Source organism: Burkholderia latens (assembly GCF_902499045.1).
Taxonomy (GTDB): domain Bacteria; phylum Pseudomonadota; class Gammaproteobacteria; order Burkholderiales; family Burkholderiaceae; genus Burkholderia; species Burkholderia latens.
Genome location: NZ_CABVPL010000043.1, coordinates 1 through 57,671, shown reverse-complemented (window position 1 = coordinate 57,671; position 57,671 = coordinate 1). Strand labels below are relative to the sequence as shown.

The window sequence follows — 57,671 nt, the reverse complement described above, 5'->3', positions numbered from 1 at the left end:
CGACACCGGCAGGCATGCGGCGCCCAGGCCGAGCCTGACCGTCTCGCGCACGATGAGCAGCGACGACAGCCGTGCGACCGGCTCGAACGGTATGCGCGACGGCCCGTGCGGGCCCGTGACGTCCCACGCGTCGCGCCAGTCGTCCACGCCGCTGACGACCGCCGGTACGCGCGCGTCGCCGGACGGCCGCACCAGCGCCGGCGCCGCCACGACGACCAGCCGGTCGCGCACCAGCACGCGGCCGATCAGGCTTTCGTCCGGGTCGGGGTTCACGCGGATCACCAGGTCATAACCTTCGTCGATCATGTCGACGCGGCGGTCTTCCGTCGTCACGTCCACGCGCACGTCCGGATATTGCGCGACGAACGTCGCCACGAGCCTCCCCATCGCGAGCTGGGAAAACAGTATCGGCGCGCTGATGCGCAGGCGCCCGCGCGGGCGTTCGCCGCCCGACGCGATCGCGGACGCGCTGTCGGCCAGCTCGGCGAGCAGCGCACCCGTGCGCTCGTACAGCGCGCGCCCTTCCTGCGTGAGCGTCACGCCGCGCGACCCGCGTTCGAACAGACGCAACGCGAGGCTGTTCTCCAGTTCGGTCACGCGACGCGACAGCGTCGCCTTCGGGCGCCCGGCCGCGCGCGCGGCCTCGCCGAAGCTGCCGTGACGGGCGACGAGATTGAAATCGGCGAGAGCGAGCAGATCCATACGTTCCACCAGTGAGACACCCAGTCTATTTATCACACCTTCCGGATCATGTGTGGATCACTTAACTTACGTGGGCAGTCAATTCAACCGCTACCCCAGGAGTGAACATCATGACCATTCTCGTAACCGGTGCGACCGGCCGTGTCGGCCGCCACGTCGTCCATCAACTCGTCGAGCGCGGCGCCGACGTGCGGGTGCTCGTACGCGATCCGTCGAAGGCCGATTTTCCGGCCGCAGTGGCGGTCGTCCAGGGCGACATGCTCGACCTCGACGCGCTGCGCACCGCATTCACCGGCGTGCGCACGCTGTTCCTGCTGAACGGCGTCGCGGGCGACGAGTTCACGCAGGCGCTGATCGCGCTGAACGTGGCTCGCGACGCGGGTATCGAGCGCGTCGTCTATCTGTCGGTCATGCACGCCGACCGCTTCGCGAACGTGCCGCACTTCGCGGTGAAGTCCGGTGCGGAGCGGATGATCGAGCAGGCCGGTTTCAGCGCGACGATCCTGCGGCCCGCGTATTTCATGGAGAACGAACGGATGGTCAAGGACGTGATCGCCGGTCACGGCGTGTATCCGATGCCGATCGGCAGCAAGGGGGTCGCGATGGTCGACGTGCGCGACGTCGCGGAAGTCGCCGCGATCGAGCTGATCCGCCGCAACGACGCGCCGGGCAAGCTGCCGGTCGAGATGATCAACCTGGTCGGCCCCGACACGCTGACGGGTCCGCAACTCGCGTCGATCTGGTCCGAGGTGCTGGGCCGGCCGGTCGCGTATGGCGGCGACGATCCGGCCGCGTTCGAGAACAACCTGGCGAGCTTCATGCCGAAATGGATGGCATACGAGATGCGGCTGATGGCCGAACGCTACGTCACCGACGGAATGGTGCCGCTGGCCGGCGACGTTGCGCGGCTGACCGCGATTCTCGGCCGCCCGCTGCGCACGTACCGCGACTTCGCGGCGGCGCTGGCCCGCTGAGCATGGAGCGGCAGGCGCTGCATGGCGCCGTCGTGCAGCGTCACGGCGGCGTCCCTATAATCGGCGTTCCGCGCCTGTCGATGCCGGCATCGCGCCGGTTTCGATCCCGCATGCACGTCACTGTATCTGGAGACGAGATGACCCTCCCCGCCGTTCCGTTTGCCGAATCGTTCGACCTCGAAGCCGCATTCGCGGATGTCGCCGACTACTGGTCGCCGAAGGTCGTCGCGCAGGTCAACGATCAGTACGTGAAGGTCGCGAAGGTACGCGACCATGCGCACGAAGACGAGCTGTTCTTCGTCGTGCGCGGGCATCTGAAGATCGAGTACGAAGGCGGCCGCGTCGTCGACTTGCCGGCCGGCTCGATGCACGTGGTGCCGCGCGGCACGCAGCACAATCCGGTGGCCGACGAAGAATGCTGGATCGTGCTGATCGAGCCCGTGCAGACGAAGCACACCGGCGACGTGCAATCGCCGCTCACGCGGTCGATCGACGAGCAGCTGGGTCAGGCTCGCTGAACGGCTCTGCGGCCGGCGAGCGGAGGGCGGGTTCCGCCAGCCGATGGTGTCGTCCGCAAGCCCGCTGGCCCGGGCCCCGCGCCGGTCGGCCCGGACACGCGTGCAGATGGCCGGCCGACAGCGGAGCGGCACCGCCACCGATGTCATGCTCGCGAATACGCGCCGCGCGCCGCGCGCCCGGACGGGCTCGCATGCGGTCCGGCATCGCGCGTCTCGGCGGCAACGGCGCGGGCCTCGTCGCGCCGGCAAAAGCGGCCCTCGCGGCCGTCAACCGGCGGCCGCCGCGACCCCGTCCAGTTCCCGCACGGCGTCTTCCGGCAACACGAGCGCGCCGGCGGCCAGATTCTCGCGCAGATGCGCGACCGACGACGTGCCGGGAATCAGCAGGATGTTCGGCGCGCGGCGCAGCAGCCACGCGAGCGCGGTCTGCATCGGCGTCGCGCCGATCCGCGCGGCGACCGCGTCGAGCGTGGACGACTGCAATGGACTGAAGCCGCCGAGCGGAAAATACGGCACGTACGCGATGCCGTCGCGTCCGAGCGCGTCGATCAGATCGTCGTCGTCGCGGTGCGCGAGGTTGTAATGGTTCTGCACGCACACGATGTCGCAGATCCGCCGGCCTTCGGCAATCTGCGCGGCCGTCACGTTGCTCAGCCCGATGTGCCGCACGAGGCCCTGCCGCTGCAGCTCGGCCAGCGCCGTGAGCGGCGCTTCGATCGAGCCTTCGGCCGGGCCGTGCACGTCGAACATGATCCGCAGGTTGACGACGTCGAGCACGTCGACGCCGAGATTGCGCAGATTGTCGTGCACGGCGGCGGTCAGCGCGTCGGCGGAGAACGCGGGCAGCCACGAACCGTCGTCGCCGCGCGTCGCGCCGACCTTGGTCACGATCAGCAGGCCGTCGCGATACGGATGCAGCGCTTCGCGAATCAGCCGGTTCGTCACGTGCGGACCGTAGAAATCGCTGGTGTCGATGTGGTCGACACCCGATTCGACGGCTTCGCGCAACACGGCGAGCGCAGCGTCGCGGTCTTTCGGCGGGCCGAACACGCCGGGGCCGGCAAGCTGCATCGCGCCATAGCCGAGGCGGTGCACGCGGCGGCCCGCGATGGAAAACGTGCCGGATTGAACGATGGCTGACATGACGTGGCTCCTGGATCGATTGAACGAATCGCAGGTTACGCCGCGTCGCGCTGCGCGATAACCAGTCATAATGCGCACGACCTGTACGAAAAGGCGAACAATGCAAGTCGATCTCGGCGATCTGAATGCGTTCGTCGCGGTCGCCCGGGCGAAGGGCTTCCGCGAGGGCGCACGCGTGGCCGGTGCGAGTGCGTCGGGGCTCAGCGAAGCGGTGCGCAGGCTGGAGGCGCAACTCGGCGTGCGGCTGCTGCACCGCACGACGCGCAGCGTGTCGCCGACCGAAGCCGGCGAGCGCCTGCTCGCCCGGCTCACGCCGGCGCTGAGCGAGGTGGAGGCGGCACTCGACGTGGTCAACACGTTCCGCGAGAAACCGGTCGGCACGCTGAAGCTCAACGTTCCGATGAGCGCCGCGCGGCTCGTGCTGCCGTCGATCGTTCCGCGCTTTCTCGACGCGTATCCTGAGATCCGGCTCGAGGTCGTCGCGGACGAGAGCTTCGTCGATATCCTCGCGGCCGGCTGCGACGCCGGGATTCGCTACGACGAGCGCCTCGAGCAGGACATGATCGCCGTGCCGATCGGCCCGCGCTCGCAACGCTTCGCGACCGCGGCTGCGCCCGCCTATCTCGACCGGCGCGGCCGCCCGGCCCATCCGCGCGACCTGCTCGATCACGCGTGCCTGCGCGGCCGTTTCGCGAGCGGCGCGATGCCGGCGTGGGAATACGAGCGCGACGGCGAAGTCGTGCGCGTGGAGCCGTCGGGGCCGCTCGTCGTGCAGATCGGCGGCGCCGTCGATCTCGTCGTGGATGCCGCCTGTGCGGGGCTCGGCATCGTGCACCTGTACGAAGACTGGCTGCGCCCGCATCTTGCGAGCGGCGCGCTCGAGCCCGTGCTCGACGGCTGGTGGCGGCCGTTCTCGGGCCCGTATCTGTATTATCCGGGGCGGCGTTTCGTGCCGGCTCCGCTGCGCGCGTTCGTCGATTTCATCAAGGCGGATGCCGGGTAGCCGGCGGCCGGCGGTCCATATCCGCGCCGGCGGCATCGCAGTCATCGCGGTTCCGCGCCCGCGGCGCGCATCGGCACGTTGCGTCACGCCCGGCGTTCAGCCGCTCGCTACGCCAGCCGCACCGCGAGCGCGGCCGCGAGCGCCGGCAGCATCACGCATGCACCGATCGCGAGAAACTTCCCTGCGCTCACCTGCTGCCCTTCGCGCCGAATGGCCGCGAGCCACAGGATCGTCGCGAGAGACCCGGTGACGGACAGGTTCGGCCCGAGATCGACGCCGATCAGCAGCGCGTCGATCACCGGTTGCGGGCTGTGCGCGACACCGGCGGTCGCGCTGGCGACGAGCCCTGCAGGCAGGTTGTTGACCAGATTCGACGCGAGCGCGACGGCGGCGCCCGACGCGGCCGCCGCGCGTGCCGCGCCGCCCGCCGTCAGCGCGCGCAACGCGTCGGCGAGCGCGTGCACCGCGCCGGTACGGTCGAGCGCCTCGACCAGCACGAACAGGCCGGCCACGAGCGGCAGCACGCTCCACGAGATCGCGCGCAGCATCGGTCCGCACGCGCCGCGATCGCGCCACAGCACGCACGCCGCGGTGACGGCGCCGGCCACCGCGGTCGGCAACCCGAGCGGCCGGTCGAGCACGGACACGCCCATCAGCGCGGCGGCCGTCGCCGCGATGCCGGCCAGCGCGATGCGCCCGCCCGGCGCGAGCGGCGGCACCAGCAAATCGCTCGCGCAGCGGCCGCGCAGCGCGTGCCGCTGCGTCGCGCGCAGGATCGCGTACGTGCACGCGATCGACGCAACCGACGGCAGCGCGAAGCGCGCGAGCCACGTGCCGAGCGCGGGCATGTGCACGCCGTACAGCACGAGATTCGCGGGATTCGAGATCGGCAGCACGAAGCTCGCCGCATTGGCGACGAACGCGCAGACGTACAGCAGCGGCAGCGGGTCCGTCTTCGCGCGGCGCGCGGCCGCGAACACGGCCGGGGTCAGCACGACGGCGGTCGCATCGTTCGACAGGAACACGGTCGTGACGATCCCGACCAGATAGACGAGCGCGAACATCCGCCGCGGCGAGCCGTGCGCGAGATTCACGACGTACGCGGCGATCCAGTCGAACAGCCCTTCGCGGCGCGCGACCTCGGACAGCAGCATCATCCCGGTAAGGAACAGGTACACGTCGCCGCCCTTCGCGACGGCGGCGAGCGCGGCGTCCACCGGCAACAGGCCGAGACCGACCAGCAGCACCGCGCCGGTCACGGCCCAGATCGCCTCGGGCCAGCCGAACGGGCGCACGATCACGCCCGCAGTGGCGAGCGCGGAAATCAGCCATGCAAACGGGGCGCTATTCATCGCTTCGACGATCCGGATAGCGGCAATGAATCGATGCGCGCTTCATCGCGATGCGGCCGGCAGATCGGACGGCGCGCGGCGGCCCGGCGGCTTGCCGCACGCGCCGCGCAACGAACGCGAGTAACCGAGCCACAATGCGACCGAGCCCGTCGACACGGCGCCCAGCACCACGAAGGCAGCCGGATAGCCGTAATGCTGCGCGAGCACGCCGCCGAGCACCGGGCTCAACGCCGCGCCGATGCCTTGCGCGGTCGCGACCGCGCCCTGCCCCGCGTTCACGCGCCCCGAGCCGTCGAGCAGCCGCACGACGAGCGCCGGTACGACGACGCTTTGCAGGCCGGCGCCGATGCCGTCGAGTATCTGCACCGGCCACACGCCCGCCTCGCTCATCAGCGTGGCCGCGAGCACGCCGCGTACCGGCAGCGCCAGATACGACAGCAGCAGCACGCGCCAGTATCCGTGATCGCGAATCAGCCGCGGCGCGCACCATGCGGCCGCGATCATCACGCATTGCGCGATCACGATCGTCTGCGCGGTAAACATGCTCGGATCGCTGCGGTGCGCGGCGACGACGCCCATCCCGTACAGCGGCAGCATCGCCGCATTGCCGAGGTGAAACAGCGCGAGCGACACGCCGAGCAGCAGCAGCGGCCGGTTCGCCGCGAGCGTGCGCCACGCGCCGGCGCGATGTCCGGCATCGTCGTGCGATCGATCGTCGTGCGAATCGTTGCCGACGCGCGCGGTGCGGGCGGCGTCGGGCTGCTCGCCGAGACCGCATGCGCTCGCATGGTCGATCGCGCGCGCCGGAATCGCCAACGCGCTGCCGATCGCGAGCACCGCGAATACGGCGACGAGCGCGAACAACGCATCGAATCCCGCATGCCAGCCGAGCCAGCCCGCGAGCGCCGCGCCGGCGACGTTGCCCGCATGGTTCGCCATCTGGTTGCGGCCGAACTGACGGTCGAAGCCGCGCGTGCGCGCGATGCCGAGCGTCACGCCCGCGACGGCCGGTGCGAGCGCGGCGCCGCAGACGGCGGCCACGATCTGCGACGCCGCCACCGCCGGATAGCTGTCGGCGAAACGCAGCATCACCGTTGCGAACGCGGTCGCGGCCGTCGCGCCGACGATCAGCGCACGCTTCGCGCGCAGCGCATCGACGAGCGCGCCGGCCAACGGCGTCGCGGCCATCGCCGCCAGGCCGGCGAGCGTCATCACGGACCCGATCGCGTCCGCGCTCCACCCGCGCGACAGCAGGATCACGCCGGCGAACGGGCCGATCCCGGCCTGCACGTCGGCGACGAAGAAGTTGAGCGCTTCGAGCGCGCGGGCCGGTCTCGTCGCCGCCGCGCGTTCAGCCGGCCGGCGCATCGACGAGCTCGGCGATGTCGGTGACGTCGATCGTCGTGCCGTGCGGCGTGACGATCGCGTCGCCCCACACCTGCACGTGCATGCCGGGACGCAAATAGTCGCCGAGCTCGGCTGCCGCGTGCGGCGGCATGCGCACCGCGACGCCATTCGTCAGCAGCGCGCCGTTGCACTCGCCTTTCGGGCCGTGCAACGCAAACGCGACCTCGCCGCGCACGTCCATCGGCTCGCGGCCGGCGCGCGGCAGCGGACGCGGCTCGTGCGCCGGCCCGCCATCGACGATCGCCGCGCCGCCGCGGCCGGTCAGCTGAACGGCCGCGATCATGTCCGCGCCGCGCGGCTTGATGCCGCGTACGCGGATGCGATCGCCGCACGCGACGTGCTGCACGAGTTCGCGGCCGAGATGCGGCGGCACGTGAACCTGCAGGTCGCCGTTCAGGATCAGCCCGTCGACTTCGCCGTGCGGGTTGAGCAGGAATTGGGTCACGCGGCCGCGCGTTTCGGGCAGACATGCCGGATCGATCCAGTGCATGGGGTGATTTCTCCATCGGGATGTCGTCGCGTGCGTCGCGCGTCGACGGACGGCGAATGCGCGCTGCGGCCGGCGTGCGGCGCGCAGCATGACCGCGACGACGGGTTGCGGTACACCCCTATTTGCAAGCCCCGTGCCAACCTGATTCGCGCCCGTGCCGCGGTGCACCGCGGTAGTCCGCCGCCGCGCGGGTGTCGGGAATGCCGACAGATGCGCGCGACGGTGTCGGACAATCCGACGCCCTGCATCCCGCTCAGCCGTCGCGATCGATCCCGAGATTCGCCATGCGCGCATACAGCGACTGACGACCGATGCCGAGTTGCCGTGCCGCTTCGGCGCGATTGCCGTTCGCCCGCTCGAGCGCGCGCAGGATCGCCGCGCGCTCGACCGCGGCCAGCGCGTCGGGCAGCGGCAGATCGAACAGGAACGCAGGCAGCGCGGCGTCCGCATCCGCATGCACGCCCGCGGCCGGCGCCGCGCCGAGCGCGAGGTCGGCCGCGGTGATCGCGGGCCCGGGCGCGAGCGCTGCCGCGCGCTCCATCACGTTGCGCAGTTCGCGCACGTTGCCGGGCCAGCGGTGAGCGAGCAGCGCGCGCTGCGCGTCGTTCGTCAGGTGCAGCGGCCGCGCGCCGGCCGCACGTTCGAGAAAATGCGCGGCGAGCGGCAGGATGTCGGCCACGCGCTCGGCGAGCGGCGGCAGGTGCAGCGGAATCACGTTCAGCCGGTAGAACAGGTCTTCGCGGAACGTGCCGCTCGCGACGCCCGCGGCGAGATCGCGGTGCGTCGCGGCCACCACGCGAATGTCGATCGGCGTCGGGCGGTCCGCGCCGAGCGGCGTCACCTGGCGCTCCTGCAGCGCGCGCAGCAGCTTCGCCTGCATCGCGGCAGGCATGTCGCCGATCTCGTCGAGAAACAGCGTGCCGCCGCCGGCCTCGACGAGCCGCCCCGCGCGATCCGCATGCGCGCCCGTGAACGCGCCGCGGCGATGGCCGAACAATTCGCTTTCGAGCAGATCGGCCGGAATGGCCGCGCAATTCACGGCCACGAACGGCCCGGCATGCCGCGCGGACGCCGCATGCAGCACCCGCGCGGCCACTTCCTTGCCGGTGCCGGTTTCGCCGGTGACGAGCACCGTCGCATCGCTCGTCGCGGCGCGCCCGAGCTGCTTCTGCACGTCGCGGATCGCGGCGCTGACGCCGAGCAGGCGCGGGCGGTCCGACGCGTGCTCGCCGGCAAACGCGCCGGTGTCCGCGTCGCCGTGCGCGCGCGGCGCATGCGCGGACACGATCCGCTCGAGCAATTGCGCGATGTCGCGACGCCCGACCGGCTTCGTCAGATGGTCGAACGCGCCGAGGCGCATCGCGTCGATCGTGTTGTCGCTGGTCGCGTGCGCGGTCAGCATCACGACCGGGATCGCGGCGAGCGCTGCATCGTCGCGCCATTGCGCGAGCACCGCGAGGCCGTCCAGGTCCGGCAGCCGGAAGTCCAGGAACACGCAATCGATGTGGCCGCCGTCGCGCAGCATCGAAAGCGCCGCGCGCCCGGATGCGGCCTCGACGACACGATGACCGAGATCGCGCAGCGTTTCCGCGAGGCCGTCGCGAAATGCGGCGTCGTCGTCGACGATCAGGATGGTTGCCATGGAATCTCGATCACGAAAGAAGCGCCGCGCGACGCCGCATCGAGCCACGCGCGGCCGCCGTGCGCCGCCGCCACTTCGCGCACGACCGCGAGGCCGAGGCCCGTGCCGCCCGCGCGGCCGGTCACGAACGGTTCGAAGATCCGCTCGCGCTGCGCGTCGGGCACGCCGGGGCCCGTATCGGACACCGTGAACCGCAGCATCGCACGCGCATCGGCCGTCGAGCGCGCAGCCGTGACCGACACGGCGCCGCCGTCGCCCGCATGGCGCAGCGCATTGAGCAACAGGTTGTCGAGCGCGCGGCGCATCTGGCCGGGATCGAACGCCGGGTTGTCGGACGGCGGCGCGAACCGCTCGCCGTGCCCGTCCGGCGTGCATGCGAGCGCGATCGACTGGCGCTGCGCGAGCTCGCGGTGCGCATCGACGACGTGCGGGAGCCACGCGTCGAGATCGACGCGTGCGATGTGCGGACTGACCGGCTGCGTGAGCGCGAGCAGCCCCGACAATTGCGTATCGATGCGCGCGATCTGCGTGAGGATGATACGAAGCGCGTCCTGCTGACGGCCGCTGTCCGCGGCGAGCGCATTCTCGGCCTTCAGCCGCATCGCGCCCATCGGGTTGCGGATTTCATGCGCGAGCTGCGCGGCGAGCTTGCCGAGCATGCCGAAGCGCTCGGCCTGCGCGAGCCGCGCGCTCAATTCGCCGGCTTGCTGCTGCAAACGTTCGGCGTGCCGCGCATGCGCATTGAACGCATCGATGATCCGGTCGAGGTCGGGTTCGCCGACGCGCGGCAGTTGCGTGTCGCGCCCCGCCGGCGACAGTGCCGCCTCGATGCGGCCGAGATTGCGCTTCCAGCGCCGCAATGCGAACGCGAGCGCGGCGGCGATCGCGAGAATCACGGCGAGCACCGCCGCAAGCGCCGTCGCGAGCAGCTCGCCATGCGGGCCGAGCGGCGGATGCGCGCGCGTCAGCATCCAGACGAACAGCTCCGGGCTGGCCGGCACCGGACACGCAACCGCCACGACCGCATCCTGCGCGCCTTCGACGACGTTGGTCGCGGTCGCGCGCGCGGCGGCGGCCGCGTTCAGCGTGCGCAGGATCAGCGAGGTTTCCGCTTCCGGCACGTCGCGCTTGATGCCGCTGCCCTGATAGGTCGGAAACGCATACGCGAGAAAGCGGCCGTCGGCGCCTGCGCCGCCGCGCGTCCAGAAACCGCCTTCGACGTCCGGCGCACGGGCGAGCACGATGTCGAGGATCGCGTGCATCGGCTCGGCATCGGGTTGCGCGCCGGACGGCCGCACCGCGCCCGCATAGCGCGATGCCACCGCTTCGCACGCGGCCGCGCCCTGCGCGCGGGCGCCCGCGATCTGCTCGCTCTCGGCGGAACGGGCCACGATCCACACGAGCGCCACCAGCGTCGCGCATAGCGCGGCAACGAGGGCCCACAGCATCACGAGTTGAGTGGAAAACGACGGGCGCTTCATGGCGTCGGAGAAAGGTCGATCGCGACAGGATAGCGCAACGCATGCACCGCACCCAGTCATGAACGCGGCCCCGAAGCATCGTGCGCGCCACCGGCTGCGCTCCGGCCGACGAGTGCGGCGCGAGATCGGCGGACGAAAGACTCGGACGCCCGACGGCGCGCGCGGCATCAGCACGGCGCTCCGGTGCTCCGGTGCTCCGGTGCTCCGGTGCGTCGGTGCGTCGGTGCGTCGGTGCGTCGGTGCGTCGGTGCCTCGGCGCTCCGGTGCTCCCGTGCTCCGAGCGGCGGCCGCGCCGCCACGCCGCGCGTCACTTCACGTCACTTCACGTCAGCGCCGGTTCGACCGCGACACCACGTCGATCCACACCGCGAGCACCAGCACCGCACCCTTGACGATCATCTGCCAGTACGCGTCGACGTCGAGCATCGACATCCCGTTGTCGAGGCTCGCCATCACGAGCGCGCCGATCAGCGCGCCGTAGACGGTGCCCGACCCGCCGCGCATCGACGTGCCGCCGATGAAGCACGCGGCGATCGCATCGAGCTCGCCCATCGAGCCGGCCGACGGCGAGCCGGCCGCGAGCCGCGCGGTATTGACGATGCCCGCGAACGCGCACATCAGCCCCATCAGCGCGAAGATCGCGAGCTTCACGCGATCGGTGTCGACGCCCGACAGCCGCGTCGCTTCCAGGTTCGATCCGACTGCATAGATGCGCCGGCCGAACACCGTCTGCGTCGCGATCCACGAGAACACGCCGAGCAGCGCGAGCAGCAGCAGCACCGGCACCGGGATGCCGCCGTAGCGGTCGAGGGTCGCGACGAACGCAAGCAGCACGGCACCGGCGCCGACGATCTTCGCGACGTCCTGCCACATCGGCGCGACCGCGAGCTTGTAGCGGTGCCGCGTGCTCCGCTGCCGGAACACCAGCAGCGCAACCAGCGCGAACAGCAGCACCGCGAGGCCGTCGCCCGCCGCGCGCGGCAGATAGCCTTGCCCGATGAACACGAAGCCGTCGGACACCGGCGCGATCGTCGAGCCGCCCGTCACGCCGAGCAGGATCCCGCGGAATGCGAGCATCCCGCCGAGCCCGACGATGAACGACGGCACGCGCCGGTACGTCGACCACCAGCCGTTGAACAGCCCGACCAGCACGCCGAGCGCGAGCACGGCCGGCACCGTGGCGGCGACCGGCCAGTGGCGATTGACGTCGAGGATCGCCGCGACGCCGCCGAGCAGCCCGAGCAACGAGCCGACCGACAGGTCGATCTCGCCGGCGATGATCACGAACACCATCCCGCACGCGAGCATCCCGGTGATCGACATCTGCCGCAGCAGGTTCGACACGTTGCGCGGCGTGACGAACGCGCCGTCGGTCAGCACCGAGAAGAACACCCAGATCGCCGCGACGGCGAACAGCAGCGCGAGCACCTTGTAGCGCACGAAGATCTGGCTCAGCGGACGGCCGCGCAGGCGGCGCGCGTCGGTGTCCGGCGGCACGGCGGAAGAAGAGGAAAGTTCGGTGTTCATGTCGCACTCGCTGCAATGGGTTCGGCCGGACGCCGCGCGGGCTTGAGCGCGGCGCCGAGTATCTGTTCCTGCGTGAGGCCTTCGTTGACGAAATCGCCGCGCAGCTCGCCTTCGCCGATCACGAGCACGCGATCGGCGAGGCCGAGCACCTCCGGCAGCTCCGACGACACGACGATCAGCGCGACGCCGCGTTTCGCGAGCGCGAAGATCAGCCGGTAGATTTCGGCCTTCGCGCCGACGTCGACGCCGCGAGTCGGCTCGTCAAGGATCAGCACCTGCGGGTCGGCGAGCAGCATCCGCGCGAGCACTGCCTTCTGCTGGTTGCCGCCGGACAGGCTCGCGATCGGCAGGAACGGGTGCGCGGCGCGCACCGACAGCCGCTGCATCTCGGTGCGGATCGCGTCGAGTTCGGCGGCCGCGTCGATCCGGCCGCGTGCGGCGAACCGGCGCAGCACCGACAGCGTGATGTTGTGCCCGACGCCGAGCTGCGGCACGATCCCGTGACGCTTGCGATCCTCGGGCACCATCGCGATGCCCGCGCGGATCGCATCGGCCGGCGAGCGGATCGCGAGCGGCCGCCCGTTGATGCGCACGCTGGCCGTGCTCGCGCCCGGATACGCACCGAAAATCGCCTGCATCAGCTCGGTGCGGCCCGCGCCGACGAGCCCGGCGACGCCGAGGATCTCGCCGCGCCGCACGCTGAACGACACGTCGTCGACGCGCTTGCGGCGCGGATTCGCGACGTCGTGACACGTCACGTTGCACGCTTCCAGCACGACGTCGCCGATCTCGTGCGGCTCGCGCGGATACAGGTTGCTGATCTCGCGCCCGACCATCATCGCGATGATCCGGTCGGTGGTCAGCGCGCGCATCGGCTCGGTCGCGACATGGCGGCCGTCGCGGATCACGGTCACGGTGTCGCACACGGCTTCGATTTCATCGAGCTTGTGCGAGATGTACACGCATGCGACACCGCGGCGCTTCAGGTCGCGCACGATGTCGAGCAGGATGCGCGTCTCGGCCGCGCTCAGCGACGACGACGGCTCGTCGAGGATCAGCAGCTTCGCGCGCTTGTTCAGCGCCTTCGCGATCTCGATCAGCTGCTGGTGGCCGCCGCCGTAGTTCATCACCGGCTGCGCGACGTTGATCGCGTCGATGCGCAGCTCGCGCAGCAGCGCCTCGGAGCGCCGCACCATTTCCGCGTAGTGCATGCGGCCGCCCGGCAGCGTGATCTCGTTGCCGAGGAAGATATTCTCGGCGACCGACAGCTCGGGCACGAGCATCAGCTCCTGATGGATGATCACGATGCCCGCGCGCTCGGTGTCGCGCACACCGGACGCGACGAGCGGCGCGCCTTCCCAGCGGATCTCGCCGTCCCACGTGCCGTGCGGGTAGACACCCGACAGCACCTTCATCAATGTCGACTTGCCGGCGCCGTTCTCGCCGCACAGCCCGACGCATTCGCCGGGACGCACGGTCAGGTCGATCCCGTCGAGCGCCTTCACGCCGTCGAATGCCTTGACGATGCCGCGCATCGTCAGCAAGGGTTCGGTCATACGTTCATTGCCTCGCAGTAGGCGCGACCGCCGTCGCGGCGGCCGCGCGTCGCGTTCCGTCGTACGCTTACTGGCTCGCCAGCTGGGCCTGCGTGTAGAAGCCGTCCTTCACGACGACGTCGACGTTGCGCTTGGTCAGCAGCGTCGGCTGCAGCAGCACCGTGTCGACCTTCTTCTTGCCGTTGTCGTACTGCGCGTTGAACGCGGGCTTCGTGCCCTTCGCGAGATCGACCGCCAGCTTCGCGGCTTCGCTCGCGATCAGCTTCAGCGGCTTGTAGACGGTCATCGTCTGCGTGCCGGCGATCACGCGCTTCACGGCCGCGAGGTCCGCATCCTGCCCGGACACCGGCACCTTGCCGGCCAGATGCTGCGCGGCGAGCGCCTGGATCGCGCCGCCCGCGGTGCCGTCGTTCGACGCGACGATCGCGTCGATCTTGTTGTTGTTCGCCGTCAGCGCGTCCTCGACGATCCGCAGCGCGGTCGACGCGCTCCATTCGGGCACCCACTGCTGACCGACGATCTTGATGTCGCCGCGGTCGATCGCAGGCTTCAGCACTTTCAGCTGGCCTTCGCGCAGCATCTTCGCGTTGTTGTCGGTCGGCGCGCCGCCGAGCAGGAAGTAGTTGCCCTTCGGCTTCGCGTCGAACACGCCCTGCGCCTGCAGTTCGCCGACCTTCTCGTTGTCGAACGAGATGTACGCATCGACGTCGGCGTCGAGGATCAGGCGGTCGTACGACACGACCTTGATGCCCGCCTTCCGCGCTTCGGCGACGACGTTGCCGAGCGTCTTCGAATTGAACGGCACGATCACGATCACGTCCACGCCGCGCGAGATCAGGTTCTCGATCTGGGAAATCTGCCGCGCCTCGCTCGCATCGGCCGACTGCACCGACACCTTCGCGCCGAGCTTGGTTGCGGCCGCAACGAAATAGTCGCGATCGCGCGACCAGCGTTCGACGCGCAAGTCGTCGATGCAGAAGCCGATTTCGGGTTTGTCCTTGCTCGCGTGCGCGAGCGGTGCGCCCAGCGCGAACATCGCCAGCGCAGCGGCGCCGGCAAGCGAACTCAATACGGTACGACGCGTCACGGATTTCATCGTCTCCACTCCTTGTTATGGAACCACGTCACGAATGCCGGACGGCCGCGGAATGGGCCGCCCGCTTCGAGTCACCGCGACGCGCGTCAAGCGCCCGTCGCGAACACCGGTTCGAGCGCACGGTACAGCGCGCGAAACGTCGGCCGCCGCGCGTCGCGATACCACGCATGCCGCGCAAGATCGGGCTCGCGCACCGCGACGATCGGCGGTTGCGGACACACGTCCGCGAGCCGAGCATCGCGTTCGAGCGCAAGGTGCGCGAGCCGTGCGGCACCCAGCGCCGGCCCGACCTCACCGCCCTCGCGCAGCGTCAGCGCGCGTCCGCTCAGGTCGGCGAGCATCTGCGTCCAGTACGCGCTGCGCGAGCCGCCGCCGATCACCGTGATGCTGTCGGGCGCGAGGCCGGCCGCGTGCAGCGCGTCGATCCCGTCCAGCAGCGCGAAGCCGACGCCCTCGAGCGTCGCGTTCGCGAGATCCGCGCGCTGCATGTCGGGCGTGAGCCCATAGAACACGCCCTTCGCATTCACGTCGTTGTGCGGCGTGCGTTCGCCGCTCAGGTAAGGCAGGAACCACGGTCGGCCGTGGCGCGCGTTCGCTTCGGCATCGGCAAGCAGCGCCGGCACCCCGTCGTAACCGGCGAGTTGCGCGGTGAAGTCGATGCAGCCGGCCGCGTTCAGCATCACCGACATCAGATGCCACGTACCGGGCAGCGCATGGCAGAAGCTGTGCACCGCCGATTCGGGATTCGCGCGAAATCCGTCCGACACCGCGAAATAGACGCCCGACGTGCCGAGCGACAGCAGCGCGTCGCCGGGCCGCACGATGCCGACGCCGACCGCGCCGGCCGCGTTGTCGCCGCCGCCGGCCACCACCGGAATCTCCGGCAGCCCGAGCGCGCGCGCCACGGCGGGCAGCAGCGTGCCCGTCACGCGGTTTCCCTCGAACACCGCCGGCATCTGCGCACGCGACAGCCCGCACGCAGCGAGCAGCGTGTCGTCGTAGTCGCGCTTCGCGACGTCGAGCCACAGCGTGCCGGCGGCATCCGACGGATCGGTGGCGAATACGCCGGTCAGCCGGTAGCGCAGATAGTCCTTCGGCAGCAGCACGTAGGCGATGCGTGCGAACACGTCGGGCTCGTGACGACGCACCCACAGCAGCTTCGGCGCGGTGAAGCCCGGCATCGCGATGTTGCCGGCCACCGTGCGAAGCGTCGGCGCGAGCCGCTCGAGCTCCGCGCACTCCGCATCCGCGCGGCCGTCGTTCCACAGGATCGCGGGACGCAGCACGTCGCCGTGCTCGTCGAGCAGCGTCGCGCCGTGCATCTGGCCGGTCAGCCCGAGCGCGGCGATGTCGCGCGCATCGATGCCGGCCGCGCGCGCCGCGTCGACGACGGCGGCGAGCGCGCCGCAGGCGGCGTCCCACCAGTCGCGCGGCGCCTGTTCGGACCAGCGCGGTTGCGGCCGGCTGACCGTCAGCGGGCGGCTCGCGCTCGCGCGCACCGCGCCGTCGCGGTCGAGCAACACGGCCTTTACGCCGGACGTGCCGAGATCGAGTCCGAGATACATGATGTCAGCGCAGCCCGTAGATCGCCTGGTTCACGATGTTCTCGAGCCGCTCCTGCGCGCCGCTCACATGCCGCGGGTCGATGCCGCGGGCGAGCGCATCGTCGGCGAGCGACTGCAGCGTGTAATCGCCCGACAGGATCTTGCGGCCGAACGCGTCGTCCCACTGCGCGTAACGCTGGCGGCGCAACGCATCGAGCCGATCGTTCTCGACCAGCACCGCCGCGCGTTCGAGCGCGAGCGCGAGCACGTCGATCGCGCCGACGTGGCCGTAGAACAGATCCTCCGGATCGACGCTCTGGCGCCGCACCTTCGCGTCGAAATTCATCCCGCCGGTCGTGAAGCCGCCGTGGCGCAGGATCTCGTAGAACGCGAGCGTCAGCTCCTCGACGCTGTTCGGGAACTGGTCGGTGTCCCAGCCGTTCTGCGGATCGCCGCGGTTCGCGTCGACACTGCCGAACACGCCGAGCGCGAACGCATTGGCGATCTCGTGATGGAACGAATGGCCGGCGAGCGTCGCGTGGTTCGCCTCGATGTTCACGCGGATCTCGTTCTGCAATCCGTACTGCACGAGGAAGCCGTGCACGGTCGCGACGTCGTAGTCGTACTGATGCTTGGTCGGCTCCTGCGGCTTCGGCTCGATCAGCAGCGCGCCCTTGAAGCCGATCCGGTGCTTGTGCTCGACGACCATCGACAGGAACCGCGCGAACTGATCGCGCTCGCGCTTCAGGTCGGTATTGAGCAGCGTCTCGTAACCTTCCCGGCCGCCCCACAGCACGTAGTTGTCGCCGCCGAGCTTGTGCGTCGCGTCGAGCGCGTGGCGGACCTGCGTCGCGGCCCATGCGAACACGTCGGGGTTCGGGTTCGTCGCGGCGCCCGCCGCGAAGCGCGGATGCGAGAACAGGTTCGCGGTGCCCCACAACAGCCGCACGCCGCTCGCCTGCTGGCGCTCGCCGAGATAGTCGACCATCCGCGCGAAATTCGCCGCGTACTCGCGCAGGCTGTCGCCTTCCGGCGCGACGTCGGTGTCGTGGAACGTGTAGAACGGCGTGCCGAGCTTCGTGAAGAACTCGAATGCGGCATCGGCCTTCATCCGCGCACGTTCGAGCGCGTCGCCCGGCTGCTGCCACGGCCGCTGGAACGCGCCCTGCCCGAAGATGTCGTGGCCCGGCCACACGAACGTGTGCCAGTAGCAGACCGCGATCCGCAGATGCTCGGCGAGCGTCTTGCCGAGCACGCGCTTCTCGGGGTCGTAATAGTGGTAAGCGAGCGGGTTGTCCGACTGCGGACCTTCGTAGCGAATCGCGGGAATGTGTTCGAAATACGACATGGCGTCTCCGTGCAGTGTCTTGTTGCAGCGCAACGCGCGTCGCGGCGACGCACGCAGTCTGATTCGGTTGGCTGGATCGTGCCCGCGCGCCTGCCGGCCGGCAATTGCGAAATTGCGCACCGCGCGTAATGTTTCTTGCCAGCCGCGCGCGCGTGGCGCGCGTTCCGTCCTACAATCGCCGGACACCTGACGAACGCGCGCCGCGTGGCGAGCGCGCCCCGGAGACAACGGCACGACGCCCGAGCGGCGCGCGCCCCGAGACCGAGATGACCCGCACTCCTTCCGCCCCGACACCGCACCGCATCGCGCTGCTGTTCAACGCGAACAAGGTCTACGATCGCGAGATCATTGCCGGCATCGGCCAGTATCTGCACACGACGCGCGTCGTGTGGGACCTGTTCCTCGAGGACGACTTCCGCTGCCGGCTCGCCGGCATCGAGCGTTTCGACGGCGACGGCATCATCGCGGACTTCGACGATCCGGCCGTCGCCGACGCGCTCGCCGGCTCGCCGCTGCCGATCGTCGCGGTCGGTTCGTCATACGAGGATCCCGCGCAGTATCCGGAAGACGTCCCATATATTGCGACGGACAACCCGAAGCTCGTGTCGCTCGCGTACACGCACCTGATCGGTGCGGGCCTCGCGCACTTCGCGATGTACAGCCTGCCGGTCGCGCAGGAGAACCGCTGGGCGCAGCAGCGCGAGCTCGCGTTCGACCGGCTCGCGCGCGCCGACGGGGTCGATGCGCCGATCTACCGCGGCGTGTCGACGAGCGCGTCGGGGTGGAATCACGCGATCGAGCAGCTGATCGGCTGGCTGCATGCGCTGCCGAAGCCGGTCGGCGTGATCGCCGTCACCGATGCGCGCGCGCGGCACCTGCTGCAGGCTTGCCTGATCGCCGGCATCGCGGTGCCCGAGCAGGTCGCGATCATCGGCATCGACAACGATCCGCTCACGCGCACGCTGACGCGCATCCCGCTGTCGTCGGTGATCCAGGGCACCGAGGAAATGGGCCGCACCGCCGCACACCTGCTGCACCGGATGCTGCGCGGCGCGCGTTTTCCCGGGCAGCGCATCCTCGTGCCGCCGGTCGGGATCAACGTGCTCGAATCGACGCGCCACCAGCCGCTCGCGAGCCCGCACGTGATGCGCGCGCGGCACTTCATCCGCCAGTACGCGTGCCAGGGGATCAAGACCGAGCAGGTCGCCGACTATGTCGGCGTGTCGCGCTCGCTGCTCGAGGAGCACTTCCGGCGCGAGCTGCAGCGCACCGTGCACCAGGAAATCCTGCGTCACAAGCTGGAGGCCGCGCAGGCCATGCTCGCGGGCCGTCACGTGTCGAGCGCGGAAGTCGCGATCCGCTGCGGCTTCACGTCATTGCAGTACATGTATGCGGTGTTCCGCCGCGAACTCGGCTGCACACCGCGCGAATACCAGGAGCGCACCGCGCCCGCCCATTGAATTCAACGCCCACGAGCGAACCCACTCATGCGTATCGATACCGATTCTTCCCGCCCGGCGTCCGACGTCGGCCGCATTCCGTCCGAGCCATGGGGCACGCTGCCCGGCGGCGACCCGGTCCGGCGCTATACGCTGCGCAACGCGCACGGGATGCGCGTGGTCGTCAGCGATCTCGGCGCGACCGTCGTGTCGTGGCTCGCCCCCGACCGCACCGGGCGCGTCGCCGACATCGTGCTCGCGCACGACACGCCGGCCGACTATGCCGAATCGGGCGCGTACCTCGGCGCGACGGTCGGCCGCTGGGCGAACCGGATCGCCGGCGCACGCTTCACGCTCGACGGCGTCGACTACCCGCTCGATCGCAACGAAAACGGCAACCTGCTGCACGGCGGCGCAAGCGGTTTTCATCGTGCGCGCTGGGACGTGATCGACGATCGCGGCGGGCTGACGCTGCGGCTCGATTCGCCGGAAGGCGACGCGGGTTTCCCGGGCAACGTCAGCGTGCAGGTGCGCTACACGCTCGACGACGACGGCACGCTGACGATCGACTATGCCGGTGTTACCGATGCGCCGACCCCGCTGAACCTGACCAATCACAGCTACTTCAACCTCAGCGGCCGCCCGGGCAGCGACGTGCGCGGCCATCTGCTGCAGATCGACGCCGATGCGTTCGTCGAAGTCGACGACGCGTTGATCCCGACCGGCACCGCCGACGTGACGGGCACCGCGTTCGATTTACGGCAGAGCGCGCCGATCGGCGCGCGCCTCGACTGGCCGCATGCGCAGCTCGCGCGCGGGCGCGGCTTCGATCATTGCTATGTGCTGCGCGACGCCGGCCGCGGCGTGCGGCCGGTCGCTTCGATCTACGATCCGGAGAGCGGCCGGGAGCTCGCGGTGTCGACGGATCAACGCGGGCTGCAGCTCTATACGGGCAACTATCTGGACGGCGTGCGCGTGAGCGGCGGCGTGTCGTGTGTGCGGCATGCGGCGCTGTGCGTCGAGGCCGGGTTCTTTCCGAACCAGGTCAACATGGATGGGCTGCGCGATGAAACCATCCTTCATCCCGGCGCCACCTATCGGCAGACGACGCGGTATCGGGTCGGGGTTCGCGGGTAGCGGATACGCTCGCGCGGCGAACGGTCGCGTCGCGCGCGCGGCCGGTCATGCGCGCGGCCGACGGGCTTACGATTGCGTGCCGTGTCGCGACACCGGTCACGCCCATGCCGGGCGTGTGAACGAATGCCGGATCGCGCATCCCTTCGCGGCTTCGTTCGTCCGCTCGGCCGCTCACGAAAACCGCATCGCGAGCGGCCGCCCGGCGCTCAGAACTTCCACAACAGGTTGCCGTACAGCGCGTGGTCGCTGACGTTGCCGCCAACCTGACCGCTATACGACAACCCCACCGACAGGTTCTTCGTCACGGCCGCATCGACGCCGACCTCGAGCACCGCGGCATCCCGCGCGACCGGCACGCCGACCACGCTGAACGGCGACCCGCCGCTCGCGAACGACAGCGTCGAACCCGGCTGCGTATTGCCGAACGCATGCCGCCAGCCGACCGTGCCGTACGCGGTGATCTTGCCCTTCGTCGTCACCGCCACATCGGTCGACGCGCGCACGCCGAGCGTCGAGAAGCCGAGCCCGCTCGTGCTCGATTCGCCTTGCAGCGCGGCCGCGCCGCCGTTCTCCTTGAAGCCGCCGGTATGCACGCTCGCGTAGGCGAGGCCGACGAACGGCTCGAGCGCGACGTTGCGGATCGCGGTCGAGTAGCCGATCTCCGTGAACACCTGCGTCGCGTTCGCGTCGTAGCTGGCGGTATCGTGATCGGAGAAACCGCCGAACGACGGATTACGCTCGCTGTGCACGCGGTACCACGACTGCGCCACGCCGCCGCGCACGTTCCACGCGTCGTATCGGCCGCTCGCGTACAGCGCGATCGTCTCGCCGTTCACCTTCGCCGATTCGTTCTGGTCGGTATTGAGCAGGCTGCGCGACGCGCCGCCCGCGATACCGATGCGCCAGTGGCTGCTGACTTCCGCGTCCGTCCCGACGACGAAGCCGTACAGGTTGCGATCGATCGACGCGACGTCGTCGCCGTCGAACCGGCTGTGCGCGCCGTAGATGCGGCCCCACACCGCCGGCTTGTACGACTTCGCCGGCGTGCAACCGTTCTCCGACGCAAGCCGACGGTCGAGCGACGCCGCATGATCGTCCGCCGATACGGGCGCCTCGCAGCCGCACAACGCGCCGCCCGGTTGCGAGCCGAGACGCGCGCGATCGAGCACCGCGTCACGCACGTAACGGCTGTCCGACAGCAGCACGCTGCGCGTGCTCGGATACAGATCGCCGGCCAATTGGGTGAACGCGCGGTTCGCGGTCGGCGCATCGGCCGTCAGCACGGTATCGAACAGCGGGTTGCCGGCGCCGAGCGTGCCGACCGCGCCGGCCACCGCCTGCCCGTCAGGCGTCGTGGCAACCGATGCGAACGGCGTGCCGTTGGGCGCGAGCGACAACAGCACCCGCGACGGGTCGTACTGGAGCGTCGGCGTGAGGAACGCATACGTCGAATTCACCGCGCTGAACTGCCCTTGCACACCGGCGCCGGCATTCACGATCGTGTAGAGCTTGCCTGGCTGGTATTGCCCGCTCGCCGCGACGACCTGCACCGTCCCGCCGTTGACCGTGGCCGAGCCGGCCACGTCGAGCCCGCCGCTTTGTTGCGGCGTGGCGCCGACCTGAAGCGTCGAGCCGGGCTGGAACGTCGCATTGCCGGCGACCTTCAGCGGCTGTCCGAGCGTCAGCACCGACGCGGTGCCGCCGCCCGACACGACGAGGCCGCCGATCGTGCCCGTCCCGGTGACGGTCGCGCCGTTGCCCACGGTCACCGGCGAGCTGGCCAGCGAACCGGTGACGGCGAGCGTGCCGCCGGTCACGTTCGTCGGACCGGACAGCGTGTTCGTGCCGCTCAGCAACTGGGCGCCCGTGCCGGCGAGCGTCAGCGGGCCGGTGCCCGACAGCGTGCCCGCGAACGTGCTGGTGCCCGCGGTGTTCACCGTCAGCGGCGTGCTGCCGAGGTTCACGTTCGAGCCTGCCGTGCCGGACAGTGCACCAATCGACTGCGGCGCGGCGGAGCCCGCGAGGTTCAGCGTCGCGCCGCTGCCGGCGAGCACCATCGGGCTCGTCGGCGCGAGACTGCCCGCGCCGGACAGCGCGAGCGTGCTGCCGCTGCCGATCGTCGTGCCGCCGGTGTACGTGTTCGCGCCGGTCAGCGTCTGCGTGCCGCCGCCCTGCACCGCGAAACCGCCGGCGCCGGCGATGGTGCCGCCGAACGCGCCGCCCGCCGGGCCGGCCACGGTCAGCGTGTTGCCGCCGAGGTTCACGGTCGAACCCGCGGCACCCGACAATGCGCTCGCCGTCTGCGGCGCCGTCGCACCGCCGACGTCGAGCGTCGCGCCGTTACCGGCCAGCGTCAGCGCGCTGCCGGCCGACAGGCTGCCGTTGCCGCCGACTGCCAGCGTGCTGCCGGTGCCGATCGTCGTGCCGCCGGTGTACGTGTTCGCGCCGGTCAGCATCGTCGTCGACGGGCCGCTCACCGCCAGGTTGCCCGCCCCCGAAATCGGGCCGCTCAAGCCGAGGCTGTTCGCGCCGCCAACGGTCAGCGTCGAACCCGTGCCGAGGTTCACCGCGTTGCCGAGCGTCGTGCCGGCGACGCTCGTCCCGAGCGTGCCGCCGCTGCCGCCGACGCTCAGCGTGCCGCTGCCGAGTGCTGTCGGCGTGCCGGCCACCAGCGTGCCGCCGCCGGTGACGCTGGTGCCGCCGGTATAGGTGTTGGCACCGGAAAGCGTCGTCGTCGCCGGGCCGGTGAACGCGAGCGTGCCGCTGCCCGAGATCGGCCCGCTCAGGCCAAGGCTGTTCGCGCCGCCAACCGTCAGCGTCGAACCGCTGGCGAGGTTCACCGCGTTGCCGAGCGTCGTGCCCGGTGAACCCGCGGCCAGCGTGCCGCCTGCGCCGCTCGTGTGCAGCTCGCCGGTGCCGAGCGCCGTGTTGCTGCCGGCGATCAGCGTGCCGCCGCCGGTCAGGCTCGTGCCGCCCGTGTACGTGTTGTTCCCCGTCAGCGTTTCGGTGCCGCTGCCCGACAGCGTGACGCTGCCGCCCGTGCCGCCGATCGTGCCGCCGAACGTGCCGTTGCCCGTGCCGCCCAGCGTCAGGTTGTTGCCGCCGAGGTTCACCGTCGAACCGGCGACGCCCGACAACACGCCAGTCGTTTGCGGCGTGGTCGCGCCGCTCACGTCGAAGGTTGCGCCCACACCGGTCAGGTTCAACGGGCTGCTGCCGGACAAACTGCCGCCTGCGCCGATCGCGAGCGTGCCGCTGTTGATCGTCGTCGCCCCGCTGTACGTGTTGCTGCCCGTCAGCGTTTCCGTGCCGGTGCCCGACAGCGTCAGGCCGCCGCTGCCGCCGATCGTCCCGCCGAACGTGCCGCTGCCCGACCCGCCCAGCGTCAGCGTGTTGCCGCCCAGGTTCACCGTCGAACCGGCCGCGCCCGACAGCGTGCCGGTCGTCTGCGGTGTCGTGGCTGCGCTCACGTCCAGCGTCGCACCCGTGCCGGCCAGATCGACCGCGCTGCCCGACGACAGGCTGCCGCCCGCGCCGACAGCCAGCGTGCTGCCGCTGCCGATCGTCGTGTTGCCGGTGTACGTGTTCGTGCCGGTGAGCGTCGTCGTCGACGGACCGTTCACGGCCAGATTGCCGCCGCCCGAGATCGTGCCGCCGAGGCCGAGATTGTTCGCACCGCCGACCGTCAGCGTCGAGCCCGACCCGAGATTGATCGCATTGGTCAGCGTCGTGCCCGCGACACTCGTGCCCAGCGTGCCGCCCGCGCCGCTCGTGGTCACCGCGCCGGTGCCGAGCGCCGAGCCGTTGCCGGCCAGCAGCGTGCCGCCGCCGGTCAGGCTCGTGCCGCCCGTGTACGTGTTCGTGCCGTTCAGCGTTTCCGTGCCGGTGCCTGACAGTGTCAGGCTGCCGCCCGCACCCGCGATCGTGCCGCCGTACGTGCCGCTGCCCGAACCGCCGAGCGTGAGCGCATTGCCGCCCAGGTTCACGGTCGAACCCGACACGCCCGACAACGCGCCGGTCGACTGCGGCGTCGTGGCGGCGCTCAGATCGAGCGTCGCGCCGGCCCCGGCGAGATCGACCGCGCTGCCGCCCGACAGGCTGCCACCTGCACCGACCGCGAGCGTACTGCCGTTGCCGATCGTCGTGTTGCCGGTGTACGTGTTCGTGCCGGAAAGCGTCGTCGTCGACGGACCGTTCACGGCCAGATTGCCGCCGCCCGAAATCGCGCCGCCGAGGCCGAGATCGTTCGCACCGCCAACCGTCAACGTCGAGCCCGACCCGAGATTGATCGCATTGGTCAGCGTCGTGCCCGCGACACTCGTGTCGAGCGTGCCGCCCGCGCCGCTCGTGTTCAGCGCGCCGGCGCCGAGCGCCGAGCCGTTGCCCGCGATCAGCGTGCCGCCTCCCGTGAGGCTCGTGCCGCCCGTGTACGTGTTCGTGCCGTTCAGCGTTTCGCTGCCCGTGCCCGACAACGTGAGACTGCCGCCCGTACCGGCGATCGTGCCGTCATACGTGCCGCTGCCCGAACCGCCGAGCGTCAGGTTGTTGCCGCCCAGGTTCACCGTCGAACCGGCGACGCCCGACAGCGTGCCGGTCGTCTGCGGCGTGGTCGCGCCGCTCAGGTCGAAGGTTGCGCCCGCACCGGTCAGGCTCACCGGCGTCGTCATCGACAGGCTGCCGCCCGCGCCGATCGCCAGCGTGCCGCTGTTGATCGTCGTCGCGCCGGTGTACGTGTTGGCGCCCGTCAGCGTCTCCGTGCCGGTGCCGCTCATCGTCACGCCGCCGGTGCCGGCAATGTTGCCCGCATAGGTGCCGCTGCCCGATCCGCCGAGCGTCAGGTTGTTGTTGCCGAGGTTCACCGTCGAGCCCGCCACGCCCGAGATCGCGCCCGTCGATTGCGGCGACGCCGCGCCGCTCAGGTCGAGCGTCGCGCCGGCCGCCGTCAGGCTGACCGGGCTGCTCGACGACAGGCTGCCGTTGCCGCTGATCGCGAGCGTGCCGCTGTTGATCGTGGTCGCGCCGGTATACGTGTTGTTGCCGGTCAGCGTTTCGGTGCCGGTGCCCGACAGCGTCAGCCCGCCGGTGCCGCCGATCACGCCTGCATATGTACCGCTGTCCGCGCCGCCGAGCGTGAGCGTGTTACCGCCGAGATTCACGTTCGTGCCCGTGCCGCCCGACAGCGCACCGGTCGTCTGCGGCGACGTGGCCGCGCTCAGGTCGAGCGTCGCACCGGCGCCGGACAGGTCGATCGCGCTGCCCGACGACAGCGTGCCGCCCGCCCCGACTGCCAGCGTGCTGCCGCCGCCGATCGTCGTGCTGCCCGTGTAGGTGTTCGCGCCCGACAGCGTCGTCGTCGCCGGACCGCTGACCGCGAGGCTGCCGCTGCCCGAGATCGCGCCGCCCAGCCCGAGATCGTTCGTACCGCCAACCGTCAGCGTCGAGCCGCTGCCGAGGTTTACCGCGTTGCCGAGCGTCGTGCCCGGTGAACCCGCGGCCAGCGTGCCGCCTGCGCCGCTCGTGTTCAGCGCACCGGTGCCGAGCGCCGTGTTGCTGCCGGCGATCAGCGTGCCGCCGCCGGTCAGGCTCGTGCCGCCCGTGTACGTGTTGTTCCCCGTCAGCGTTTCGGTGCCGCTGCCCGACAGCGTGACGCTGCCGCCCGTGCCGGCAATCGTGCCGCCGAACGTGCCGTTGCCCGTGCCGCCCAGCGTCAGCGTGTTGCCGCCGAGGTTCACCGTCGAACCGGCGACGCCCGACAACACGCCAGTCGTTTGCGGCGTGGTCGCGCCGCTCACGTCGAAGGTTGCGCCCGCACCGGTCAGGTTCAACGGGCTGCTGCCGGACAAACTGCCGCCCGCGCCGATCGCGAGCGTGCCGCTGTTGATCGTCGTCGCCCCGCTGTACGTGTTGCTGCCCGTCAGCGTTTCCGTGCCGGTGCCCGACAGCGTCAGGCCGCCGCTGCCGCCGATCGTCCCGCCGAACGTGCCGCTGCCCGACCCGCCCAGCGTCAGCGTGTTGCCGCCCAGGTTCACCGTCGAACCGGCCGCGCCCGACAGCGTGCCGGTCGTCTGCGGCGTCGTGGCTGCGCTCACGTCCAGCGTCGCACCCGTGCCGGCCAGATCGACCGCGCTGCCCGACGACAGGCTGCCGCCCGCGCCGACAGCCAGCGTGCTGCCGCTGCCGATCGTCGTGTTGCCGGTGTACGTGTTCGTGCCGGTGAGCGTCGTCGTCGACGGACCGTTCACGGCCAGATTGCCGCCGCCCGAGATCGTGCCGCCGAGGCCGAGATTGTTGGCGCCGCCGACCGTCAGCGTCGAGCCCGACCCGAGATTGATCGCATTGGTCAGCGTCGTGCCCGCGACACTCGTGCCCAGCGTGCCGCCTGCGCCGCTCGTGGTCACTGCGCCGGTGCCGAGCGCCGAGCCGTTGCCGGCCAGCAGCGTGCCGCCGCCGGTCAGGCTCGTGCCGCCCGTGTACGTGTTCGTGCCGTTCAGCGTTTCCGTGCCGGTGCCCGACAGTGTCAGGCTGCCGCCCGCACCCGCGATCGTGCCGTCATACGTGCCGCTGCCCGAACCGCCGAGCGTCAGGTTGTTGCCGCCCAGGTTCACCGTCGAACCGGCGACGCCCGACAACACGCCAGTCGTTTGCGGCGTGGTCGCGCCGCTCACGTCGAAGGCCGCGCCGGAACCGGCCAGGTTCACCGGGCTGCTCGCGGACAGGCTGCCGCCCGCGCCGATCGCCAGCGTACCGCTGTTGATCGTCGTCGCGCCGGTGTACGTGTTGGCGCCCGTCAGCGTCTCCGTGCCGGTGCCCGACATCGTCAGCCCGCCGGTGCCGCCGATCGTGCCGGCAAAACTGCCGTTGCCGGAGCCGGCCAGCGTCAGCGTGTTACCGCCGAGGTTCACGTTCGTGCCCGACACGCCGGACAGCATCCCGCTGGTTTGCGGCGAAGTCGCCGCGCTGATGTCGAGCGTCGCGCCGGTGCCCGCGAGATCGAGCGCGCTGCCCGACGACAGGCTGCCGCCCGCGCCAACCGCGAGTGTGCTGCCGCCGCCGATCGTCGTATTGCCGGTGTACGTGTTCGCGCCGGTCAGCGTCGTCGTCGACGGGCCGCTGACCGACAGGCCGCCGCTGCCCGAAATCGCGCCGCCGAGGCCGAGATCGTTCACACCGCCAACCGTCAGCGTCGAGCCCGCGCCGAGATTCACCGCATTGCCGAGCGTCGTGCCCGCGACGTTCGTGCCAAGCGAGCCGCCCGCGCCGGTAACGTTGAGCGCACCGGTGCCGAGTGCGCTGCCGTTGCCGGCAATGAGCCCGCCGCCGCTGAGCGTCGTGCCGCCGTCGTACGTGTTCGTACCGGTGAGCGTCGTCGTGCCGGTGCCGGTCTGCGCGAGGCTGCCACTGCCGGAAATCGTGCCGCTCAGGCCGAGAGCGTTCGCGCCGTTCAGCCCGAGCGTCGCGCCCGCGCCGAGCGTGACCGCGTTGCCGAGCGTCGTGCCGCTCACGCTTGCGCTCAGCGTGCCGTTGCCGGTCACGTTCAGCGCGCCGGTGCCGAGCGCGGTGTTGCTGCCGACGCTCAGTCCGCCGCTGTTCAGCGTCGTCCCGCCGCCGTAGGCGTTCGCGCCGCCGAGCGTGGTCGTGCCGGTGCCCGATTGCACGATGCCGCCCGCACCGGAAATGATGCCGTTCAGGCCGAAATCGAGCGCGCCGCCCAGATTGAGCGCCGAACCGGTGCCCAGGTCGATCGCGTTCGCGAGCAGCAGGTTGGCCGTGCTCGCGCTGAGCGTGCCGCCCGTACCCGTTACGCTCAGTGCGCCCGTGCCGAGCGCCGCGTTGTTGCCGACCGACAGGCCGCCGGCATTGAGCGTCGTGCCGCCCGTGTACGTGTTCGCGCCGGTGAGCGCGGTCGTCCCGCTGCCGGTTTGCGCGAGACTGCCGCCGCCCGAGATGAGGCCGCTCAGGCCGAGGTCGTTCGTGCCGCCAAGCGTCAGCGCCGAACCCGTGCCGAGATTCACTGCGTTGCCGAGCGTCGTGCCGGCGATGCCCGCGGCCAGCGTGCCGCCCGCGCCGCTCGTGTTCAGCGCGCCCGTGCCGAGCGCCGAACCGTTGCCTGCGATCAACGTGCCGCCGCCCGTCAGGCTCGTGCCGCCCGTGTACGTGTTCGCGCCGGTCAGCGTTTCGGTGCCCGTACCGGACAGCGCGAGGCTGCCGCCCGCGCCGGCGATCGTGCCGCCGAACGTGCCGCTGCCCGCGCCGCCGAGCGTCAGGCTGTTGCCGCCGAGATTGACGGTCGAGCCGGCCACGCCGGACAGTGCGCCCGTCGTCTGCGGGAGCGCCGCGCCGCTCAGGTCGAACGTCGCACCGGCGCCGGCCAGGTTCACCGTACCGCTCGCCGCCAGGCTGCCGCCGCCACCGATCGCCAGCGTGCCGTCGTTGATCGTCGTGCCGCCCGTGTAGGTGTTCGCGCCGGTCAGCGTCTGCGTGCCGGTGCCGGACATCGCGAGCCCGCCCGTGCCGCCGATCGTGCCGCCATACGTGCCGTTGCCCGAGCCGCCGAGCGTCAGCGTGTTGCCGCCGAGGTTCACGGCCGAGCCGGCGACGCCGACCAGACCGCCGGTGGCCTGCGGCGACGTGGCCGCGCTCAGATCGAGCGTCGCGCCGGCGCCGGCCAGGTCGAACAGGCTGCCGCCCGACAGGCTGCCGCCCGCGCCGACCGCGAGCGTGCTGCCGTTGCCGATCGTCGTGCCGCCCGTGTACGAACTCACGCCGGTCAGTGTCGTCGCCGACGGGCCGTTCACCGCCAGATTGCCGCCGCCCGAGATCGCGCCGCCGAGGCCCAGGTTGTTCGCGCCGCCGACCGCCAGCGTCGCGCCCGTGCCGAGATTCACCGCATTGCCGAGCACCGTGCCGCCGACGCTCGTGCCGAGCGTACCCCCCGCGCCCGCGACGTTCAGCGCGCCCGTGCCGAGCGCCGAACCGTTGGCCGCGATCAGTCCGCCGCCGCTCAGCGTCGTGCCGCCCGTGTACGTATTCGCGCCGAGCAGCGTCGTCGTGCCGGTGCCGCTCTGCGCGATGCCGCCGTCGCCTGCAATCACGCCGCCCAGGCTCAGGTCGGCGGCCCCGTTCAGCCCGAGCGTCGCGCCGGCGCCGAGGTTCACCGCATTGCCGAGCACGGTGCCGGCCGCGTTCGTCGCGAGCGTGCCGCCCGCACCGGTCACGTTGAGCGCGCCGGTGCCCAGCCCCGCGCCATTGCTGGCGATGAGCCCGCCACCGCTCAGCGTCGTGCCGCCCGTGTACGTGTTCGTGCCGGTGAGCGTCGTCGTGCCGGTGCCCGTTTGCGCAAGGCCGCCGGTCCCGGCAATCGTGCCGCTCAGGCCCAGATCGGTCGCGCCGTTCAATTCCAGCGTGACGCCGGCGCCGAGATTCACCGCATTGCCGAGCGTCACGCCCGGCACGCTCGCGCCGAGCGACGCCGAGCCGCTGACGTCGAGTGCGCCGGTGCCGAGCGCCGCGCCGCTGCCAACGAGCAGGCTGCCGCCCGTCAGCGCCGTGCCGCCCGTGTACGTGTTGTTGCCGGTCAGCGCCTCGGTGCCGGTTCCGGCGAGCGTCACGCCGCCCGCGCCGCCGATGTTGCCCGCGAAGACGCCGCTGCCGCTGCCGGCCAGCGTCAGGTGGTTCGAACCGAGGTCGATCGTCGAACCCGCGACGCCCGACAGCGTGCCGATCGACTGCGGCGTGGTCGCGCCGGCGATGCTGAACTGCGCGCCCGCGCCGGTCAGGTTGACCGGGCTCGACGCGGCAAGGCTGCCGCCCGCGCCGATCGCGAGCGTGCCGCTGCCGATCGTGGTGCCGCCGGTAAACGTCTCCGCCGCGGTGAGCGTCGTCGTCCCGGGGCCGGTCACCGACAGGCCGCCGGCACCGGAGATGATCCCGCTCAAGCCCAGATCGTTCGCACCGCCAACCGTCAGTGCAGCGCCAGCGCCGAGCTGGATCGCATTGCCGAGCACGGTGCCGCCGACGGTCGTGCCGAGCGATCCGCCCGCACCCGTCACGTTCAGTGCGCCGGTGCCGAGGGCGCTGCCGTTGCCGGCAAGAAGCCCGCCGCCGCTCAACGTCGTACCGCCTGTATAGGTGTTCGCGCCGAGCAGCGTCGTGATGCCCGATCCGGTCTGTGCAAGGCCGCCGTCGCCGGCGATCACGCCGCTCAGGCCGAGATCGTTCGCGCCGGTCAATGCGAGCGTCGCGCCCGCGCCGAGGTTCACCACATTGCCCAATGCGGTGCCGCTCACGCTCGCACCGAGCGCGCCACCCGCGCCCGCGACGTTCAGCGCGCCAGTGCCGAGGGCCGTATTGCTGCCGGCGAGCAGCGTGCCGGCGCTCAGCGTCGTGCCGCCGCCGAAGGTGTTCGCGCCGGACAGCGTCGTCGTGCCCGCGCCGCTCAGCACGAGGCCGCCGGTGCCGCCGATCGCGCCGCTCAGCCCGAGATCGTTCGCGCCGTTCAGCGCCAGCGACGCGCCGTTCAGGTTGATCGCGTTCGCCAGCGACGCACCCGCGGCCAGATCCGCGCTCAGCGAACCGCCGAGGCCGCTCACGTTCAACGTGCCGCCGACGCCGAGCGCGCTGCCGCCTTCGACGATCAGGCTGCCGCCCCCGGTCAGGCTCGCGCCGCCCGTAAACATGTTCGCTCCGGACAATGTCGTCGCGCCGGTACCGCCCAGCGCGAGCGCGCCCGCGCCCGCAATCGTGCCGGCCAGGCCGAGATCGGCCGCGCCGTTCAAGCCGAGCGTCGCGCCCGCGCCGAGGTTCACCGCATTGCCGAGCACCGTGCCGCTCGCGTTCGTCGCGAGCGAACCGCCGGTGCCGATCACGTTCAGCGCACCCGTGCCCAATGCCGCCGCGTTGCCGGCGACGAGCCCGCCGCCGCCCAGCGTCGTGCCGCCCGTGTACGTATTCGCGCCGAGCAGCGTCGTCGTGCCCGCGCCGGTTTGCGCGACGCTGCCGTTGCCGCCGATCGCACCGCCGAGGCTGAGGTCCGCCGAGCCGTTCAGCCCCAGCGTCGCGCCCGCGCCGAGATTCACCGCATTGCCGAGCAGCGTGCCGCTCGCATTCGTCGCGAGCGTGCCGCCCGCGCCGGTCACGTTCAGCGCGCCCGTGCCCAATGCCGCGCCATTGCCGGCGACGAGCCCGCCGCCGCTCAGCGTCGTGCCGCCCGTAAACGTGTTCGCGCCGAGCAGCGTCGTCGTGCCCGCGCCGGTTTGCGCGACGCTGCCATTACCGCCGATCGCACCGCCGAGGCTCAGGTCGGCCGCACCGTTCAGGCCGAGCGTGGCGCCTGCGTCAACGCTCACCGCGTTGCCGAGCAGCGTGCCGCTCGCATTCGTCGCCAGGGAGCCGCCTGCGCCACCGACATGCAGCGCGCCCGCGCCGAGCGCCGCGCCGTTGCCGGCGATCAGCCCGCCGCCGCTCAGCGTCGTGCCGCCGGTGAAGGTGTTGATGCCGGTGAGCGTCGTCGTGCCCGTGCCGGCTTGCGCGAGACTGCCGCTGCCGCCGATCACGCCGCCGAGGCCGAGATTGGCCGAACCGTTCAGGCCCAGCGTCGCGCCCGCGCCGAGATTCACCGCGTTGCCGAGCACGGTGCCCCCGACGCTCGTGCCGAGCGAGCCGCCCGCGCTCGTCACGTTCAGCGCGCCGCTGCCCAATGCCGCGCCGGTCCCGACGACGATTCCGCCGCCGCCCGTCAGATTCGTTCCGCCCGAGAACGAATTGGCGCCGTTCAGCGCGAGCGTGCCGGTGCCGCTCACGTTCAGCGGGCCGCCGCCGCCGATCGCGCCCGACAGCGCGAGCCCGTTCGCGCCGTCGATCGTCAGGCCGCCGGTGAGCGTCACGTCGTTGAGCAGGTTCACACCGGCCGTGCCGGCCTCGAGCGTGCCGCCGCCGACGACGATCGTGCCGGTGCCCAGCGCGCCGGCGCCATGGACGATCGCGGTGCCGCCGGTCAGCGACGCGTTCGTCGCGGTCGACGCGCCGGTGATGTCCCAGGTGCCGCCCTGGACGCCGAGATTATTGAAGTTGGCGAACGTATCGACCGCGATGGCGCCGTTCGGCGCGCCGCCGCTCGCCGTGTTCAGCTGCAGATTGAGCGTATTGTTGCTGCCCAGGCCCGCACCCGCGTCGACGCCCAGGCCAACCGACGACCCCGTCATCGCATTGAACGTGTTCGACGCACCGGCGGCCGCGCCCAGCGACACGTTGCCGGTGATGGTGCCCGCATTGGTGAACGTATTGCCGGTACCCGCCAGCCCGCTGGGCGCAAGCACCACGGAGCCATTGATCGCGCCGCCGCTCGCGTTGGTGAAATTGACCTGGGCGCCGCCCGACGCCGTGACCACCTGCGCGGTGGGCCCCGCGCCGAAGCCGAGAATGCCGGTCGTGCCGATGGTGCCGGCGTTCGTGATGTTCGTCGTCCCGCCGACGCCGTTGTAGACGGTCAATGCGGGGCCGTTGAGCAGCGAACTGGTCGACCCCATCATCACGCCGGTGCTCGCGTTCGTGACGTTGACGGTGCTCGCGGACGACACATTGCCGACCACCGTGCCGTTCGACACGATGCTCAGCCCGCCCAGCGACGGGTCGATCGTGCCGTTGTTGGTCAACGTCACGCCGCTACCCGTCAGCGACATCGCGGTACCGCCGAACAACGGCAACACGGATACGGTCGCGCCCGGCACGACCGTTACGTTGAGGCCGTTGGTGCCGTTCGCATAGCTCGTGGTCGCGCCCGTACAGGTGACGGTCGGCGTCCCGGTGCATGCCGCGAGCGCGTCGGCCGGAATGACGCCGGCGCCGACCAGCGCGACCAGCATGCCGGTCGGAACCAGCATTTTCGGACGGGCTTCCGCGCGCTTTTTATTCGATCCCATGCGCATACGCATAATCACACCTTCCCATAAAGAGAATCGACGACACCGAGCCATTCCTTTCGCACGCTCAAATGCAAAGGAAAATACCGGAATACGTTATTCGAGATTTTTGATAAATATCTTCCCGCCGCCGATCCGGAACGGATGACATGGATTCGCAACTGGCGAGAATTAATCAACCCGTATTATTTAATATTCATCTTTTACTTTTACGCCCCCTGCACGGTAATTTTTTCACTAATTGGAGCCTGCTGTTTTACGCGAATCGGCATGGCCGTATGGCACCGCAGATCCGGGAACGTCGGTTTATGGAAATCAAACGGCAACCGAACCTTACCGCCCCGCCCGGTCGCGGCAATCCGCCCGCAAGCGAACAGCGCGTTCACCGGCGGAACAACCGGATTTCGATTGTTCCGCATGTCGATTCATTAACGACGACCGTTTGATCAGCGCGTCTCCTGTGATGGTCGCGAGTCAAATATAGGCCCGACCCGCAAACGTTTTCTACGGGCCGGCAAAGATGTTGTCAAAACTCAACAATCTTTCGATCCGATTCGATAATTTGTATGAGAAACGTAAACTTTATATTTTAATTAACGACCCATAATCGTTAAAAAAGGCAAAAAGAGCCGATTTCCAGACGCTGAATTTTCCGCGAATCTGCTTTAATTGATTCACGTCCGCCGCATTACGATTTTGTCTCGCGAACGATAACGACGTGTCGAAGGGAGAATTTCACGATGGTGACGTTGAACATCAACAACCGGCCGGCGGAGGTCGACGCCGATCCGTCGACGCCGGTGCTCTGGGTGCTGCGCGACAACCTCGGGCTGACCGGCACCAAGTTCGGCTGCGGGACAGGAGACTGCGGCGCGTGCACCGTGCACGTCGACGGCCGGCCGGTGCACAGCTGCACGCTGGCGCTGTCGTCAGTGGGAAATGCGCGCATCACGACGTCCGAACACCTTGCCGACGAAGCGGTCGGCAAGGCCGTCCTCGACGCATGGATCCGGCACGACGTCGCGCAATGCGGCTACTGCCAGAGCGGCCAGATGATGAGCGCGGCCGCGCTGCTGCGCGGCAACAAGGCGCCGACCGACGCCGACATCGACAGCGCGATGGCCGGCAACCTGTGCCGTTGCGCCACCTACCAGCGCATCCGCGCGGCGATTCACGATGCGGCCCGCGCGCTTGCGTGAGCCTGCAGGGAGACTCCGATCATGCGTATTCGCACTGCCGGGCGTCCGGCAAGCACCGACGCCGTCCCCTCCGACGCTGCGCCCGTGACCGGAGCCGCTGCTCCGATGCCCGGCCGGCGCGGCTTCCTCAAGCTCACGGTCGCCGCGAGCGGCTGTCTCGCGCTCGGCCTCCCGCCGCTGCGCGCCCGCGCCGAAGCCGGCACCGTGCTTCGGGCCTCGCCTCCTCAAGCATTCCTGATCATCGCGCCGGACAACACCATCACCGTCGCCGTCAACCGGACCGAGGCCGGCCAGGGCGTCAGCACCGCGCTGCCGATGGCGCTGGCCGACGAGCTCGACGCCGACTGGCGCAATGTGCGCACCGTCCTCGCGCCGGCCGGCGAGCCGTACAAGGATCCGGTGACCGGTATCCAGATGACCGGCGGCTCGACGTCGGTCAATCATTCGTTCACGCAATACCGCGAACTCGGCGCGTCCGCGCGCGCGATGCTCGTCGCGGCGGCAGCCCGGCGCTGGAACGTCGATCCGGCCACCTGCCGGACCGAGAACGGGATCGTGACGTCGGGCACTCATCGCGCAACCTACGGCGATCTTGCGCCGGACGCGATGGCGATGCCGGTGCCGCAGCACGTGCCGCTGAAGTCGCCCGGCCAGTTCCGCCTCATCGGCAAGCCGACGCCGCGGGTCGATGCGCGCACGATGCTCGACGGCACGCTGAAGTACGGGATCGACTGGCGGCTGCCCGACATGATGGTGGCCGTGGTCGCACGCCCGCCTCGCTTCGGCGGACAGGTGGCGAGCTACAACGCGGCGGCGGCCCGGGCCGTCAAGGGCGTCGTCGAGGTCGTCGAGATCCCGATCGATCGCGGCGGCACCGGCGTCGCGGTGATCGCGGACGGCTACTGGCCGGCCAAGCTCGGCCGCGACGCGCTGCAGGTCACGTGGAAGGACGCCGGCTCGACCGTGTCGTCCGCCCGGCAGATGCAGGCGTACAAGCAGCTCGCCGGCACACCGGGCACCGTCGTGCGCACGGCCGATGCCGGTAACGCGCCGCCGGCAGCCGCCCGTATACAAAAGGACTACGAATTTCCCTATCTGGCACACGCGCCGATGGAGCCGCTCAGCTGCACGGTCGACGTCGGGCCGCCGAGCTGCGCGTGCGGAATCAAGATCTGGGGCGGCTCGTCGATGCAGACGACCGACCGCGCCGCGGTCGCGAAGGCGCTCGGTGTCGCCCCGGAGAAAGTGCAGATCTTCACGATGACGTCGGGCGGCGACTACGGGAGGCGCTCGACGCCGACGTCCGACTACGTGGTCGAAGCGGCGCGCGTATCGGCCGCGTATCTGGCGGCCGGCCACCTGGGCCCCATCAAGACGATCTGGACACGTGAGGACGACCTCCGCGGCGGCTACTACCGCCCGATGGTGCTGCATCGCGTCGATGTTGGCGTGGACGGCAGCGGCGCCGTGCGCGACTGGCAGCACGTCGTGGTCGGCCAGTCGGTACTGAAGGGGTCGCCGCTCGAACGCACGGCGATTCGCAAGGGCGGGACCGATCCCGACCTGACCGACGGCATCGCGAACAGTCCGTATGGATTCCCGATGCAGGTATCCGTCCATCAGACCGACGTCGACGTGCCGGTGCAGACCTGGCGCTCGGCCGGCCATACGCATACGGCGTTCGTGATGGAAACGCTCGTCGACGAGCTCGCGCACGCGGCCCGGCAGGACCCCGTCGCGTACCGGATGGCGCGGCTGTCCGGTCCGGAGCATGCGCGCCATCGCGATGCGCTCGCGCTCGCCGTCGACAAGTCGGGTTACGCTACGCGCACGCTGCCGGCCGGGCACGCGTGGGGCGTCGCGATGCATGAAACGGCCGGCACGGTCGTCGCGTACGTGACCGAGGTGTCGATCGACGCGCAGAAGCCGCGCGTGCATCGCGTGACGGCCGGCGTGCATGCCGGGCGCATCGTGAATCCGACCGGCGCGGAAGCGCAGATCCAGGGCGGCGCGCTGTTCGGCCTCGCGACGACGAAGCCCGGTTTCGCGATCGACGTCGACCACGGTGCCGTCCGCAACGCCGGCTTCGCCGACTACCCGCCGGTGCGGATGCAGGAGGCGGCGCCGGTGGACGTGTTCTTCGTGCCGTCGGATGCGCATCCGACCGGCTTGAGCGAAGCCGGCGTGCCGCCGATCGCGCCGGCGGTTGCGAACGGCGCGTTCGTGCTGACCGGCGAGCGGATGCGTGCATTGCCGTTCGCGCCGATGCTGGTCGCATCGGCGGCGCCCACGCTGCCGGCCGCGGCCGCCGCGGAAGACGATCCATACGCCGACCTGCCGGCCGGCGGCTGCCGGATTCCGCGCAAGGCGAAGAAGGCCGCGTTCAAGCCGAAGATCGAACACAGCCAGGCCGGCGTCGGGCAGCCGAGCGCGGTGCCGAAATTCCTGAGGCCGAAGCGGCGCGCGGGAATTCCGTGCATCGATGCATTGAAGAAGGGGACGGTGACGTAACGCACGAGGGAGCCGCGGACCTGCCAGGGGTCACACACGCCGGGCGCGGCCGATCCGTAACCATGTTCGCCGGTTGCGCGGCCCGGCGGGCCGGGAACGCCATGGCCGCCCTTCCCGCCCCATCCGGTCAGAACTTGTGCCGGATTCCCGCGTGCACCATCAACTGCTTCGACGTCGACGACAGATCCGCCGCGCCCGGGATATACGCGTGGTCGAGCGACGAGCCGGTCGCGTCGCCTGCGATCCGCTGGTACGCGCCCATCACGTAAACGTCGGTGCGCTTCGACAGGTTGTAGTCGGCCATCAGCCCGACCGAATGGATCTGCGGCGTCGCGCCGCCGGTGGTCGCGTCGTAACGCACGGTCGTATACACGTACTGCGCGCCGACGAAAAATGCAGGCGTGAACTGGTATTTGCCGTTCACCTCGACGTTCTGGTACTTGATCGCGGTGACCGTGCCGCCGGCGAGCGGCCCCGTCACCGGTTCGATCGTCTCGTCGCCGAACAGGTAGCCGACGTTCGCCGTCGGCCGCGTGACGTTGCTGTTCGTATACGCGAACCCGACCGTCGCAGGCCCGGCCGTGTAGTTGATACCCGCGCCGAAGATCCGCAGCCGCGCGGACGCGAAGTTCGCATCCGCGCCGGCCGCCCCTGAACCCGCGACCGCACCGCCGGCCGTCGCTCCCGGATTGTCCGCATTCAGGAACGCCGCGCCGACGAGCAGGCCGCCGTGCTCGTACTGCGCGCCGATGCTCCACTGCCGGTTGTGCGCAAACCCGGTGTCGTCGCTGAAGCTGTACGTGCCGCCGAACGAGAAGCCGCCAAAATCCGGGCTCGCATATTTGACCGTGTTGTTCACGCGGAACGTGTTGCCGGTGTTGTCGTTGTCGAGCGGGTGCGAGAACGGATAGACGCCCCAGCTGCCATTCGCGGTCGTCGGCGCGAGATAGTCGACGACCGAATCGTATTGGCGGCCGAGCGTCAGCGTGCCGAAGCGCGTGCTGCCGACGCCGACGTAAGCCTGCCGCCCGAACATGCGGCCCCCCTGCGCGAGCGTGCCGCTGTTCACGTTGAAACCGCTCTCGATCTGAAACAGCGTACTGTAGCCGCCACCAAGATCCTCGCTGCCCTTCAGCCCCCAGCGGCTGCCCTGCGCGAACCCGCTCGCCATCTGCCACGCGCCGTGACCGCCGACGTCGTTCGTATAGTCGATGCCCGCATCGACGAGCCCATACAGCGTGACGCTGCCTTGCGCAAACGCCGGTGCCGAGCACAACGCCGGCATCGCGACGAAAAACAGTCTCCAGTTCATTCGTTTTCCTTATCGGTATGATGATCGCAACCGGCCCGGCGCGGTGTGCTGCGGCGACGCTTACTTCGCGCCGTAAATGTCGAAATCGAAGTACTTACGGTTGATCCGTTGATACGTGCCGTTCGCCAGGATCGTCGCCAGCGCGCGGTTGAATGCGTCGCGCAAGCCGGTGTCCTGCTTGCGCAAGCCGAGGCCGTCGCCCTGCCCGAAGTACTTCGCGTCGTCGATCGGCCCGCCGGCGAACATGAAGTCCTTGCCCTGCGGCTTCTTCAGGAAACCGTCGCTCGCCGCGATCGACGCCTGGAACGCCGCGTCGAGCCGCCCCGTCACGAGATCGGCGTACACCTGGTCCTGGTTCTGGTACGACTCGATCCGAACGCCGGCCGGCTGCCAGTTCGCGATCGCATAGTCGGCCTGCGCGGAACCCTGCTCGACCCCCACCCGCTTGCCCTTCAGCGACGCGGCCGTCGGCAGCAGCGGCGAACCCTTGCGCGCGATCAGGCGCGCCGGCGCATTCGAGATCCGGTTCGTGAACGCAATCTGCTGCATGCGTTTCGGCGTGATCGTCATCGACGACGCGATCACGTCGAACTTGCGCGCGAGCAGCCCCGGGATCATTCCGTCGAAGCTCGACTCGACCCACACGCAGCGCGCATGCAGCTCCGCGCACAGCGCGTTCGTGATGTCGATCCCGAAGCCGGCCAGCGTGCCGTCGGGCTGCTTGTATTCGAGCGGCGGATACGTGGGATCGACCGCGAGGCGGATCTCTTTGCCCGTCCAGTCGCCCGCGTGCGCAGCCCCTGCCATCGTCGTTGCCGTCAGCGCCACCGCGAGCGCCGCCATCCACTGTTTCATTTCCCGTCTCCCTGTTGCCGTCGTTGAAGGTGAATCGAATCCGTCCGTCGGCTCACGCGAGGTAGCGCTCCGCGAGCGCGATCCAGTAGCTCGCGCCTATCGCGACGCACGCGTCGTTGAAGTCGTAGCCGGGGTGGTGCAGCCCGCAACCTGTCGCGCCGTCACCGTTTCCGCTGCCGTTGCCGATCGACAGGTAGCTGCCCGGGCACGCATCGAGCATGAACGCGAAGTCCTCGCTCGCCGCGATCGGCGGCAGATGCGCGATCAGTGCGTCATCGCCGCCCCATTCGCGCGCGACATCGCGTGCGAACGCCGTTTCCGCCGCGTGATTGACGAGCACCGGATAGCCGCGGCGATAGTCGATCTCGGCCGTCGCGCCGTAGCTTTCGGCCTGGCCGCGCACGATCGCGCGGATGCGCCGTTCGAGCAGCGCCCGCACGTCCGGCGACAACGCCCGCACGCTCAGCTCGAGATCCGCATGCGGCGGAATCACGTTCGAAGCCGTGCCTGCGTGGATCGACCCGGTCGTCACGATCGCGAGTTCGTGCGGACTCACGTTGCGCGACACGACCGTCTGCAGCGCCATCACGATCGACGCGCACACGACCACCGGGTCGATCGTCGTATGCGGCGCCGCGCCGTGGCCGCCGCGCCCCGCCACGCGCACGCGCACCTCGTCGGCCGACGCCATCGCCGGGCCGTCGCAGAAGCCGAGCACGCCGGCCGGCAACCCCGGCACGTTGTGCATCGCGAATACGGCATCGCACGGAAACTGCGTGAACAGCCCGTCGTCCAGCATACGCTTCGCACCGCCGAGCCCTTCCTCCGCCGGCTGGAAAATAACGTTGAGCGTGCCGGTGAAGCGCGCGCGCTCGGCGAGACAGCGTGCCGCCGCGAGCAGCATCGCCGTATGGCCGTCGTGGCCGCACGCGTGCATCACGCCGTCGCGCCGGCTCGCATGAGGCAGGCCGGTCGTCTCCTGGATCGGCAGTGCGTCCATGTCCGCGCGCAGCCCGAGCCGCTTGCCCGCGCCGCGCACGAGCGTGCCGACCACCCCGGTGCCGCCGAGGCCCCGCGTGACGCGATAACCCCATGTTGTCAGGCATTCGGCGACAAGCTCGCTGGTGGCATGCTCGTCGAAACCGAGTTCCGGATGCGTATGCAACCGGCGGCGCAGCGCGATCATCTCCGTCTCGATGACTGCCATCTCGGGCGCAATGCGTGTTCTGTCCAACGTCGATACTCCCCGGTTGCCGATCGCCGAAGCGGCGGATCGTGACGCGATCGTAGGCAGCGAAAATACCGGCGAACAGTCGCAGTTTCGTTATGATGACAACCTTTCGTTGTCGGCTGGCGCATCGTTTCGCCGCCCTTCACACCATGACCGCGATCAAGTTGCATCAGTTGCAGGCGCTCGTCGCCAGCGCGGAGGCCGGGAGCATCCGCGGCGCGGCACGCTCGCTCGGGCTGTCGCAGGCGGCCGTCACGCGCGCGCTGCGCGAACTGGAGGCCAGCGAGCGCTTGCCGCTGCTCGTGCGCGCGCCGGAAGGCATCGGTTTCACCGAATACGGCAAGACGCTGCTCACGCACGCGAAGCTCGTGCTCAAGCAGCTCGAGCACGCGCGGAGCGATCTCGAGCGGATGCGCGGGCGTGTCGAGGGGCGGCTGAGCGTCGGCGTCACGCCGTGGCTGACGATGACGTTTCTCGCGGAAACCGTGCTGCAGTTCCGCGAGCGGATGCCGGACGTGCGGCTCGAGCTGTACGAGGCGCTGATGGCCGTCGCGCAACCGCTGCTGCGCGACGGCAGCATGGATTTCGCGCTCGGCCACGTGCAGCCGGGCGGCGTGGCGCGGGAATTTGCGTTCGAACCGCTGCTGCGCTACGACACGTCGGTGATGGTGAGCGCCGGCCACCCGCGCGAACGCGCGAAATCCGTGCATGACCTGCTCGATTGCGACTGGGTGCTGAATTCGTCGGCCGACGGCCAGGCCGCACTCGTCGACTATCTGTTCACGCGGCACGGCGCGCAGATCGACGAACGGCGCATCGTGCGCGCGCAGTCCGTCGCGATGCTGCAGACGATGCTCGAACAGGCCGGCATGTGCACGTGGTGCCCGACGATCCTCGCGGCGGTGCCGTCGTTCGGCGAGCGAATGCGCGTGCTGCCGCTGAAGGAGACGTTCGAGCCGAGCGAACTCGGCATCGTCGCACGCCGCAGCAGTACGCTGAGCGAGGCCGCGCGCTGCTTCATCGACTGCCTGCTGCACGCGATCCGGCGGCATGCGCGCTCGGCGAGGAAGGAGGATCTGGCGCTGTTTCGCACGCTTGAACTGCTGATCTGACGCTGGCCGCGCTCACACCGCGTGCCCCGGCATCGTGGATCCGGGCACGACCGGGTAGACCGCCGGCGCCGCCGTGTTCTATACTGCCCCCCAGTATCCGGAACCGATCATCCTCCCATGCCGCATTCCCCCGAAGAAAAGAAACGTGTGCTGACCCGCGTTCGCCGTGTGCGCGGGCAGTTGAACGCGCTCGAGCAGGCGCTCGAGGAGGGAGCGGACTGCGGTCCGGTGCTTCAGCAACTGGCTGCGATCCGCGGCGCGATCAACGGCGTGATGGCCGGCGTGCTCGAAAGCCATTTGCGCGAGGAATTCACCCAGCTCGCGGATGCTCCGCGGCCTGTCTCCGAATCGATCGACGATATCGTGAACCTCGTCCGGTCCTATTTGCGCTGACCGGCGCGCGATCGTCGACGTACCGCTCCATTCGATGATTCTTTAAAGGAAACTCCCATGAAATCACGTGCCGCAGTCGCATTCGAGGCGGGCAAGCCGCTGCAGATCGTCGAAATCGACGTCGAACCGCCCCGCAAGGGTGAAGTGCTCGTCAGGATCACCCACACCGGCGTCTGCCACACCGACGCGTTCACGTTGTCGGGCGACGATCCGGAAGGCCTGTTCCCCGCGGTGCTCGGCCATGAAGGCGCCGGCATCGTGGTCGAAGTGGGCGAAGGCGTGACGAGCGTGAAACCCGGCGACCACGTGATTCCGCTCTACACCGCCGAATGCGGCGAGTGCCTGTTCTGCAAGAGCGGCAAGACGAACCTGTGCGTGTCGGTGCGTGCCACGCAGGGCAAGGGCGTGATGCCCGACGGCACCACGCGATTCAGCTACAACGGCCAGCCGATCTATCACTACATGGGCTGCTCGACGTTCAGCGAATACACGGTCGTCGCCGAAGTGTCGCTCGCGAAGATCAATCCGGACGCGAATCCGGAGCAGGTGTGCCTGCTCGGCTGCGGCGTGACGACGGGCCTCGGCGCGGTGAAGAACACGGCCAAGGTGCAGGAAGGCGATACGGTCGCCGTGTTCGGTCTCGGCGGGATCGGTCTCGCAGTGATCCAGGGCGCGAAGCTCGCGAAGGCCGGCCGCATCATCGCGATCGACACGAACCCGGGCAAATTCGACCTCGCGCGCGTGTTCGGCGCGACCGACTGCGTGAATCCGAAGGATCACGAAAAGCCGATCCAGCAGGTGATCGTCGAAATGACCGGCTGGGGCGTCGACCACAGCTTCGAGTGCATCGGCAACGTCAACGTGATGCGCGCGGCGCTCGAATGCGCGCACCGCGGCTGGGGCCAGTCGGTCATCATCGGCGTCGCGGGCGCCGGCCAGGAAATCTCGACGCGTCCGTTCCAGCTCGTGACCGGCCGCCGCTGGCTGGGCACCGCGTTCGGCGGCGTCAAGGGCCGCTCCGAACTGCCGGGCATGGTCGAGGACGCAATGGCCGGCAAGATCCAGCTCGCGCCGTTCGTCACGCACACGAAGCCGCTTACCGGCATCAACGAAGCGTTCGACCTGATGCACGAAGGCAAGTCGATCCGGACCGTCGTGCATTACTGAACACACGCGGCGGGAAACCGGTTGCCGTAGCCGGTTTCCGTGCGTGATCATGCCGGCAAGCCGTGAGGCTTGCCGGCGTGTTGCTTGTTCAACCCCTCTGCTTCAGACCGGCAACGGTCGTCATCGCATTGCCACTTCCCGCTGCGCAATGCCGATTCGAGTGCGGTTGCGTGCACCGCGCTACGCCACGTCACCATCCGAAGCAACGAAGCCGCCACGCGGTCAATCGCATCACCCCCGCACGCGCCGCATCCTGAGCGTCGCCGACGGCGATTCCCCGAATGCGCGGTTATAGTCGATCGCGAATCGTCCGAGGTGCGCGAAGCCCCGTTTCAGCGCGATGTCCGTCACCGGCGCGAGCGCCGGCGTCGCGTCGTCGAGCAGTTCGTCGCGCACAAGTTGCAACCGCAACGGCACTATCTGTGGAACGCGATCAATCACGAACCGGCCGCCGCGCTCGGGCCGGACGCGACGTCGACGCTGGCCAACCCTGCGAACTTCGCGACCGGGTACGAGGTCCGGCCCGGGCTACGGCTCGGGCTGAACGGCTATTGGCTGCGGCAGACCGCCGGCATGAAGGCGAACGGCCAGGACGTATCCGGCACGTGCGAAGCCGTGCTCGCGATCGGGCCCGGCGCGATGTAGAGCTTCTCGCCGCAGGATCACCTGATGTTCAACGCGCATTTCGAGGTCTATGCGCGCGACCGGCCGCAGCGCACGCGAATGGTGCTGCCGTACGTGCATCATTTCCGGTGATGCGCGATCCGGCCGGCGTCCCGGCCGGTATCGTCCGATGAATGCGATGCGCGCCGTCGCGCGCGAATCCGTGTCCTATAGTTCTGGAGATGGCAAGGAGACCCACGCATCACGAACAGGAAGGGAACATGCGATGACGACGTCTGCTCCTCCCCGGCTTTTCCCGCGCGCCGCGAAGCGGCTGATGCACCGCGTGGCATCGGTTGCGCCGGCGGTGGCCGTCGGCATCGCCGTCTCGGCCTGCGGCGGCGACAGTTCGATCGACTCCGGCGAACCGGCTTACGCGACGCAGGCGCGCCCGCAGATCGACGCGGTACTCGCGGACACGATGGCGCCCGGCGCGGTCGTCTACGTGCAATCACCGCAAGGCAACTGGCTCGCGTCGTTCGGCACGGCCGTGCGCGGCGCCAATACGCCGATCCCGACGAACGCGCATTTCCGCATCGGCAGCGTCACGAAGACGTGGACGGGCACCGTCATTCTGCAGCTCGTGCAGGAAGGCAAGCTGAAGCTGACCGACCACGTCGGCCAGTACGTCGCGAACGTGCCCAACGGCGACTCGATCACGATCGAGCAGTTGCTGACGATGCGTAGCGGCCTCTATAACTACTCGACGAGCCTCGCGTTCAACGAGACGCTCGATGCGCAGCCGAACAAGGTGTGGACCATCGATGAACTGTTGGCCATCGCCGAGAACCAGCCGGTCTATTTCGCGCCGGGCGCGGACTTTCGCTACTCGAACACGAATACGGTGCTGCTCGGCCGGATCATCGAGCAGCTCACCGGCATGAGCGCCGCCGATGCAATCAGGACGCGACTGTTCGCGCCGCTCGGGCTGACCGAGACCACGCTGCCGCCGCAGGAGAACACCGCATTGCCGGCGCCGGCGCCGCGCGGTTATCAGTGGGGCACCAACGTCGAGACGATCGACAGCGACACGCTGTCGCCGGCACGTCAGGCGGCCGCGAAGAACGGCACGCTACTGCCGACCGACGTGACGACCGTCAACACGTCGTGGGCATGGACCGCCGGCTCCGGCATCTCGACCGCGACCGAACTGGCCGCGTACGTGCAGCGAATGGTCGGCGGCGGCTACCTGAACGCCGATCTTCAGGCGCAGCGGCTCGCGAGCTGCACGCCGACCGATCCGTCGGATCCGGCTTCCGCCAGCTACTGCATGGGGCTCGCGAAATTCGGCACGTTCTACGGGCACACCGGCGAAATACCCGGTTTCAATACGTTCGCGGGCTACGATCCCGTGACGAAGACGACGATCGTCACGTGGGCGAACACGGCGGCCGGGCCCGACGGCATCGCACCGGCCAACGCGATCGCGCGGATCATCATGGGCGAGCTCAGCAAGGCGAGCGATGTGCCGAGCGAGGGGCGACCGTGACGGTCCGGCGCGGCGGGCCTATTTCACGGTCTGAACCGCTTCCCCCGCCTGCGCCGCCGGCGTGAAGCTGCACTTCGGATCGTTCCTGCCGCGAGCCGAGCAGCATTCGAGCAGGTCGCTCACCGACTTCGCGTTCGCGACGGTCCACTCGGGGAGGCTCCGGTTGTTGTCGATCGGCATCCAGTGCGTGAGCGGATACCGGCTCGCGCGCGCGTTGCTGCCCGCCGGCGGCGGCAGCATTCCGGCCGCGAGCGGCACGTAGATCTTGCAGCTGTTCTGGTCGCCGATCCGGTGACAGCCGATGCAGGTATTGCCGGGCGTGCTGATCGCGTGCGACGTCCACGACGCGAAGTCGGCGCCGAGATTCACGTACTTGCCCCACGGATCGGTCGGCACCTTGTTCCAGACCTGCCCGATCCACGGGCCGTACATGACCGGGCTCGCGTCGTGGCACGACACGCAGCGCTTCGTCGCGGTCGCGGCCGGCTTCCACCAGAACGCCGCCGCGGACGGATGGCCGGGCGGCGGCGTCGTCTCGTTCGGCGGCGGCACGCGCGCCGCGTTCATGCCGGCGGTGCCGCTCTTCTCCGCATGAAACCAGCACGTCTTGCCGTTGCCCGCATGGTGCAGCACGATGTCGACCTCGTCGTAATACGGGCTGCGGTTCGCGCGGATCTGCTTGCGGCGGCAAAACGCCGAGATCTGCGTGTCGCCGTGCGACAAGTCGAGGATCTTCGAGTACGGCGTGCACTGTCCGGACGTCGGCGCGTCATACGGCAGCAGCGCCGGGCGGTCGCACGTCATGTGCGGCGCATAGCGCGCGGGCACGCGACCGTTGACGGTGATCGGCACGTCGGTGCCGGCATTGCAGTCGAATGCGGGGATTTCGCCGATTTCGTCGACGCACTGCTGCGCATACGCGTGCAGCGACGCATCGCCGTCATCGGCTGCGAGCGCGACGGGCGCGACCTGTGCGGCGAACAGCGCCGCCAGCGCGGCGACGCAGATTCTGATCGTCATGCCGCCCCCTTCGTGTAACGCGCGGCCACCTTGCGGATGGCCTCGATGTATTTCACGTAACCGGTGCACCGGCAGATGTTGCCGCCCACCCATGTTTCGATCATCGCGTCCAGATCGCGCTCGTGCACCGGCTGCGCGCGCAGATGATCGAGCATCGCGGTCGGGCCATCAGGAAGCCCGACGCGCAGTACCCGCACTGGAACGCGAACGATTCGAGAAAGCTCTGCTGCAGCGGCGACAGCGCGCCGCCCTGCGCGAGGCCCTCGATCGTGTACACGTGCATGCCGGCCATCGCGCTGACCGGCGTCGAGCACGACAGCGTCTTTTCCATCGGCGCGCCCGGCGCGTTGCGCACGCCGACCGTGCACGCGCGGCACACGCCGATGCCGCAGCACAGCTTCGTGCCCGTCAAATCGCGCCGCTCGTGCAGGAAGTCGATGAGGCTCATGTCCGCGTCGCCTGCGTCGGCTTCGACGGGCTCGCCGTTGATGATCATCCGCACCGGATCCCTCATTGCAGTGCCTCCAGAATCTTCTCCGGCGTCACGGGCGTCACGCGGAACCGCCGTCCCGTCGCCATCGCGAGCGCGTTGAGCAGCGCAGGCGCGATCGGACACATCACCGCTTCCGCGATGCCGCGCGCATTCGCGGGGTCATCGCCGGGCGGCGGCAGCGCGATCAGCTCCTGCACGGGAACGTCCGGCAGCCGCGTGACCTCGTAGCGATCGAGATTCCAGCGGCCGCCGCCCGGTCCGTCCGGCCCGAGCGGACACGTTTCCGTCAGCACGTTGCCGATCCCCATCGCGACCGCGCCCTGCGACTGGCCTTCGACGAGCTCCGGCGACAACTGCCGGCCGACGCTCACGGCCGTCACCACGTGCTCGACCTTCACGCGCCCCGTCGCCGGATCGACGGACACGGCGACGAGCGCCGCCGAAGGCGCATACGTCGTGCGCCCGTAAAGCGCCGTATTGACCGGCGGCGCCTGCAGCACGCGGCTCAAGGGCGTCAGCCGATACGGATCGAGGCCGACCGCCACATAGTCGTAGTCGACCTGCGCGGTGCCGGACGCAAACGGATACGTTCCCTTCCAGAAGAACCCGGCATAGCTCGCATGCACGGCCGCGACCGTCTGCAGGCCGAGCTTGCGGATCGTGCCGAGCAGCGCCGGCCACGCAATCGGCGCGAGACCGTTCGCGACGAGCGCGCGATCGGCCCAGCGCACGTCCTCGGCGCGCACCGGTACGCCCCACCATGCGCGCGCGGCGGGCAGCACGCTTTGCAGAAACAGCACCTGCGCGGCGCCCTTCACCGCGTGGTACTGGTGGAACGCGCCGAGGCACGCGCTCGACGAACCGTAGTTGTAGCGCACCCACTTCGGATCGCCTTGCGCGAGCTTCGGGTTCAGCCCCAGCGCGTTGAACGGGCCGATCTCGCTCATCGCAATCGTTTGCGCGTTCTGGCCGAGAAATTCGGCCGGTGCGAGACCGAGCGTCGTGGCCGCGCCGTTGCCCATGTCGGTATACGGCGTGATCACGCGTACGCTGCTGTCGGGCAGGATCTGCACCATGCCGTATATTCCGTCGCCGGACGTGCCGTATGCCTCGTTCGCCATCGCGAGGCCGACGCCGTACCGGAGATTGCGCGCACCGCGCTCCGCACGCGCCTGCTCGCGCTCGAGCCACAGCGGATGGCGTTCGAGCCGGTCGAGCAACGCGTCCAGCTGCAAGTCGAACAGGATCGGCGCGCCCGTGATCGCGCGCCCCTTGCCGAGTCCGGGCGCCTTGCCTAGCAGGTTCGCGCGCCGGATCTCGAACGGCGACAGCCCGAGCCGCCGCGCGGCCTCGTCCATCAGCGTCTCGATCGCCATGAACGCCTGCGGGCCGCCGAAGCCGCGCTGCGACCCGCCGAACACTTCGCGTGTATAAGTCGATGCGGCCTGCGCGCGTGCGCGCGGAATCTCGTAGCAGCTCATCGCGCTCAATGCGGCAAGCTGCGCGACGTACGGCGACAGGTTCTTCTTCCCGCCGCCGTTCATCAGGAAATCGCAGGTGATCGCCTCGAGCTTGCCGCGGCGGTCGAACCACAGCGATTCGGAGAATTGCGTCTCGCAGCGTTTCAGGCCGACCTGGAATTGTTCGTAGCGCGACTGCTGCCAGCGCAGCGCGCCTCGCGCAAACGGCGCCGCAAGCGCGAGATACAGCGGGAAATATGATTTGTCGCGACCGCCGAAACCGCCGCCGGGGTAGCACGCGATGACTTGCGCCTCCTTCACCGCCACGCTGCTGCCGTCGAACAGCGCGCACGCACCCGTCGCGTCGTCGTTCGCCGATTGCGTGCCGAGCACGAGACTCATTTTCGACGCGGACGCGTCGTACCATGCGAGCCCGGCTTCGGGCTCCATGAACATCGGGTCGATCGCCGGCGTCTCGAACGCGTCGTCGCCGGTCGCGCGAACACCGATCCACGCGCCGGCGGCCGCGTTGCGTGCGATCGCCGCGTCGATGTCGGCGACCGCCGCCTCGCGATCCGCCAGATATTTCTCGGTCGGCTTGCCGTTGCTGCCGGTCTGGTAGTTGTCGACGTAGTTGAACTGACGATCGTCGTCGCGTACGTAGACGGTCACCGGCGAATACGGCACGGGCGGCGCGGCCTCCTTCGCCGCGACCGGCGCACCGTAGCGTATCACCGCGCGATTGAAGTCGAGCACCTTCCTTGCGCGGCGATAGATATCGAAGTTCTCGAAGATCAGCAGCGCGGCCGGCTGCCCGTAGCAGTCCGCCGGATGACCGGTTCGCGCGAGCCAGTAGATGTCCTGGTTCGCGATCGGATCGGCCTCGGGCGCGAGCGGAATCCCGCGCGCGCTCAGCACCGCGTTGTCGACGACGGCGATCGGCCGCAGTGCCGGCGGCAGCACGCCGAGGTCGTAGCCCTGGTACACCGCGTCGACCCGGTCGCAGCGCAGCGCATAGAGCCAGTTTTCCTGCTGCGGCCAGCCGACGAAGTCGCGCGCCTTGAAATCGCGTGCGTAGATTTTCCGGCCCGTGACCTTCGGCATGCCGTCGATGCGCCAGCGCGCGCGGCCGGGCACCGGCGCCCAGCTCGGGCCGTTCGCATCGGCGTGCATGTCGTCGGCGGCCAGGACGAGCGCCGGCAAATGCGTCACCGACACCGCAACCACGGCGCCGCTTCCGGCGAGCTTCAGAAACGTGCGGCGTGTCACGGGCACATGGATGGCCATGCTGTGTCCCTCGTTCGAATTGTTATGCCGGTCCGTCGAATGCGCGGCGCGCGCAGCCGCGCCGGCCGCGAGCAGGCCGATACGCGTGTGCGTTCGATGCGCAGGATGTCGGTGAGAAAGCGGTGCGGCGGCCGTCAGGAGTCGGGACGGAGACGACGCGTGCCGATGCCGGGCGGCGCCGCGAATCTGGCCCGCTGGAATCGAGCCCTCGCGGGTGCGCGCCTGGTCGGTGATGCGTCAGGCGGTGTGCATCGCGCTGCGTGTTCGTTCATGCTTCCCCCGGCCCTGATCGTGCTCGACTGGCCTGTTGTGCGTATCGTCGGGCAGTCGCTTGATTTTCTGGCGTCGTGTTCGTGTGTTCGTGTGTTCGTTATTTCCGCGATGCGGGGTGATCGTCCCGTTCGCGTTGTCGTTCAAGCCTGATTTTGAATAATCGTAGGAATTCGAATCGGGGATTTCAAGGGGATTTTCTGGCGGGCTGCGGGACGCGGCGGCTTCGGCCCGGCCGGCACACCGCCGCGATTCGCGGCGGCGCTCGAGGTTAGCCGTAGGGGGCCACCCGCGCGGGCAGTGGACTACGGCTGCGTCCAGGGTCGACCATGGGTCCGGGTTGCGTTGACGCCGCTATGATCGACCTGTCTCGCGACGCCGCCCGGGGGGGAGGAGGAGCCTCCCATGAAGACCTTGTCGTGCCGGCCGGCGAAGCTCGCCGGTCCGGCCCATGCATTCCTTACCGACGCAAACGACGCGACGCCTGCCGGCCGCTCACGGCGCCACACCGACGAACGTCGGCAGCAGCACGCGATATACGTGAATCATCGCGGGGCCGAGCAACACCATCATCAGCGCAGGGAAAATGCAGAAGATCAGCGGGAACAGCAGCTTCAGCGCGATCTTCGCGGCACGCTCCTCCGCGCGCATCCGGCGCCGCGTGCGCAGCATGTCCGACAGCACGCGCAGCGATTCGGCGATGCTCGTGCCGAAACGATCGGCCTGAATCAGCATCGCGCAAAACGACTCGATATCTTCGACGCCGGTCCGCAGCGCCAGATTGCGCAACGCCGTCTCCTTCGTGAAGCCGGAACGCATCTCGAGCAGCAGCAGATCGAGCTCGCCCGCCACCACGTCGCTGCGAAAGCGCAGCTCCTCGCTCACCTTCATCAGCGCCGCGTCGAGCCCGAGGCCTGCTTCCACGCATACCGTCAGCAGGTCGAGCGCGTCGGGGAAGTCCTCGAAGATCTTGCGCTTACGCTCGGCGATCCGACGCGACAGGATCACGTTCGGGACGTAATAGCCGATGCCGGCGAGCGCGACGAGAATGAACGACAGCAGCATCCGGTGTTCCGCGAGCCGCGTCGTGATCAGCGCCAGCATCGCGGCGCATGGCAGCGCGAGCGCGAGCAGCGTCTTCGCGGTGAAGTACAGCGCGGCCGCGTTCGGGTCGCGCCATCCGGCATTCATCAGCCGGACACGCAACGGCGAACTCTCCCAGCCTTCCTGCGGCACCGACAGCCTGGAGATCGGCTTCGACATCTCGACCAGCTTCGCGACCCAGCGCGGCGCGGGCTCGCCGTTGTCGCCGACACCGACGCCGCCGCCGATGCCCGCACTCGCGCCGCTGGCCTGCTGGATCCGGCGCTGCATGTTGCGCGGCGCAAACAGCAGCATCGCGACGAGCACGCCGCCGGCGACGAAGATGAACAAGCCGGCCAGCATCACGGTCTGTACTACGTTCAGGTTTTGCATGACAGCCTCGAAACGGTTCGTGAAGCCTGTGACGCGCGTCAGACGCGAATACGGACGATGCGGCAGATCCAGAACAGCCCGAACGCCATCGACACCAGCATCGCGACGACCATCTTGATGCCTGCGGGGTCCGTCCAGAGCACCGACAGGAACTCGCGGTTCAACAGCGCCATCACGGCGCCGGTGCCGAATGGCAGCAACCCGAGGATCCAGGCCGACAACCGCCCTTCGGCGGACAGCACGCGCACCTTGTCGAACAGCTTGAAGCGTTCGCGGATCAACGCCGAAATGCTGTCGAGCAGCTCGGCCAGGTTGCCGCCCGTCTCGCGCTGGATCAGCACCGCGATCACGAAGTAGCGCAGGTCCTGCACCGGCACGCGCGTCGCGAGATTCACCAGCGCGTCGTGCAGCGACACGCCGTAATTGATCTCGTCGAACGTGACGCGGAACTCGCCGCCCATCGGATCGGGGAACTCCTCGCCGACCATTCCGATCGCGCTCGTGAACGAATGACCGGAACGCAGCGCGCGCGCGATCATGTCGCAGATGTCGGGCAACTGCCGCTCGAGCTTGCGCATGCGCCGGGTGCGATGACGCATCACGTAGAGCGCCGGTATGCAGCCGGACAGCAGCGCAATCGGCAGTACGACCAGCATCGGCAACACGGTCACGCTCAGCGCGACCGCAGCGGCCGCGGGAATCGCGGCGCTGTACGTGACGAGCTTCGCGACCGTCCAGTCGAGGCCCGATTGCTGCAGAAACAGATCGAGCGCCTGCACGCGCGGCACACGCAGCAGCAGCCGATCGAACGGCTTCGACTCGTCGAGCATCCGCTTCTTGAGAATCGACAGCCGCTCCTGCTGCACGTTGCCGCCGGCCGACATCGCACGCAGCCGCGATTCGATCCGGCGCGCGGCCATGCCGTGCCGCGCGTTCCACCATTGATAGACGCCTTCGATCGCGAGCACGACGGCGACGAAGGTGAGAATCACAAAACCGTAAAAGATCGAGTCCATGAAACCTCCCCGGGATCGGATCGCGGCCGGTCGTCAGTTCGCCTCGTAGCGCTGCGACGGGTCGTACAGCGAATCCGGCAGATCGATGCCGAACGCCTGCAGCCGCTCGGCGAATTTCGGCCGGACGCCGGTCGCGCAGAAATGGCCGCGCACCGTGCCGTCGCGGTCCACGCCGGTGCGTTTGAACGTGAAGATTTCCTGCATGTTGATGATGTCGCCTTCCATCCCCGTCAACTCCTGGATGCTGACGATCTTGCGCTTGCCGTCGGTGAGCCGCGTCGCCTGCACGACGACCGAGATCGCCGACGCGATCTGCTGGCGCATCGTCTTCGGCGGCAGCGTCAGGCCGCCGACGCTGATCATGTTCTCGAGCCGCGTGAGCGCGTCGCGCGGCGTGTTCGCGTGGATCGTCGCGAGCGAACCTTCGTGGCCGGTGTTCATCGCATTGAGCATGTCGAGCGCTTCCGCGCCGCGCACTTCGCCGAGGATGATCCGGTCGGGGCGCATCCGCAGTGCGTTGCGCACGAGCGTGCGCTGCGTGATCTCGCCCTTGCCCTCGATGTTCGGCGGCCGCGTCTCGAGGCGCAGCACGTGCGGCTGCTGCAGCTGCAGTTCCGCCGCGTCCTCGATCGTCACGATCCGCTCCGAGCGCGGAATGAAGCCGGACAGGATGTTGAGCAGCGTCGTCTTGCCGCTGCCGGTGCCGCCCGACACGAGCACGTTGACCTTCGCCTGCGCCAGTGCGTCGAGCAGTTCCGCCATCGGCGGCGTGAGACTGTGGTAGCGCACCAGGTCGTCCATCTTCAACGGGTTGACCGCGAAGCGCCGAATCGACATCAGCGGCCCGTCGATCGCCGACGGCGGGATGATCGCGTTCACGCGCGAACCGTCCGGCAGCCGCGCGTCCACCATCGGCGTCGATTCGTCGATGCGGCGCCCGACGCGCGACACGATCTTCTCGATGACCTTCATCAAGTGCGCGTCGTCGTAGAACGTCACGTCGGTGAGCTCGAGCTGGCCGCCGCGCTCGACGTAGACCTGCCGGTACGTGTTCACGAGAATGTCCGAAATGCCGGGGTCGCGCAGCAGCGCTTCGAGCGGACCGAAGCCGAACATCTCGTCGTAGACGTCGATCGCGAGCTGACGCCGCTCGATGTCGTTCGCGGGCAAGCGCTGCTCGTCGAGAATGCGCGCGATCAGCGCCGAAATTTCCTGCCGGACCTGGTCCTGCGACAGGCGCGACAGGCGCTCCAGTTCGACGCGCTCCAGCACGGCCAGGTGAATTTCGCGGCGCAGCTTCTGATACGCATCGCGTACCGACGAATGCGCCGCCGTAACGGGTTCGGTGCCAGCCGCCTGCGGCTGAGCCCGATACAAGGACATCTGTTCGCGCAATGACATGATGGGTTCCCCGAAAGATTCACATGGACTTGAGCTTCGGCGTGGCCTTGCGGCCGAACAACCGGGACATCAACGGTTCGCTGCTGGTTGCGCCGTGCACCGTGCGCACGTCGCCTTCGACGATCTGCTTCGCACATCCCTGCAGCGCGCGCGCGACCGCGGCCGCGCGCGCGACGCGCGATGCCGGATGCCCCTGGTCGATCGCTTCGCGCACGGTGTCGGCATCGTCGGGAATCGTGCAGCTCGCGTGCAGGCCGAGCACTTCCTCGAGCGCGGAGCGGGTCCGCTCGCCGGCGCGCGTCATCCGGTTCACGACCAGGCGCAGTTGATCGGTCGAGTAGCCGAGCGATACGAGCATCTCGAGCAGCCGGCGGCCGGCGCGAACGTGCGGCATCGCCGGCTGCAGCACGAGATGGATCTGGTCGCTGCGGTCGAGCCCGACCATCGACAGCGGATTGAGGCTGACGCCGATGTCGAAGACCACGAAGTCGTAGCGCGGCGACGCAACGCCGAGAATCCATTCGAGCGCGTCCTCGCGCATCTCCGCTGCCTTGGCCGGATCGCCCGCGCCTGCCAGCACATGGAAGTTCTCGGTCACGTGCGCGACGCTCGCGTCGAGAAACGCGCTGTCGAGCCGCTCGATCTGCGCGCACAGCTGCGGCAGCGTCGACGGCGGCGTCTCGTCGCTGACGAGGAACGCGGCATCCGCGAACTGCTGGTTCAGATCGATCAGCAGCACGCGGCGTTTTGAGCCTTCGGCGATCTCGTACGCGACGTTGCTCGCGACGAAGCTCGTCCCCGCGCCGCCCTTGCACGACATGAACGACACGATGCGCGTATCGTCACGGTCGCGCCGCGTGCTCTGCGCGGCGGCGCGTTCGAGCGAACGCGCGAGCGCGGCCGGATCGAGCGGCCACTGCAGCACGTCGCGCGCGCCGGCCCGCATCGCGTCCAGCAGCACGTGCGGCGACGCGTCGCCGGTCACGAGGATGACGGTGAGGCCCGGGTGCAGGCGGCAGATCCGCTCGATCGCCGACATCTCGGCCGCGTCGGCCGCCGCACCGTCGATCAGCAGGATGTCGAATGCGTCGAGCCCGTCGGTTCGATGCTCGATCTGGGACGGACGGCCGGCCGCGCGAGTCACGCGATAACGTCCGCTTTCGGTGACGAGGCGCGCGATCTGCGTGAGCCTGGCGGTGTCGTCGGAAGCTACGAGGATATTGGTCATGACAGTGCCCAGTCGGTTCGATTATTGACAGGCGGCGCCGCCGGTCGAGGAATTCAGGCTTTCCCGCGGCAGCCTGGTGGTGAACGGCGGCATCTTGATCGACACGTTCACGAACGGAATCATCGTCTTGACGGTGACGTTCGTGACGCTGACGGTCACGAACGAGCAACTGCTGATGTCGCAGCCCGAAGGCGTGTAGCCGACCGACACGTTCGCGCTCGACAGCAGCGGCAGCATCGACTTCACGCGCTTCGCGATACCGGCTGCGTTCACGTCGCAGACCACCGCCGTGCGTGCGCCGAGGCGCATGGCTTCGCTTGCGGTGTTCCAGTAGAACAGCACGCGCCCGAATTCGAAAATGCCGATCAGCAGCATGATCAGGATCGACGCGATCAGTGCGAACTCGACGATCGCCGCGCCGCGTTCGGCACGGCGCTGACGCAGCGGAACATGGCGCGCGCTCATGACACTTGCCTCATCACGGTGACGATGTTGCCGAAGGTGATCGCGGACAAGCCCGGGTATGCCGGAATGGGCTGGTACTTGTAGCCCTTGACCTTCACTTCGACGAGGTTGATGCTGCCCGCCGCGGTGCCGCTCGGCGTGTTGTTGGTCGAATCGTAGGTCGGCAGATTCGCGAACTGCGGCGGATCCGATGCGTCGCTGCAATCGGTCGAATGCGTGGCGTCGCAAATGACCACCATCGACGTCGTGAGCCCGGGCAGCAACTCGGTGCCCGCCGTCCCGCACGTCGTATCGCCGTAGACGACGAGGCACTGCGCCTGCGCCAGCGGATAGGCGGCGTCGGTCGGCAGGTAGACCGACAGGTAGCGCGCGGCGTTGCGCGTCGCCTTGGTCAGCGTCTCGTACTGGTAGATCGCGCGCCCGAACTCGGCCACGCCCGTCGCGAGCACGATCATCGGCATCAGCACGAGCGCGAATTCGACCGCGGCGACACCGCGCATGCGGGAACGGCGAATCGGAAGCCTTTTCATGGTCGCCTCTCTTCTATTGAACGAGCATCGGCACCTTGATGCCGACCGAGCTGCCGCTGCCCGGCAGGCCGTGGGTCGCACAAGGCGTGGTGCCCGATGCCGTCGAGCCGAGGTATTCGAGATGGGCCACGACGCCGCCCGCGCCGGGGCTGAACGGCAGCGGGTCGAGCATCAGCACGCAGTCCCACTGCGTGACGTGCACCTTGCCGCTGCTTCCGGACAGCGTCGAGCAATCGCCCTCGGGGGCCAGCGCGAGCCGGCGGTCGCCGCCATATGTCTGGTAGTTGCTTGCCGTGGCGGTGCCGTTGGTCGAGATGCCGCTGCCGCCCGGCGGCGCGCCGTCGCCCTGGTAGGACTTGAAGGCCGCGCGATCGAGCACGAACTGCGTGTATGCGTCGCCGACGATGCCTGCGGTCCCGGGCGGCCCGTAGTTCGGGCCGACGTACGCGTAGCCGGTGAAGTCGGGCTGGCCGCTCGAGCCGTTGGCGCCGTTCGTGTAGATGCCGAAGCGGGTGTTCCACGCGCGCAGCGACGCGGCCTTCAGGCCGGTCGATCCGAGATCGGGCGGCGACGTGATGTTGCAGGTATTGCCGGACAGTTCGCTCGCGATGGTCGGCTCGTTCGTCGAACCGTCGAGCGCGGCCCACCCGAAGTTGCCGGGCCCGTACGTCGTCGACGAACCGGACGGCGACGAGATCCAGTCGCCGACCTTGTACGGCGCGCCGGACGCCGCGCGGCACACGAACACCGGAATCGCGCATGCCGTCTGCCCGGCGCCGACCGTCGCGATCGCGCTCGCGGACACTTCCGCCGCGTTCGCGAGTTTCATGCCGGGAATCACGTTCAGCACCTCGACGAACCAGTGAGCGATGTTGCTCAACGACGTCGTGCACTTGACGTACTTGATGTTCGCCGGCGTCGTGACCGCGGTCTTCGTCAGGAACGCATTGGTCAGCGAGTCGCTGAACGTCACGTTCGAATCGGTCTCCATCTGCACCGCGTTCTGCTGAAAGAACGCGAGATTCATGTGGCCGGCGGCGATGCCGTTCGCTTCCGCGACCGACAGGCTGATGGCCGAAGTAAGGTCGCGCGCGGCGGACAGCGCGCACGCATCGGCGCTGTTCTGCAGTTCGCTGCGCGTGACGTACAGCTTGCCGAGGTCCAGCGCGAGCCCGACGAACCCGATCATCACCGCCAGTGCGAGACCGACGATGATCGCGACGGCGCCTCGCTGGCGATGCAGGCCGCGACGCGTGAGTTTCGGATGACGAACTGCGCTGGACATGGCGTTCTCCCTGAGCATGCTGTCGTTATTGGCCGGCCTTGCCGATGCCGATCACGAACGCATTGGCCGGCGGCTGCACCTGCTTGAACGATTTGTCGTAGTTGTCGAGTGCGGCGGCAGCCGCGGCGCCGTCGACGCCCGGAGCCGATGTCGCGTGTTCGGCGGCATGCGGATCGATGATCTGGGCCCGCATCACGGTGCGGACCGAATCGCCGAAGCGGCTGTCCCACACCGGGGTCGACGACATGCAGCCGGCAAGCGCGAACGCGAGCGGGACGGCGAGCGCCGCGCGGCGCACGAATACGAGGTAGGCGGATTTCATGAGCGTCCCCTTGGATGGCTTCAACGATCGGTGGATTGCGATTCCGCGTTCGCGCGCGCGACCTGCGCGGGCGCTGCCGCCGGCATGCGCCGCTTCGACTGCGCGGCCGGTCTGGCCGGCGCGTCGGCGCCGGCGGCCGCGAGTCGCGCGGCGGTGGCTTCGACCCGCGCGATCCGGGCCGCGCTCTCCGCATCCCGCTGCGGAGCGGCT

General features: G+C 69.4%; 40 protein-coding genes and 3 pseudogenes (1 of these 43 running past the window's edge). 13 read left to right on the top strand and 30 right to left on the bottom strand.

Annotated features, from left to right (window positions below):
* A protein-coding gene (locus tag BSE24067_RS24235; RefSeq protein ID WP_151065974.1) for a LysR family transcriptional regulator crosses the window boundary here: on the bottom strand, positions 1–702 show its 5' portion. It extends 198 nt beyond the left edge of the window; only the first 702 of its 900 coding nucleotides appear in the window; its start codon is at positions 700–702; its stop codon lies beyond the left edge, outside the window.
* 110 nt (positions 703–812) lie between these two features.
* Here BSE24067_RS24235 and BSE24067_RS24230 point away from each other — a divergent pair, with 110 nt between their 5' ends.
* Positions 813–1,676, top strand: a complete 864-nt coding sequence (locus tag BSE24067_RS24230) for an SDR family oxidoreductase (RefSeq protein ID WP_151065975.1) — start codon at positions 813–815, stop codon at positions 1,674–1,676.
* Positions 1,677–1,813: 137 nt separating this feature from the next.
* The gene (locus tag BSE24067_RS24225; protein WP_151065976.1) at positions 1,814–2,194 is read left to right on the top strand and encodes a cupin domain-containing protein; all 381 of its coding nucleotides are present in this window, start codon (positions 1,814–1,816) and stop codon (positions 2,192–2,194) included.
* Between the two features lie 267 nt (positions 2,195–2,461).
* Here the strand turns inward: BSE24067_RS24225 and BSE24067_RS24220 are convergent, their stop codons facing one another.
* Positions 2,462–3,337 carry an aldo/keto reductase family oxidoreductase gene (locus BSE24067_RS24220; RefSeq protein WP_151065977.1) on the bottom strand — a complete coding sequence of 292 codons (876 nt, stop codon included), beginning with the start codon at positions 3,335–3,337 and terminating at the stop codon, positions 2,462–2,464.
* A gap of 100 nt (positions 3,338–3,437) precedes the next feature.
* On the opposite strand from BSE24067_RS24220, the gene BSE24067_RS24215 reads away from it, so the two are divergent.
* On the top strand, positions 3,438–4,340 hold the full coding sequence (locus BSE24067_RS24215) for a LysR family transcriptional regulator (RefSeq protein ID WP_151065978.1): 903 nt from the start codon (positions 3,438–3,440) through the stop codon (positions 4,338–4,340).
* Positions 4,341–4,447: 107 nt separating this feature from the next.
* On the opposite strand, the gene BSE24067_RS24210 is transcribed toward BSE24067_RS24215, so the two are convergent.
* From BSE24067_RS24210 to xylA, 10 genes are all read right to left on the bottom strand, one after another.
* Positions 4,448–5,692, bottom strand: coding sequence for an arsenic transporter (locus tag BSE24067_RS24210; RefSeq protein ID WP_174904882.1), 1,245 nt, complete (start codon positions 5,690–5,692; stop codon positions 4,448–4,450).
* A 42-nt stretch (positions 5,693–5,734) separates the two neighbouring features.
* Positions 5,735–7,060 (bottom strand): MFS transporter, encoded by a 1,326-nt coding sequence (locus tag BSE24067_RS24205; RefSeq protein WP_151067601.1) that lies wholly within the window; start codon positions 7,058–7,060, stop codon positions 5,735–5,737.
* Positions 7,044–7,589, bottom strand: coding sequence for a hypothetical protein (locus tag BSE24067_RS24200; protein ID WP_151067603.1), 546 nt, complete (start codon positions 7,587–7,589; stop codon positions 7,044–7,046). The genes BSE24067_RS24205 and BSE24067_RS24200 overlap by 17 nt, the downstream gene beginning before the upstream one ends.
* 253 nt (positions 7,590–7,842) lie before the next feature.
* On the bottom strand, positions 7,843–9,231 hold the full coding sequence (locus tag BSE24067_RS24195) for a sigma-54-dependent transcriptional regulator (protein WP_151067605.1): 1,389 nt from the start codon (positions 9,229–9,231) through the stop codon (positions 7,843–7,845).
* Entirely contained in the window at positions 9,216–10,712 is a 1,497-nt protein-coding gene (locus BSE24067_RS24190) for a sensor histidine kinase (RefSeq protein ID WP_151067607.1), read from the bottom strand. Before BSE24067_RS24190 ends, BSE24067_RS24195 begins: the two co-directional genes overlap by 16 nt.
* A gap of 327 nt (positions 10,713–11,039) precedes the next feature.
* Positions 11,040–12,239 carry a sugar ABC transporter permease gene (locus BSE24067_RS24185; RefSeq protein WP_151067609.1) on the bottom strand — a complete coding sequence of 400 codons (1,200 nt, stop codon included), beginning with the start codon at positions 12,237–12,239 and terminating at the stop codon, positions 11,040–11,042.
* Positions 12,236–13,795 (bottom strand): D-xylose ABC transporter ATP-binding protein, encoded by a 1,560-nt coding sequence (gene xylG, locus BSE24067_RS24180; protein WP_151067611.1) that lies wholly within the window; start codon positions 13,793–13,795, stop codon positions 12,236–12,238. Before xylG ends, BSE24067_RS24185 begins: the two co-directional genes overlap by 4 nt.
* A 67-nt stretch (positions 13,796–13,862) precedes the next feature.
* The gene (xylF, locus tag BSE24067_RS24175; RefSeq protein WP_151067613.1) at positions 13,863–14,891 is read right to left on the bottom strand and encodes a D-xylose ABC transporter substrate-binding protein; all 1,029 of its coding nucleotides are present in this window, start codon (positions 14,889–14,891) and stop codon (positions 13,863–13,865) included.
* An 86-nt stretch (positions 14,892–14,977) separates the two neighbouring features.
* Positions 14,978–16,456 carry a xylulokinase gene (gene xylB / locus BSE24067_RS24170; protein WP_151067616.1) on the bottom strand — a complete coding sequence of 493 codons (1,479 nt, stop codon included), beginning with the start codon at positions 16,454–16,456 and terminating at the stop codon, positions 14,978–14,980.
* Between the two features lie 4 nt (positions 16,457–16,460).
* Entirely contained in the window at positions 16,461–17,783 is a 1,323-nt protein-coding gene (gene xylA / locus BSE24067_RS24165; protein WP_151067618.1) for a xylose isomerase, read from the bottom strand.
* Between the two features lie 266 nt (positions 17,784–18,049).
* Here xylA and BSE24067_RS24160 point away from each other — a divergent pair, with 266 nt between their 5' ends.
* Both BSE24067_RS24160 and BSE24067_RS24155 read left to right on the top strand, forming a co-directional pair.
* A complete protein-coding gene (locus BSE24067_RS24160) occupies positions 18,050–19,243 on the top strand; it encodes a XylR family transcriptional regulator (RefSeq protein ID WP_151067620.1) in 1,194 nt (397 codons plus the stop codon).
* Positions 19,244–19,270: 27 nt separating this feature from the next.
* Entirely contained in the window at positions 19,271–20,359 is a 1,089-nt protein-coding gene (locus BSE24067_RS24155) for an aldose epimerase family protein (RefSeq protein ID WP_151067622.1), read from the top strand.
* Positions 20,360–20,565: 206 nt separating this feature from the next.
* Here the strand turns inward: BSE24067_RS24155 and BSE24067_RS24150 are convergent, their stop codons facing one another.
* Positions 20,566–33,288 (bottom strand): autotransporter-associated beta strand repeat-containing protein, encoded by a 12,723-nt coding sequence (locus BSE24067_RS24150; protein WP_420883503.1) that lies wholly within the window; start codon positions 33,286–33,288, stop codon positions 20,566–20,568.
* A 137-nt stretch (positions 33,289–33,425) separates the two neighbouring features.
* Here BSE24067_RS24150 and BSE24067_RS24145 point away from each other — a divergent pair, with 137 nt between their 5' ends.
* From BSE24067_RS24145 to BSE24067_RS24135, 3 genes are all read left to right on the top strand, one after another.
* Positions 33,426–33,722, top strand: coding sequence for a hypothetical protein (locus BSE24067_RS24145; RefSeq protein WP_151066309.1), 297 nt, complete (start codon positions 33,426–33,428; stop codon positions 33,720–33,722).
* 294 nt (positions 33,723–34,016) lie between these two features.
* Complete coding sequence (locus BSE24067_RS24140) at positions 34,017–34,475, top strand: (2Fe-2S)-binding protein (protein ID WP_151066310.1); 459 nt, start codon at positions 34,017–34,019, stop codon at positions 34,473–34,475.
* 21 nt (positions 34,476–34,496) lie between these two features.
* Positions 34,497–36,986, top strand: coding sequence for a xanthine dehydrogenase family protein molybdopterin-binding subunit (locus BSE24067_RS24135; protein WP_151066311.1), 2,490 nt, complete (start codon positions 34,497–34,499; stop codon positions 36,984–36,986).
* Positions 36,987–37,113: 127 nt separating this feature from the next.
* On the opposite strand, the gene BSE24067_RS24130 is transcribed toward BSE24067_RS24135, so the two are convergent.
* Genes BSE24067_RS24130 through BSE24067_RS24120 form a run of 3 tightly spaced genes read right to left on the bottom strand, consistent with a single transcriptional unit; the run spans position 37,114 to position 40,339 of the window.
* Entirely contained in the window at positions 37,114–38,298 is a 1,185-nt protein-coding gene (locus BSE24067_RS24130) for a porin (protein ID WP_151066312.1), read from the bottom strand.
* Positions 38,299–38,358: 60 nt separating this feature from the next.
* Complete coding sequence (locus BSE24067_RS24125; protein WP_151066313.1) at positions 38,359–39,153, bottom strand: ABC transporter substrate-binding protein; 795 nt, start codon at positions 39,151–39,153, stop codon at positions 38,359–38,361.
* Between the two features lie 52 nt (positions 39,154–39,205).
* Positions 39,206–40,339, bottom strand: a complete 1,134-nt coding sequence (locus BSE24067_RS24120; protein WP_420883504.1) for a M20 aminoacylase family protein — start codon at positions 40,337–40,339, stop codon at positions 39,206–39,208.
* Between the two features lie 194 nt (positions 40,340–40,533).
* On the opposite strand from BSE24067_RS24120, the gene BSE24067_RS24115 reads away from it, so the two are divergent.
* The 3 genes from BSE24067_RS24115 to BSE24067_RS24105 all read left to right on the top strand — a co-directional run bounded on the left by BSE24067_RS24115 (position 40,534) and on the right by BSE24067_RS24105 (position 43,056).
* Positions 40,534–41,496 (top strand): LysR substrate-binding domain-containing protein, encoded by a 963-nt coding sequence (locus tag BSE24067_RS24115; RefSeq protein ID WP_151066315.1) that lies wholly within the window; start codon positions 40,534–40,536, stop codon positions 41,494–41,496.
* Between the two features lie 117 nt (positions 41,497–41,613).
* Complete coding sequence (gene frmR, locus BSE24067_RS24110; RefSeq protein WP_151066316.1) at positions 41,614–41,889, top strand: formaldehyde-responsive transcriptional repressor FrmR; 276 nt, start codon at positions 41,614–41,616, stop codon at positions 41,887–41,889.
* Positions 41,890–41,946: 57 nt separating this feature from the next.
* A complete protein-coding gene (locus tag BSE24067_RS24105) occupies positions 41,947–43,056 on the top strand; it encodes an S-(hydroxymethyl)glutathione dehydrogenase/class III alcohol dehydrogenase (protein ID WP_151066317.1) in 1,110 nt (369 codons plus the stop codon).
* 231 nt (positions 43,057–43,287) lie between these two features.
* Here the strand turns inward: BSE24067_RS24105 and BSE24067_RS24100 are convergent.
* A pseudogene (locus tag BSE24067_RS24100) lies at positions 43,288–43,467 on the bottom strand (helix-turn-helix domain-containing protein); the annotation flags it as partial.
* Between the two features lie 3 nt (positions 43,468–43,470).
* Between BSE24067_RS24100 and BSE24067_RS24095 the strand changes: the two are divergent.
* Positions 43,471–43,812, top strand: a pseudogene (locus BSE24067_RS24095) (transporter); the annotation flags it as partial.
* Positions 43,813–43,945: 133 nt separating this feature from the next.
* Positions 43,946–45,208: a serine hydrolase domain-containing protein gene (locus tag BSE24067_RS24090; protein ID WP_151066318.1), complete on the top strand. Its 1,263-nt coding sequence runs from the start codon at positions 43,946–43,948 to the stop codon at positions 45,206–45,208.
* A gap of 18 nt (positions 45,209–45,226) precedes the next feature.
* Here the strand turns inward: BSE24067_RS24090 and BSE24067_RS24085 are convergent, their stop codons facing one another.
* The 13 genes and pseudogenes from BSE24067_RS24085 to BSE24067_RS24030 form a co-directional block, all read right to left on the bottom strand.
* On the bottom strand, positions 45,227–46,228 hold the full coding sequence (locus BSE24067_RS24085; protein ID WP_151066319.1) for a hypothetical protein: 1,002 nt from the start codon (positions 46,226–46,228) through the stop codon (positions 45,227–45,229).
* Positions 46,225–46,383, bottom strand: coding sequence for a 2Fe-2S iron-sulfur cluster-binding protein (locus BSE24067_RS32645; protein WP_244130523.1), 159 nt, complete (start codon positions 46,381–46,383; stop codon positions 46,225–46,227). The genes BSE24067_RS24085 and BSE24067_RS32645 overlap by 4 nt, the downstream gene beginning before the upstream one ends.
* On the bottom strand, positions 46,329–46,742 hold the full coding sequence (locus tag BSE24067_RS24080) for a (2Fe-2S)-binding protein (RefSeq protein WP_244130524.1): 414 nt from the start codon (positions 46,740–46,742) through the stop codon (positions 46,329–46,331). Before BSE24067_RS24080 ends, BSE24067_RS32645 begins: the two co-directional genes overlap by 55 nt.
* The gene (locus tag BSE24067_RS24075) at positions 46,739–49,468 is read right to left on the bottom strand and encodes a xanthine dehydrogenase family protein molybdopterin-binding subunit (protein ID WP_151066320.1); all 2,730 of its coding nucleotides are present in this window, start codon (positions 49,466–49,468) and stop codon (positions 46,739–46,741) included. Before BSE24067_RS24075 ends, BSE24067_RS24080 begins: the two co-directional genes overlap by 4 nt.
* Positions 49,469–50,233: 765 nt before the next feature.
* Positions 50,234–51,214 carry a type II secretion system F family protein gene (locus tag BSE24067_RS24070; RefSeq protein WP_151066321.1) on the bottom strand — a complete coding sequence of 327 codons (981 nt, stop codon included), beginning with the start codon at positions 51,212–51,214 and terminating at the stop codon, positions 50,234–50,236.
* Between the two features lie 38 nt (positions 51,215–51,252).
* On the bottom strand, positions 51,253–52,230 hold the full coding sequence (locus BSE24067_RS24065; RefSeq protein WP_151066322.1) for a type II secretion system F family protein: 978 nt from the start codon (positions 52,228–52,230) through the stop codon (positions 51,253–51,255).
* Between the two features lie 33 nt (positions 52,231–52,263).
* Positions 52,264–53,631, bottom strand: a complete 1,368-nt coding sequence (locus tag BSE24067_RS24060) for a TadA family conjugal transfer-associated ATPase (RefSeq protein WP_151066323.1) — start codon at positions 53,629–53,631, stop codon at positions 52,264–52,266.
* A 19-nt stretch (positions 53,632–53,650) separates the two neighbouring features.
* Positions 53,651–54,859: an AAA family ATPase gene (locus BSE24067_RS24055; RefSeq protein WP_151066324.1), complete on the bottom strand. Its 1,209-nt coding sequence runs from the start codon at positions 54,857–54,859 to the stop codon at positions 53,651–53,653.
* Positions 54,860–54,880: 21 nt separating this feature from the next.
* Complete coding sequence (locus BSE24067_RS24050) at positions 54,881–55,324, bottom strand: TadE/TadG family type IV pilus assembly protein (RefSeq protein ID WP_151066325.1); 444 nt, start codon at positions 55,322–55,324, stop codon at positions 54,881–54,883.
* Positions 55,321–55,824 carry a TadE/TadG family type IV pilus assembly protein gene (locus tag BSE24067_RS24045; RefSeq protein ID WP_174904886.1) on the bottom strand — a complete coding sequence of 168 codons (504 nt, stop codon included), beginning with the start codon at positions 55,822–55,824 and terminating at the stop codon, positions 55,321–55,323. Before BSE24067_RS24045 ends, BSE24067_RS24050 begins: the two co-directional genes overlap by 4 nt.
* A gap of 43 nt (positions 55,825–55,867) precedes the next feature.
* Positions 55,868–57,139 carry a pilus assembly protein TadG-related protein gene (locus BSE24067_RS24040; RefSeq protein ID WP_151066327.1) on the bottom strand — a complete coding sequence of 424 codons (1,272 nt, stop codon included), beginning with the start codon at positions 57,137–57,139 and terminating at the stop codon, positions 55,868–55,870.
* Positions 57,140–57,164: 25 nt separating this feature from the next.
* On the bottom strand, positions 57,165–57,461 hold the full coding sequence (locus BSE24067_RS24035) for a hypothetical protein (RefSeq protein ID WP_151066328.1): 297 nt from the start codon (positions 57,459–57,461) through the stop codon (positions 57,165–57,167).
* A gap of 20 nt (positions 57,462–57,481) precedes the next feature.
* Positions 57,482–57,671: pseudogene (locus BSE24067_RS24030) on the bottom strand (hypothetical protein); the annotation flags it as partial.

Excerpts from the sequence above, each read along its gene's own strand:
- BSE24067_RS24120 (WP_420883504.1), bottom strand. The coding sequence starts at position 40,339 with ATGATCGCGCTGCGCCGCCGGTTGCATACGCATCCGGAACTCGGTTTC.
- BSE24067_RS24185 (WP_151067609.1), bottom strand. The coding sequence starts at position 12,239 with ATGAACACCGAACTTTCCTCTTCTTCCGCCGTGCCGCCGGACACCGAC.
- BSE24067_RS32645 (WP_244130523.1), bottom strand. The coding sequence starts at position 46,383 with ATGCTCGATCATCTGCGCGCGCAGCCGGTGCACGAGCGCGATCTGGAC.
- BSE24067_RS24205 (WP_151067601.1), bottom strand. The coding sequence starts at position 7,060 with ATGCGCCGGCCGGCTGAACGCGCGGCGGCGACGAGACCGGCCCGCGCG.
- BSE24067_RS24225 (WP_151065976.1), top strand. The coding sequence starts at position 1,814 with ATGACCCTCCCCGCCGTTCCGTTTGCCGAATCGTTCGACCTCGAAGCC.
- BSE24067_RS24085 (WP_151066319.1), bottom strand. The coding sequence starts at position 46,228 with ATGACGATCAGAATCTGCGTCGCCGCGCTGGCGGCGCTGTTCGCCGCA.
- BSE24067_RS24115 (WP_151066315.1), top strand. The coding sequence starts at position 40,534 with ATGACCGCGATCAAGTTGCATCAGTTGCAGGCGCTCGTCGCCAGCGCG.
- BSE24067_RS24055 (WP_151066324.1), bottom strand. The coding sequence starts at position 54,859 with ATGACCAATATCCTCGTAGCTTCCGACGACACCGCCAGGCTCACGCAG.
- BSE24067_RS24050 (WP_151066325.1), bottom strand. The coding sequence starts at position 55,324 with ATGAGCGCGCGCCATGTTCCGCTGCGTCAGCGCCGTGCCGAACGCGGC.
- BSE24067_RS24070 (WP_151066321.1), bottom strand. The coding sequence starts at position 51,214 with ATGCAAAACCTGAACGTAGTACAGACCGTGATGCTGGCCGGCTTGTTC.
- BSE24067_RS24190 (WP_151067607.1), bottom strand. The coding sequence starts at position 10,712 with ATGAAGCGCCCGTCGTTTTCCACTCAACTCGTGATGCTGTGGGCCCTC.
- BSE24067_RS24135 (WP_151066311.1), top strand. The coding sequence starts at position 34,497 with ATGCGTATTCGCACTGCCGGGCGTCCGGCAAGCACCGACGCCGTCCCC.
- BSE24067_RS24155 (WP_151067622.1), top strand. The coding sequence starts at position 19,271 with ATGCGTATCGATACCGATTCTTCCCGCCCGGCGTCCGACGTCGGCCGC.
- BSE24067_RS24210 (WP_174904882.1), bottom strand. The coding sequence starts at position 5,692 with ATGAATAGCGCCCCGTTTGCATGGCTGATTTCCGCGCTCGCCACTGCG.
- BSE24067_RS24160 (WP_151067620.1), top strand. The coding sequence starts at position 18,050 with ATGACCCGCACTCCTTCCGCCCCGACACCGCACCGCATCGCGCTGCTG.
- BSE24067_RS24040 (WP_151066327.1), bottom strand. The coding sequence starts at position 57,139 with ATGTCCAGCGCAGTTCGTCATCCGAAACTCACGCGTCGCGGCCTGCAT.
- xylG (WP_151067611.1), bottom strand. The coding sequence starts at position 13,795 with ATGACCGAACCCTTGCTGACGATGCGCGGCATCGTCAAGGCATTCGAC.
- xylB (WP_151067616.1), bottom strand. The coding sequence starts at position 16,456 with ATGTATCTCGGACTCGATCTCGGCACGTCCGGCGTAAAGGCCGTGTTG.
- BSE24067_RS24045 (WP_174904886.1), bottom strand. The coding sequence starts at position 55,824 with ATGCGCGGTGTCGCCGCGGTCGAATTCGCGCTCGTGCTGATGCCGATG.
- xylF (WP_151067613.1), bottom strand. The coding sequence starts at position 14,891 with ATGAAATCCGTGACGCGTCGTACCGTATTGAGTTCGCTTGCCGGCGCC.
- BSE24067_RS24230 (WP_151065975.1), top strand. The coding sequence starts at position 813 with ATGACCATTCTCGTAACCGGTGCGACCGGCCGTGTCGGCCGCCACGTC.
- BSE24067_RS24105 (WP_151066317.1), top strand. The coding sequence starts at position 41,947 with ATGAAATCACGTGCCGCAGTCGCATTCGAGGCGGGCAAGCCGCTGCAG.
- frmR (WP_151066316.1), top strand. The coding sequence starts at position 41,614 with ATGCCGCATTCCCCCGAAGAAAAGAAACGTGTGCTGACCCGCGTTCGC.
- BSE24067_RS24200 (WP_151067603.1), bottom strand. The coding sequence starts at position 7,589 with ATGCACTGGATCGATCCGGCATGTCTGCCCGAAACGCGCGGCCGCGTG.
- xylA (WP_151067618.1), bottom strand. The coding sequence starts at position 17,783 with ATGTCGTATTTCGAACACATTCCCGCGATTCGCTACGAAGGTCCGCAG.
- BSE24067_RS24075 (WP_151066320.1), bottom strand. The coding sequence starts at position 49,468 with ATGGCCATCCATGTGCCCGTGACACGCCGCACGTTTCTGAAGCTCGCC.
- BSE24067_RS24195 (WP_151067605.1), bottom strand. The coding sequence starts at position 9,231 with ATGGCAACCATCCTGATCGTCGACGACGACGCCGCATTTCGCGACGGC.
- BSE24067_RS24035 (WP_151066328.1), bottom strand. The coding sequence starts at position 57,461 with ATGAAATCCGCCTACCTCGTATTCGTGCGCCGCGCGGCGCTCGCCGTC.
- BSE24067_RS24150 (WP_420883503.1), bottom strand. The coding sequence starts at position 33,288 with ATGCGTATGCGCATGGGATCGAATAAAAAGCGCGCGGAAGCCCGTCCG.
- BSE24067_RS24130 (WP_151066312.1), bottom strand. The coding sequence starts at position 38,298 with ATGAACTGGAGACTGTTTTTCGTCGCGATGCCGGCGTTGTGCTCGGCA.
- BSE24067_RS24060 (WP_151066323.1), bottom strand. The coding sequence starts at position 53,631 with ATGTCATTGCGCGAACAGATGTCCTTGTATCGGGCTCAGCCGCAGGCG.
- BSE24067_RS24065 (WP_151066322.1), bottom strand. The coding sequence starts at position 52,230 with ATGGACTCGATCTTTTACGGTTTTGTGATTCTCACCTTCGTCGCCGTC.
- BSE24067_RS24145 (WP_151066309.1), top strand. The coding sequence starts at position 33,426 with ATGGATTCGCAACTGGCGAGAATTAATCAACCCGTATTATTTAATATT.
- BSE24067_RS24125 (WP_151066313.1), bottom strand. The coding sequence starts at position 39,153 with ATGAAACAGTGGATGGCGGCGCTCGCGGTGGCGCTGACGGCAACGACG.
- BSE24067_RS24090 (WP_151066318.1), top strand. The coding sequence starts at position 43,946 with ATGACGACGTCTGCTCCTCCCCGGCTTTTCCCGCGCGCCGCGAAGCGG.
- BSE24067_RS24140 (WP_151066310.1), top strand. The coding sequence starts at position 34,017 with ATGGTGACGTTGAACATCAACAACCGGCCGGCGGAGGTCGACGCCGAT.
- BSE24067_RS24220 (WP_151065977.1), bottom strand. The coding sequence starts at position 3,337 with ATGTCAGCCATCGTTCAATCCGGCACGTTTTCCATCGCGGGCCGCCGC.
- BSE24067_RS24215 (WP_151065978.1), top strand. The coding sequence starts at position 3,438 with ATGCAAGTCGATCTCGGCGATCTGAATGCGTTCGTCGCGGTCGCCCGG.
- BSE24067_RS24080 (WP_244130524.1), bottom strand. The coding sequence starts at position 46,742 with ATGAGGGATCCGGTGCGGATGATCATCAACGGCGAGCCCGTCGAAGCC.